The organism is Novosphingobium kunmingense (assembly GCF_002813245.1).
GTDB lineage: Bacteria > Pseudomonadota > Alphaproteobacteria > Sphingomonadales > Sphingomonadaceae > Novosphingobium > Novosphingobium kunmingense.
In genome coordinates, this window is record NZ_PHUF01000003.1 from 338528 (window position 1) to 395518 (window position 56991).

The 56991-nt window shown below is 67.3% G+C and carries 49 protein-coding genes and 1 tRNA gene (1 of these 50 running past the window's edge); 32 read left to right on the top strand and 18 right to left on the bottom strand.

The annotated features are described in order from the left end of the window. The 5 genes from B0I00_RS07680 to B0I00_RS07700 form a co-directional block, all read right to left on the bottom strand. Positions 1-432 carry the 5' portion of an acyl-CoA synthetase gene (locus B0I00_RS07680; protein WP_100867150.1) on the bottom strand. Its footprint begins 1128 nt before the window's first position, so only the first 432 of its 1560 coding nucleotides appear in the window; its start codon is at positions 430-432; its stop codon lies beyond the left edge, outside the window. A gap of 227 nt (positions 433-659) precedes the next feature. Then, a complete protein-coding gene (locus B0I00_RS07685; RefSeq protein WP_100867151.1) occupies positions 660-1319 on the bottom strand; it encodes a M23 family metallopeptidase in 660 nt (219 codons plus the stop codon). Between the two features lie 210 nt (positions 1320-1529). Further along, positions 1530-2318, bottom strand: coding sequence for a ferritin-like domain-containing protein (locus tag B0I00_RS07690; RefSeq protein WP_100866802.1), 789 nt, complete (start codon positions 2316-2318; stop codon positions 1530-1532). Beyond that, a complete protein-coding gene (locus B0I00_RS07695) occupies positions 2315-2788 on the bottom strand; it encodes a peroxiredoxin (RefSeq protein ID WP_100866803.1) in 474 nt (157 codons plus the stop codon). Before B0I00_RS07695 ends, B0I00_RS07690 begins: the two co-directional genes overlap by 4 nt. Next, positions 2785-5499 carry a bifunctional [glutamine synthetase] adenylyltransferase/[glutamine synthetase]-adenylyl-L-tyrosine phosphorylase gene (locus tag B0I00_RS07700; RefSeq protein ID WP_100867152.1) on the bottom strand — a complete coding sequence of 905 codons (2715 nt, stop codon included), beginning with the start codon at positions 5497-5499 and terminating at the stop codon, positions 2785-2787. The genes B0I00_RS07695 and B0I00_RS07700 overlap by 4 nt, the downstream gene beginning before the upstream one ends. A 114-nt stretch (positions 5500-5613) precedes the next feature. On the opposite strand from B0I00_RS07700, the gene B0I00_RS07705 reads away from it, so the two are divergent. From B0I00_RS07705 to B0I00_RS07715, 3 genes are read left to right on the top strand one after another with little or no spacing between them, the layout of a single operon-like run. Beyond that, complete coding sequence (locus B0I00_RS07705; protein ID WP_100866804.1) at positions 5614-7269, top strand: M28 family metallopeptidase; 1656 nt, start codon at positions 5614-5616, stop codon at positions 7267-7269. Positions 7270-7276: 7 nt separating this feature from the next. After that, positions 7277-8257, top strand: coding sequence for an agmatine deiminase family protein (locus tag B0I00_RS07710; RefSeq protein WP_100866805.1), 981 nt, complete (start codon positions 7277-7279; stop codon positions 8255-8257). Beyond that, a complete protein-coding gene (locus B0I00_RS07715; protein WP_232730163.1) occupies positions 8227-8994 on the top strand; it encodes a DUF2334 domain-containing protein in 768 nt (255 codons plus the stop codon). Before B0I00_RS07710 ends, B0I00_RS07715 begins: the two co-directional genes overlap by 31 nt. On the opposite strand, the gene B0I00_RS07720 is transcribed toward B0I00_RS07715, so the two are convergent. Continuing rightward, on the bottom strand, positions 8991-9791 hold the full coding sequence (locus B0I00_RS07720) for a glycosyltransferase family 2 protein (protein WP_100866806.1): 801 nt from the start codon (positions 9789-9791) through the stop codon (positions 8991-8993). The two genes, B0I00_RS07715 and B0I00_RS07720, sit on opposite strands and share 4 nt — an antisense overlap. A gap of 103 nt (positions 9792-9894) precedes the next feature. On the opposite strand from B0I00_RS07720, the gene B0I00_RS07725 reads away from it, so the two are divergent. The 5 genes from B0I00_RS07725 to B0I00_RS07745 all read left to right on the top strand — a co-directional run bounded on the left by B0I00_RS07725 (position 9895) and on the right by B0I00_RS07745 (position 14275). Next, on the top strand, positions 9895-10824 hold the full coding sequence (locus B0I00_RS07725) for a hypothetical protein (RefSeq protein ID WP_100866807.1): 930 nt from the start codon (positions 9895-9897) through the stop codon (positions 10822-10824). Then, positions 10821-11354: a DUF2141 domain-containing protein gene (locus B0I00_RS07730; protein ID WP_100866808.1), complete on the top strand. Its 534-nt coding sequence runs from the start codon at positions 10821-10823 to the stop codon at positions 11352-11354. Before B0I00_RS07725 ends, B0I00_RS07730 begins: the two co-directional genes overlap by 4 nt. A 30-nt stretch (positions 11355-11384) precedes the next feature. Continuing rightward, on the top strand, positions 11385-12545 hold the full coding sequence (locus B0I00_RS07735; protein ID WP_100866809.1) for a glycosyltransferase: 1161 nt from the start codon (positions 11385-11387) through the stop codon (positions 12543-12545). Between the two features lie 75 nt (positions 12546-12620). Then, positions 12621-13721: a 4-hydroxyphenylpyruvate dioxygenase gene (gene hppD / locus B0I00_RS07740; protein WP_100867154.1), complete on the top strand. Its 1101-nt coding sequence runs from the start codon at positions 12621-12623 to the stop codon at positions 13719-13721. Beyond that, positions 13718-14275, top strand: a complete 558-nt coding sequence (locus B0I00_RS07745) for a VOC family protein (protein WP_100866810.1) — start codon at positions 13718-13720, stop codon at positions 14273-14275. The genes hppD and B0I00_RS07745 overlap by 4 nt, the downstream gene beginning before the upstream one ends. A 4-nt stretch (positions 14276-14279) precedes the next feature. Here the strand turns inward: B0I00_RS07745 and B0I00_RS07750 are convergent, their stop codons facing one another. After that, complete coding sequence (locus tag B0I00_RS07750; protein ID WP_100866811.1) at positions 14280-15770, bottom strand: MFS transporter; 1491 nt, start codon at positions 15768-15770, stop codon at positions 14280-14282. A 73-nt stretch (positions 15771-15843) separates the two neighbouring features. Continuing rightward, positions 15844-16878, bottom strand: coding sequence for a LacI family DNA-binding transcriptional regulator (locus B0I00_RS07755; protein WP_100866812.1), 1035 nt, complete (start codon positions 16876-16878; stop codon positions 15844-15846). A gap of 213 nt (positions 16879-17091) precedes the next feature. On the opposite strand from B0I00_RS07755, the gene B0I00_RS07760 reads away from it, so the two are divergent. From B0I00_RS07760 to B0I00_RS07780, 5 genes are all read left to right on the top strand, one after another. Continuing rightward, positions 17092-19809: a TonB-dependent receptor gene (locus B0I00_RS07760; protein ID WP_100866813.1), complete on the top strand. Its 2718-nt coding sequence runs from the start codon at positions 17092-17094 to the stop codon at positions 19807-19809. A gap of 70 nt (positions 19810-19879) precedes the next feature. After that, on the top strand, positions 19880-21400 hold the full coding sequence (locus B0I00_RS07765) for a tryptophan halogenase family protein (RefSeq protein WP_100866814.1): 1521 nt from the start codon (positions 19880-19882) through the stop codon (positions 21398-21400). Further along, entirely contained in the window at positions 21387-23198 is a 1812-nt protein-coding gene (locus B0I00_RS07770) for an alpha-amylase family glycosyl hydrolase (protein ID WP_100867155.1), read from the top strand. Before B0I00_RS07765 ends, B0I00_RS07770 begins: the two co-directional genes overlap by 14 nt. 17 nt (positions 23199-23215) lie before the next feature. Continuing rightward, entirely contained in the window at positions 23216-24847 is a 1632-nt protein-coding gene (locus tag B0I00_RS07775) for an alpha-amylase family glycosyl hydrolase (RefSeq protein WP_100866815.1), read from the top strand. Continuing rightward, positions 24847-26883: a glycoside hydrolase family 97 protein gene (locus tag B0I00_RS07780; protein ID WP_100866816.1), complete on the top strand. Its 2037-nt coding sequence runs from the start codon at positions 24847-24849 to the stop codon at positions 26881-26883. Before B0I00_RS07775 ends, B0I00_RS07780 begins: the two co-directional genes overlap by 1 nt. A 9-nt stretch (positions 26884-26892) precedes the next feature. Here the strand turns inward: B0I00_RS07780 and B0I00_RS07785 are convergent, their stop codons facing one another. After that, complete coding sequence (locus B0I00_RS07785) at positions 26893-27369, bottom strand: Lrp/AsnC family transcriptional regulator (RefSeq protein ID WP_198519171.1); 477 nt, start codon at positions 27367-27369, stop codon at positions 26893-26895. Between the two features lie 102 nt (positions 27370-27471). On the opposite strand from B0I00_RS07785, the gene B0I00_RS07790 reads away from it, so the two are divergent. Further along, a complete protein-coding gene (locus B0I00_RS07790; protein ID WP_100866817.1) occupies positions 27472-27717 on the top strand; it encodes a DUF6356 family protein in 246 nt (81 codons plus the stop codon). A gap of 61 nt (positions 27718-27778) precedes the next feature. Here B0I00_RS07790 and B0I00_RS07795 read toward each other — a convergent pair whose 3' ends face one another. Both B0I00_RS07795 and B0I00_RS07800 read right to left on the bottom strand, forming a co-directional pair. Then, positions 27779-29887 carry a PQQ-dependent dehydrogenase, methanol/ethanol family gene (locus tag B0I00_RS07795; RefSeq protein ID WP_100866818.1) on the bottom strand — a complete coding sequence of 703 codons (2109 nt, stop codon included), beginning with the start codon at positions 29885-29887 and terminating at the stop codon, positions 27779-27781. A gap of 104 nt (positions 29888-29991) precedes the next feature. Further along, the gene (locus B0I00_RS07800; RefSeq protein ID WP_100866819.1) at positions 29992-30828 is read right to left on the bottom strand and encodes an SDR family oxidoreductase; all 837 of its coding nucleotides are present in this window, start codon (positions 30826-30828) and stop codon (positions 29992-29994) included. A 130-nt stretch (positions 30829-30958) separates the two neighbouring features. Here B0I00_RS07800 and B0I00_RS07805 point away from each other — a divergent pair, with 130 nt between their 5' ends. The 4 genes from B0I00_RS07805 to B0I00_RS07820 are packed head-to-tail and all read left to right on the top strand — an operon-like array spanning position 30959 to position 35947. Further along, complete coding sequence (locus B0I00_RS07805; RefSeq protein ID WP_100866820.1) at positions 30959-31828, top strand: dienelactone hydrolase family protein; 870 nt, start codon at positions 30959-30961, stop codon at positions 31826-31828. Beyond that, the gene (locus tag B0I00_RS07810; RefSeq protein WP_100866821.1) at positions 31825-33108 is read left to right on the top strand and encodes a serine hydrolase domain-containing protein; all 1284 of its coding nucleotides are present in this window, start codon (positions 31825-31827) and stop codon (positions 33106-33108) included. Before B0I00_RS07805 ends, B0I00_RS07810 begins: the two co-directional genes overlap by 4 nt. A gap of 41 nt (positions 33109-33149) precedes the next feature. Continuing rightward, positions 33150-34769 (top strand): NAD(P)/FAD-dependent oxidoreductase, encoded by a 1620-nt coding sequence (locus tag B0I00_RS07815; RefSeq protein WP_100866822.1) that lies wholly within the window; start codon positions 33150-33152, stop codon positions 34767-34769. Next, entirely contained in the window at positions 34766-35947 is a 1182-nt protein-coding gene (locus B0I00_RS07820; RefSeq protein ID WP_100866823.1) for a BaiN/RdsA family NAD(P)/FAD-dependent oxidoreductase, read from the top strand. Before B0I00_RS07815 ends, B0I00_RS07820 begins: the two co-directional genes overlap by 4 nt. Here the strand turns inward: B0I00_RS07820 and B0I00_RS07825 are convergent. Next, positions 35937-36389: a hypothetical protein gene (locus tag B0I00_RS07825; protein ID WP_100866824.1), complete on the bottom strand. Its 453-nt coding sequence runs from the start codon at positions 36387-36389 to the stop codon at positions 35937-35939. The two genes, B0I00_RS07820 and B0I00_RS07825, sit on opposite strands and share 11 nt — an antisense overlap. Positions 36390-36504: 115 nt before the next feature. Here B0I00_RS07825 and B0I00_RS07830 point away from each other — a divergent pair, with 115 nt between their 5' ends. The 4 genes from B0I00_RS07830 to B0I00_RS07845 all read left to right on the top strand — a co-directional run bounded on the left by B0I00_RS07830 (position 36505) and on the right by B0I00_RS07845 (position 40549). Then, the gene (locus B0I00_RS07830; RefSeq protein ID WP_100866825.1) at positions 36505-37425 is read left to right on the top strand and encodes an SPFH domain-containing protein; all 921 of its coding nucleotides are present in this window, start codon (positions 36505-36507) and stop codon (positions 37423-37425) included. After that, on the top strand, positions 37422-37871 hold the full coding sequence (locus B0I00_RS07835; RefSeq protein WP_198519172.1) for an NfeD family protein: 450 nt from the start codon (positions 37422-37424) through the stop codon (positions 37869-37871). The genes B0I00_RS07830 and B0I00_RS07835 overlap by 4 nt, the downstream gene beginning before the upstream one ends. A gap of 28 nt (positions 37872-37899) precedes the next feature. Continuing rightward, complete coding sequence (gene msrB, locus B0I00_RS07840) at positions 37900-38301, top strand: peptide-methionine (R)-S-oxide reductase MsrB (protein WP_100866826.1); 402 nt, start codon at positions 37900-37902, stop codon at positions 38299-38301. A gap of 118 nt (positions 38302-38419) precedes the next feature. Next, positions 38420-40549, top strand: coding sequence for a transglycosylase domain-containing protein (locus B0I00_RS07845; protein WP_100866827.1), 2130 nt, complete (start codon positions 38420-38422; stop codon positions 40547-40549). 71 nt (positions 40550-40620) lie between these two features. Here B0I00_RS07845 and B0I00_RS07850 read toward each other — a convergent pair whose 3' ends face one another. From B0I00_RS07850 to B0I00_RS07860, 3 genes are all read right to left on the bottom strand, one after another. Then, positions 40621-42153: a Do family serine endopeptidase gene (locus B0I00_RS07850; RefSeq protein WP_198519173.1), complete on the bottom strand. Its 1533-nt coding sequence runs from the start codon at positions 42151-42153 to the stop codon at positions 40621-40623. A gap of 78 nt (positions 42154-42231) precedes the next feature. Continuing rightward, positions 42232-43065: an SPFH domain-containing protein gene (locus tag B0I00_RS07855; protein WP_100866828.1), complete on the bottom strand. Its 834-nt coding sequence runs from the start codon at positions 43063-43065 to the stop codon at positions 42232-42234. A 2-nt stretch (positions 43066-43067) separates the two neighbouring features. Beyond that, on the bottom strand, positions 43068-44207 hold the full coding sequence (locus tag B0I00_RS07860) for a protease modulator HflK (protein ID WP_100866829.1): 1140 nt from the start codon (positions 44205-44207) through the stop codon (positions 43068-43070). A 73-nt stretch (positions 44208-44280) separates the two neighbouring features. Here B0I00_RS07860 and B0I00_RS07865 point away from each other — a divergent pair, with 73 nt between their 5' ends. Genes B0I00_RS07865 through B0I00_RS07880 form a run of 4 tightly spaced genes read left to right on the top strand, consistent with a single transcriptional unit; the run spans position 44281 to position 49959 of the window. Then, positions 44281-45255: an Mrp/NBP35 family ATP-binding protein gene (locus B0I00_RS07865; protein WP_100866830.1), complete on the top strand. Its 975-nt coding sequence runs from the start codon at positions 44281-44283 to the stop codon at positions 45253-45255. A 5-nt stretch (positions 45256-45260) separates the two neighbouring features. Beyond that, positions 45261-47528, top strand: a complete 2268-nt coding sequence (locus B0I00_RS07870; RefSeq protein ID WP_100866831.1) for a molybdopterin cofactor-binding domain-containing protein — start codon at positions 45261-45263, stop codon at positions 47526-47528. Next, the gene (hemH, locus tag B0I00_RS07875; RefSeq protein WP_100866832.1) at positions 47528-48553 is read left to right on the top strand and encodes a ferrochelatase; all 1026 of its coding nucleotides are present in this window, start codon (positions 47528-47530) and stop codon (positions 48551-48553) included. The genes B0I00_RS07870 and hemH overlap by 1 nt, the downstream gene beginning before the upstream one ends. Before the next feature lie 29 nt (positions 48554-48582). Beyond that, positions 48583-49959 carry a cytochrome P450 gene (locus tag B0I00_RS07880; protein WP_100866833.1) on the top strand — a complete coding sequence of 459 codons (1377 nt, stop codon included), beginning with the start codon at positions 48583-48585 and terminating at the stop codon, positions 49957-49959. On the opposite strand, the gene B0I00_RS07885 is transcribed toward B0I00_RS07880, so the two are convergent. Continuing rightward, positions 49956-50123 (bottom strand): DUF1674 domain-containing protein, encoded by a 168-nt coding sequence (locus B0I00_RS07885; protein WP_198519174.1) that lies wholly within the window; start codon positions 50121-50123, stop codon positions 49956-49958. The genes B0I00_RS07880 and B0I00_RS07885 overlap by 4 nt on opposite strands. A 55-nt stretch (positions 50124-50178) precedes the next feature. Here B0I00_RS07885 and B0I00_RS07890 point away from each other — a divergent pair, with 55 nt between their 5' ends. Then, positions 50179-51414, top strand: a complete 1236-nt coding sequence (locus B0I00_RS07890; protein ID WP_100866835.1) for an RsmB/NOP family class I SAM-dependent RNA methyltransferase — start codon at positions 50179-50181, stop codon at positions 51412-51414. A 45-nt stretch (positions 51415-51459) separates the two neighbouring features. Then, entirely contained in the window at positions 51460-53592 is a 2133-nt protein-coding gene (locus tag B0I00_RS07895) for a penicillin acylase family protein (protein ID WP_100866836.1), read from the top strand. Here B0I00_RS07895 and B0I00_RS07900 read toward each other — a convergent pair whose 3' ends face one another. Continuing rightward, positions 53593-53772, bottom strand: coding sequence for a hypothetical protein (locus B0I00_RS07900; protein ID WP_100866837.1), 180 nt, complete (start codon positions 53770-53772; stop codon positions 53593-53595). It lies immediately after the preceding gene. Next, on the bottom strand, positions 53769-54299 hold the full coding sequence (gene msrA / locus B0I00_RS07905) for a peptide-methionine (S)-S-oxide reductase MsrA (protein ID WP_100866838.1): 531 nt from the start codon (positions 54297-54299) through the stop codon (positions 53769-53771). Before msrA ends, B0I00_RS07900 begins: the two co-directional genes overlap by 4 nt. Before the next feature lie 113 nt (positions 54300-54412). Here msrA and B0I00_RS07910 point away from each other — a divergent pair, with 113 nt between their 5' ends. The 4 genes from B0I00_RS07910 to B0I00_RS07925 all read left to right on the top strand — a co-directional run bounded on the left by B0I00_RS07910 (position 54413) and on the right by B0I00_RS07925 (position 56773). After that, positions 54413-55264 (top strand): class I SAM-dependent methyltransferase, encoded by an 852-nt coding sequence (locus B0I00_RS07910; protein WP_100866839.1) that lies wholly within the window; start codon positions 54413-54415, stop codon positions 55262-55264. A 46-nt stretch (positions 55265-55310) separates the two neighbouring features. Further along, complete coding sequence (aguB, locus tag B0I00_RS07915) at positions 55311-56165, top strand: N-carbamoylputrescine amidase (RefSeq protein ID WP_100866840.1); 855 nt, start codon at positions 55311-55313, stop codon at positions 56163-56165. Positions 56166-56167: 2 nt separating this feature from the next. Further along, positions 56168-56659 (top strand): 2-amino-4-hydroxy-6-hydroxymethyldihydropteridine diphosphokinase, encoded by a 492-nt coding sequence (gene folK, locus B0I00_RS07920; RefSeq protein WP_100866841.1) that lies wholly within the window; start codon positions 56168-56170, stop codon positions 56657-56659. Between the two features lie 38 nt (positions 56660-56697). Continuing rightward, positions 56698-56773, top strand: a tRNA-Lys gene (locus tag B0I00_RS07925). Positions 56774-56991 lie beyond the last annotated feature (218 nt).

Sequence of the window (56991 nt, forward strand, 5' to 3'; positions counted from 1 at the left end):
CGGCGTGGCGGGCATGGCGGCCAGGGCGTCCTCGGCACTGAGCGGTCCGGGGGAATCGAGCCGCAATTGCGGGACATCTGGTGCAATGCGCGCCACCTCGTCGAGGACGGCGGCGCCGTGGGCCGATCCGAACAGCAGCTTGGTGCCGCTGTCCTCGAGGATATAGGCGATCTCCGGTGCGGTCAGCCGGCTCGAAATGCCCACGTAATGGACCCCGGCGCGCTGGAAGCCCCAGGCAAGGCAGAAGAACCAGGGATGGTTTTCAAGGCACATCGCCACCGTATCGCCCACGCCGATACCGCGCGCGCGGAGAAGTTGCGCGACCTGGTTGGATCGGCGGTCGAGCTCGCCATAGGTCACCACCTCGCCGCTACCGGCCATGATGATGGCGGGTTTGTCGGGATTGGTCCTGGCGTGGCTGGCTGGATGCATGAACGGTCTCTCCACCGCGGCCATCGTGCCGCTTGCGGAGCGTTTTAACCAATCGATTAAATGCCCGCAAAGAGAAAACGCAGGGCGGGGAGAGAAAGTTTGCCCGGGGGCGTGTCGTGGCAACGAAAAAAGGGGCAGCGCTTTTGCGCCGCCCCCTCTTTCAGCACTCTCCCGAAGCTGAAACCGCTCCGGGTCTGTGCCCGGTCGCGGACATTGACCGAGAAATCTTATTCTTCGCCGTCGCCCATCGGGCCGCGATCGGTGATCGCGAGTTGCGGGGCGGGCTGGCCATCGCCCTGCAGATAGGGAACCGGGTTCACCGAGAGGCCGTTGACGCGGACTTCGTAATGCAGATGCGGGCCGGTCGAGCGGCCGGTCGAACCGACGTAGCCGATCACGTCGCCCTTGCGGACCTGCTGGCCAGCGCCGACCGCGATGCGCGAAAGGTGGCCGTAACGGGTCTGGATTTCGCCGCCGTGTTCGAGCGCGACGTAGAGGCCATAGCTGGAGAAGCGTTCGGCCTTGCTGACGACGGCGTCGGCAGTGGCATAGACCGGGGTGCCGGTCGGCATGGCGAGGTCGATGCCGTTGTGCGCGCGGCGACCGCCAAGAACCGGGTGGATGCGCATGCCATAGGAGCTGGTCAGGGCCGCGCCCATGACCGGCATCCGCGACGGAACCGAAACGCCGCGCGGACGGAAGCTGGTGGCGGCAGCCGCGGTCACCGCGGTGACGCTGGCCTTGTCCAGCGACTTCCAGTTCGAGAAGAGGCGGCGGAATTCGTCATCGCCCTGGGCCTGCGGCTTGGCCGGCTGGGCGGCGCGCAGCGTGGCGTTGACATCGGCTGCAGCGCTGCTGTTGGCCAGCGCCGGGGTTGTGAAAGCCATGGTGGCAAGAGCGGCGAATGCGCCAGCAACGTTGCGAGCCTTGGCAAGAATTGAAGTGGCGACCACTAACACTACCTTGTTCTCGTGCGCCCGAAAGGTCGTAGAGCCTTCCAGTACCGGCACGCCAAAAGGCGCGTCGGTGCGTTTGTTTTTGAGATGGTCGGACCCCCCGCCGTCTCGTGTGAGTTCGGTCTGACCCCTAAAGGTTAATCAGGCAACCCCGGCGTACCAATCGCGCGACAAACCGGCTGCAAGGCGCGCCGAGTCGTTGAACGGTGGCTTAATGGCGCCGCCAAAATGCGCGCGGACAAGTGATTTCCATAGGTTTTCTGCGGATTCGCGGCGAATGGAACTGATTGCGGCGAAATGTGTTGCTCCCAGCCGAACGTGACGGATTTCGTCGTCAAGGATTCTCTGCAGGATTCGCGCACCGCTTTCGTCGCCGGCCGCGCGCGCCCGTTCGAGGGTCGGCGGGGTCACGTCGAGCCCGCGCGCTTCGAGCACCATCGGCACCACCGCCAGCCGTGCCGCGACGTCGTGGGCGGTGTTCCGCGCCGCCTCCCACAAGCCGCCATGGGCCGGAAGGGCGCCGTAATGGCTGCCGAGCGTGCGCAGCTTGCGGTCGAGCAGCGCGAAATGCATCGCTTCGTCCGCCGCCACGCCGAGGAAGTCGGCGACGAAGGCCCGGCCCTGCTCGGCCCCGAAACGTCCCGCCATGTCGAGCGCGAGGTCGATCGCGACGAATTCGATATGGGCCAGCGCGTGCCACAACGCGATTCGCGCGCGATCCGACCCGAACTTGCCGCGCTTGGGCATACGGCCGGGCGGGAGCAGCTCGGGCCGGGCGGGCCGTCCCGGTTCGTCCGGCATGGCGACATTGAAGACGAAGGGCAGAGCGCCGGACGCGAAATCGCGCGCCACCGCCCGGGCGGCAAAGACCTTGGCCCTGGGATCGGTCTCGAGAAGGGCGGCGCGGATCGCCGCAGCGACGCTGGTCACAGGGCGCGCGCGGCCTCGAGCACCTGGGTGGCGTGGTCCTTGACCTTCACCTTGTTCCAGACCCGGGCGATGCGGCCGTCCGGCCCGACCAGGTAGGTCGTGCGCACCATGCCCATGTAGGTGCGGCCATAGTTCTGCTTCTCGGTCCAGATCCCCAGCGCATCCGACAGGCCGCCCGTTTCCGCGTCCGAGGCGAGCGGCGCGACTAGGCCGTGCTTGGCGATGAACTTCTGGTGCCGCGCGGGGGAATCCTTGCTCACGCCGAGCAGCGCCGTGCCCGTCCGCGCGAAATCGGCGGCCAGCGCGGTAAAGTCCCGGTTCTCGGTCGTGCAGCCGGGCGTGTCGTCCTTGGGATAGAAGAACAGCACCAGCTTCTGCCCGGCAAAATCGGAGGGCCGGACCGTGCCGCCATCGGGCGTGGTCAGGGGCAGGTCGGGCATGGGATCGCCCGCTTGGGGATAGGCGTTCATCGATCGGACTCCATCGGTGTGCCGAACACGTCGGCCCAGGTCGCCGTCACGGTGCGGCGCGCCTGGGCCAAGGCTTCGACCAGCTCGTCCCAATCGTCGCATTGGCATGCCTTGGCAAGCACGGCGCGCGCCGCGGGCGGCGGCAGGGCGCCATCGGGCGCCAGCAGGCGCGCAGCGATGAGGAAGCGGGCCAACCGCGCATGGCCCGGGCGGATCGCCTCGGGCAGCAGACCGGCCTCGACCAGTCGGGCCAGCGCGGTCGGCAGGTGGGGCGCCAGTCCGCGCCCCTCGCGCAGTTGCAGGTAGTGGGTGATGAACTCCACATCGACCAGTCCGCCGCGCGCCAGTTTGACGTCGAGCGGGCCCTTGGCGGGCTTGTGGCGGGCCATTTCGGCGCGCATCGCCAGCACGTCCTCGCGCAGCTTTTCGGGATCGCGCGGCATGGTCAGCACGCCTTGCACTATTTCGTCCAGCGCCGCTCGATCTTCGGGTGTGCCCAAAAGGAGTCGCGCCCGCGCCAGCGCCATGTGTTCCCAGGTCCAGGCCGATTCGCGTTGGTAACGGGCAAAGCTGTCGAGGCTGACGGCCAGCGGCCCCTGCGCGCCCGAGGGCCGCAGCCGGGTGTCGACCTCGTACAGCGCGCCTTCGGCGGTCGGAACCGACAGCGCGCCGGTCACGCGCTGGGCGAGGCGATTGAAGTAGAGCGTGGTGCCGATCGGCCGCGCTCCGTCGCTTTCGCCATCGGTCCCGCCGCTGAACAGGAAGACGAGGTCGAGGTCCGAGGCGTGCGTCAGGACTCCGCCGCCGAGGCGGCCGTACCCCATGGCCAGCAGGCGGCTGCCCGGCACATGGCCGTGAACGCGGGCGAACTCCGCCTCCGCCGCCTTGGCCAGCACGGCCAGCGCGGCTTCGGCCACGCGCGACAGCGCGGCGCCGATCTCCAGCGGATCGCGCACCCCTTCGATCAGCTGCACGCCAAGGAGAAAGCGCTGTTCGCCGACCGTGCGCCGCACCCGGTCGAGCCGACCTTCGTAATCGTCCTCCTCCTCGCCCAGGGCCAGTTGCGCGGCCAGATCCTCGACCGTTCCCGGCAGGTCGAAGGCGCTGGCGTCGATCAGCGGGTCGAGCAGGTCGGCGCGCCGCGCCAGGGCATCGGCGAGCGGCGGCGCCAGGCTGAGGATGCGGACAAGGAGGTCGATCAGCGCCGGGCGCGCTTCCAGCAGGCGGAACAAATTCACCGCGCTGGGCAGGCCGGCAAGCAGCTGCTCCCAGCGCAGCAGCGCGCGTTCTGGCTCGGGCGCGGCGGCGAGCCCGCCCATCAGCGGTTGCCGGATCGCCTCGAAGGCGGTGCGGGCGGCATCGCTGCGCAGCGCGCGCAGCTTGCCCGATTGCCACCCGGCGATGCGTGCGGTGAGCGCGGCGGGATCGGCAAAGCCCAGCCCGGCGAGTTCCGCCTCCAGCGCCGCACCTTCGGCGGCAGGCACCGTAACGCCGCTTCCCGGCTCGGCGCCGTGCTGGGCGATCAGGCAATCATAGCGGCTGCCGACCGCCTCGGTGATGCCCGCCAGTTCGGCGACCAGCGCCGCGCCATCGGGCAGGCCGTCGAGCCGCGCCACGGCGTCGAGCGCGGCAGGATCGGCGGGCAGGGCATGGGTCTGCTGGTCGGCCACCATCTGCAGGCGGTGCTCGATGGCGCGCAACCGGTCGTAGCTTTCCCCGAGCACATGGGCGTCGAGAGGATCGATCAGCCCGGCTCCGGCGAGCGCGTCGAGGCTTGCGCGAGTGCCGCGCAGGCGCAGCGCGGGGTTGCGCCCACCGTGGATCAGCTGGTGGGTCTGCGAGTAGAATTCCACTTCACGGATGCCGCCGCGCCCCTTCTTGAGGTCGAAGCCCGGACCGGGCCGGGCGGCGCCGGCATGGCTAGCGCGAATGCGCTGGGTCAGCCGGCCGATCTCGGCAATAGCACCGAAATCGAGGCTCTTGCGCCACACGAAGGGCCGGATTGCGGCCAGAAAGGCTTCGCCCGCGGCGACGTCACCGGCGCAGGCGCGCGCGCGGATGAAGGCGGCGCGTTCCCAGGCGAGTGCGGAGCTTTCGTAATGGGTAAGCGCGCCTTCAACCGGGATCGCCAGCGGGCTGACCTCCGCTGCCGGGCGCAGGCGCAGGTCGACCCGGAAGACATAGCCTTCGGCATCGACGTGGCTCATCGTCTGCATCAGCGTGCGGGCCACGCGCTGCGCAGCTTCGCCCGGCTCGTCGCGCGAGCGCCTGGGCAGCAGCGCGGGATCGTAGAGCAGGATCGGGTCGATGTCGGAGCTGTAGTTCAGCTCCTGAGCGCCGTGCTTGCCCAGCGCGAGGGCGAGGAACCCGGCCGGTTCTGCGTCAGGCACGCGGGCACGGATCGCGTCGGCGATAGCTGCATCGAGGGCGCGGTCGGCAAAGTCCGAAAGTTCGCGCGTCACCTGCAGCAGCGGCAAGGCTCCGGCAAGATCGCCGATGGCGAGCGCGATGGCGAGGGCAAGCTTTTCCCGGCGGAGGGCGGTGGGCACATCCGGCGCGCTGTTGCCCGCGGCCCTCGCCCAGGCAAGCGCCTCCTCGATCCGGCCCTCTCCCAGCAGTGCTTCGAGCGCGGGGAGGCGGTCGAGCCCGCGACACAGGAACGGCGCGTTATCGCGCGCGCGGGTCAGCGCTCCGGTCCAGTCGGCAGTCATCGGATGGGCGATGCCCGCTTGCGGCTTTCCGATCAAGCGCAACGCGGCTTGCGAGGTGCGCGGCGCTCTGCCACATCGCCGGTTAATCGATCGATTGCCAAAGGGCCGCACGACATGACCAAGACCCGCCTGATTGCCGCGCTTTGCGCGCCGACCCTCCTTGCCGCCTGCGCCACCATGGCGCCGACCCCGGCTGAGCCCGAGATTTCGCAGGCGACGCTGAAGGACGTGACCCGGACGCTCGCCTCCGATGCTTTCGAAGGGCGCGGTCCCGGCACGCCCGGCGAGGAAAAGTCGGTCGCCTATATCATCGAGCGCTTCAAGGCGGCCGGCCTGCAGCCCGGCAACAAGGGCCAGTGGACCCAGGACGTGCCGACCGTGATCATCGAGGCACAGAACGAAAGCCCGCTGACCGTCAAGGCGGCCGGGCAGACGCTGAACTTCGCCTATGCCACCGACTATGTTGCCGGATCCTATCGCGTCGCGCCGAAGACCGTGCTGGCCGACGCGCCGCTGGTCTTCGTCGGCTACGGCGTCAACGCGCCGGAGCTCGGCTGGAACGACTATGCCGGCATCGACATGAAGGGGAAGATCGCGGTCATCCTGATCAACGATCCCGATTTCGAGATGAACGACGAAAGCGGCCCGTTCAAGGGGCGCCGGATGACCTATTACGGACGCTGGCGCTACAAGTTCGAGGAGGCGGCCCGCCAGGGCGCGGCAGGTGCCCTCATCGTGCATGAAACCTTCCCCGCGGCCTATGGCTGGCAGGTCGTCCAGTCGAGCTGGACCGGCAAGCAGAAGTACGTCGCCAGCGCAAACGACGGGATGGACCAGACCATCGCCAACGGCTGGATGCAGAAGCCGGTCGCCGAGGCGATCATGAAGGCCGCCGGGCAGGACTTTGCGGCGCTGAGCGCCGCCGCCAAGCAGAAGGGCTTCAAGCCGGTGCCGCTCGGCGCGACGGCAAGCCTGTCGTTCGACAACGCGATCGAGCGGGCCACCTCGCGCAACGTGGTCGGGATCCAGCCGGGCAAGACGCGCCCCGATGAATATGTGCTCTACAGCGCGCACTGGGACCACCTCGGCCGGTGCAAGCCCGACGCGAGCGGCGACGACATCTGCAACGGCGCGGTCGACAACGCGACGGGCGTGGCCGGCCTTGTCGCGATCGCCGAAGCCAACCGTAAGGCCGGCCCTGCCGCGCGGAGCCAGGTCTACCTGGCCGTGACGCTGGAGGAATCGGGACTGCTCGGCAGCGAGTTCTACGCCGCGAACCCGATCTATCCGCTGGCCCGGACGGTTGGCGGGGTGAACATGGATGCCCTGAAGCCCGGCAGCGCGGCGCGCGACGTCACCGTCGTCGGCGGCGACAAGTCGGACCTCTCCGACGTGCTGGCCGGGGTCGCCTCGGCGATGAGCATGGCCGTGGTGCAGGAAGAGCATCCCGAGCGCGGGTACTATTACCGCTCGGACCATTTCAGCATGGCCAAGCGCGGCGTGCCGATGTTCTACGTGGCGCGGGGCACCGACTGGATCGTCGGCGGCACCGAGGCAGGGCGTGCGGCGGAAAAGGCCTACACCGATGTCGACTATCACCAGCCGAGCGACGAGTTCAACGAGGCCTGGGACTGGTCGGGCCCGGCGCAGGACGTGACGCTGTATTACCGTCTCGGCCGCGCGCTGGCGAGCGGCACGGCCTGGCCCAACTGGTACGCGAACGACGAATTCCGCCTGATCCGCGACAAGAGCCGCGCCGGAGCGAAGTGACCGGCCGATGACCGTTTCGATGCCGCCCGAATGGCACCCGCAGCGTTGGCTATGGATCGGCTTTCCCCACGATGCGGAGGAATGGCCCGGCTTCCTGCCGCGCGCGCAGGAACAGATCGCTGCCTTCGCCTCGGCCGTGGCGGACAGCGGGCAGGACGTGCGCCTGATCGTCCGCGACGAAGCCAATGCGGCGCGGGCCCGGTCGCTCTGTTCGGCGGCGGTCACACTGGATCAGCGCCGCTACGGGGACGTGTGGCTGCGCGATACGGGGCCGCTCGTGGTCAGTCGCGACGGGCGCGCGATCGGCCAGCGCTTCGGCTTCAACGGCTGGGGCGGCAAGTACCTCATGGACGGCGACCAGGAGATCGGCGCGGACCTCGCGCAGAGCGCCGGCCTGCCTGTCGCAACCGCGGACTGGATCCTGGAAGGCGGCGCGCTCGACACCGATGGTACGGGCCTTGTGGCGACGACCGAGCAGTGCCTGCTCAACCCCAACCGCAACCCGGCGCTGTCGCGCGGCGACATCGAGGCGCGGCTGGCCCGCGACCTGGGGTTCGACCGCGTGCTGTGGCTGGGCGACGGGCTGATCAACGATCACACCGACGGCCATGTGGACAACCTTGCGCGGTTCGTCGCACCAGGCGTACTCGCGCTGCCGCGGGCGACCGGCACCGACGATCCCAACGCGGCGATCTATGCCGACGCGAAGGCGCGGGCCGAAGCCTTCGGCGTCACGGTGCGCGAGGTGCCCTCGCCCGGGCGGGTCGAAAGCGCCGGCGGGCGGATCGAGCCGGCCAGCTACATGAACTTTGCCGTGACCTCGAAGCTGGTGGTCGTGCCGACCTATGGCACGGCGCACGATGGCGATGGCGTGGCGGCGATCCAGGACCTGTTTCCCGATCGGCCGGTGGTCGGAATCCTTGCCGATGCGGTGCTGGCCGGCGGTGGCAGCTTCCATTGCGCCAGCCAGCAGATGCCGGTGCTGTGACCAAGCGGCTGCTTGCCTCGATCCACGATGTCGGCCCGCGTTTCGAGCGCGAGGTCGACCAGCTGGCCGGGCAGCTTTCGCGCATTCTCGGCGGGCCGAAATTCGCCATGCTGGTGGTCGCCGACCACTGGGGCGCGGCGCCTCTGGCAGAGTCCAAGGCCTTCCATGTGCGGCTGCGCCAATGGTCCGATGCCGGGGTCGAAATGTTCGTCCATGGCTGGTTCCACAAGGATGTGGCCAGGCACAGCGGCGCTGCCTCGTTCAAGGCGCGGCACATGACCGCCGGCGAGGGCGAGTTCCTGGGATTGAGCGAGGCCGAAGCGGCGCAGCGCATGGCTGACGGCAAAGCCCTGGTCGAGGATATCATCGGCCGCCCGGCCGCCGGCTTCATCGCGCCGGCCTGGCTCTACGGTCCGGGCGCGCAGGCGGCGCTCGCCAACAGCGGCTTTGCCCTGGCCGAAGACCATTTCCGCGTGTGGCAGCCGGCGAGCGGCCGGGTCCTCGCCCGGGGTCCGGTGATCACCTGGGCCAGCCGCACCCGGGGTAGGCAGCTGTCCTCGCGGCTGGTTGCGGGGCTGGCGCGATACGGGCTCCACGCGGCAGAGACCGTGAGGGTTGCCGTGCATCCCGGCGATACCACCGTTCCCGCACTGATCGAATCGATCGAGGCTACCTTCGGCGCCTTCGCCCGCCGGCGACCCGCGGGGCGCTACGCCGATCTGCTCGCCGCCGCCTAGCGGGTGCGCAGATTGACGTTGGCAAGCCGCCGCGCGGCGAAGCGGCGGTAGAGGAAGCGGTACCAGAACCAGTCCATCGCTGCGCCGGGCAGGGCGATGTAGAGAAACCGCTCCCACCCGTTCCAGTTGACCGTTTCGCGGCTGTCGCGGCGCGGGGCGGGCATGCAGTAGTGCGAACTGGCATAGACCTGCCCACCTTCGCGGCGCACGCGGTTGACGATTTCGTGGTCCTCGAGAACGAAGGGCCATTTCTCGGAATCGAACCCGCCAGCGCGGTGGAATGCCGCGGTGCGGTAAGCCTGGCCGCAGCCCCCGGCATGGCACTTCGCCGGCGTCAGCCAGGCCAGCAGGCACACCCCCTTGCGCCGCAGCCGGTCGGCAAGGCTTGCCGGATCGGTATAGACGTCGAGCGCCATGACCATCGCCGCATCCTGCCGCCGCGCAAACCCCGCGTGGATCTGCGCGACATAACCGGGGGGATAGATCGTATCGGCGTCGAGTGTTGCGAACAGCGGGGTATCGACCAACGACAGCCCGCGCTCGAGCGCGTGGATCTTGCCTGGTCGATCCTCGGCCACGATCTGCCAGGTTCCTTCGTCCCACCCCGCAAGCGCGGCGCGGGCGAGATCGGAGGAACCGTCGGTCGAGGCGTTGTCGATCAGCACCAGGCGAAAGTCGCGATCGGTCTGCGCGGCCAGGCTGGCCAGCGTCGCGGGCAGGTAATCGGCCTCGTTGTAATAGGGGACCAGCAGGGTCAGCGTCGGGCCGGGCGCCATCGTGATCGTGTTTTCCGTCATCTTGGTGCGCCGGGCGCGACAGGTGTCTCGCCTCTTGCCACCTTGCCGCGACAAAGGCTAGGCACCGCGCCACCGCGATTGCATGGATGCTGGCCCAATTCCGATGGAACAAACCCGTGCCGCAACGGATCGTGAGGACGACCTGCCGGTCTCCATCATCCCGTCCGACAAGCCGCGATCGCAGCTGTATGCCCGCATTTTCAGCGCGCTGATCTCGGGCGCGATGATCGTCGCCGTGCTGCGCGAAGTGTGGCAGCTCGACTTTTCGCAGGTGGCCGAACTGTTCCCGTCGAGCGCCCTGTTCTGGACGCTGTTCGTGCTGACCTATCTGTCGGGCCCGTTCGGCGACTGGCTGATCTACCGCTATGTCTGGACGCTGCCTATCACCGCCTTCGGGGCCTGCGTGCGCAAGGTAATTAGCAACGAATTGCTGCTCGGCTATCTTGGCGAAGTGCAGTTCTACAGCTGGGCGCGGGCGCGGCTGTCGATGGTTGCCGCCCCGTTCGGCGCGATCAAGGACGCGACGATCCTCTCGGCGCTGACCGGCAACGCGGTGACCGCGGTCATGCTCGTCTTCGCCTGGCCGCTGGTGTCGTCCGGGCAACTGGGCGTCGGGCTGCGCGATGCCTACCTTTCGCTGGGCGTGGTGCTGGTCACCTCGATCGCCATCGTGCTGTTCCGGCGGCGTTTGTTCAGCTTGCCGAAACACCAACTCTACATAATCACGCTGATCCATGTTGGGCGGATCATCATCACCCTGACGATGTCGGCCTTGCTGTGGCACCTGGTCCTGCCGGCCGTGCCGGTCACCCTGTGGTTGGTCCTGGCCACGCTGAGAATGCTGATTTCGCGGTTGCCGCTGCTGCCCAACAAGGATGTCGTCTTTGCGGGAATCACCGTCTTCCTGCTTGGACACGAAAACGAGGTTGCCAGCCTGATCACGCTGATGACCGGGCTGCAACTGGCCAGCCACCTGGTGGCGGGAACGGTTTTCGGCCTTCTGGATGTCGTGAATGCGAGGAAAATGAAATGACGTTGCGTTTCGCCCTGCCCCTTCTTGCCGCCGCGCCGCTCCTGGCGGCGGCAGCGCCGGCGCTGAAGTCGTCGCCCGAACTCGGCAAGGCCGAGGGGCGCTGCCGCGCCGGGGAAACGGGGCCGGCCTTCCTGGTCTCGGTCGCGGGGATGAAGGATCGGACCGGCAACCTCAAGCTTGAGGTCTATCCGGCAACCGACGCCGATTTCCTGGCCGACGACAACATCCTCCTCAACGCGGGCAAGACCTTCCGCCGGGTCGAGGTGCCGGTGCCGGCGGGCGACACGCCCGAACTGTGCGTCCGCATTCCCGGCCCCGGCCGCTATGCCGTGACCGTGCTGCACGACCGCGACACCAACCGAAAGTTCGGCTGGACGGTCGACGGGATCGGCTTTTCCGCCAATCCCAAGCTCGGCTGGTCCAAGCCCAAGGCGGCCAAGGCCAGCATTGCTGCCGGTGCTGGACTGACCCGAATTTCCGTCGTGATGAACTATCGGCGCGGGCTGGGCGTGGCGCCGCTGAGGCAGTAAGGCGGGAAGGAAGCAAGGGGGGGCACGCCTGTGCGCATCGTCGATGTCTGCGCCTTCTATTCCCCGCAGGGCGGTGGGGTGAAGACCTATGTCGAACAAAAGCTGCGCCTTGGCCCCGAACTGGGGCACGAGATCGTCATCCTTGCCCCCGGCGACAAGCGCGAGGTGATCGAGCGCGGGCCCGGCGCGCGGATCGTCACCCTTCCGAGCCCGCGTTTCCCGCTCGACCGCAAGTACTGGTATTTCGACGACGAACACGCCTTGCATGCCGAACTGGATGCGCTGGCACCCGATTTCGTCGAGGCGTCCTCGCCCTGGCGCAGCCCCTCGTTCGTGGCGCGCTGGCCATCGTCGGTGCCGCGCGCGCTGGTGATGCACGCCGATCCGCTGTCGGCCTATGCCTATCGCTGGTTCGAGCCGCTGTTCAGCCGCGAGCTGATCGACCGCCAGTTCAAGACCTTCTGGGAACACATCCGCGAACTGGGCGACCGGTATGATCGCGTGGTCTGCGCCAGCCGGGAACTGCAGGAGCGGCTGCGCGATGGCGGGGTCGCCAACACCGTGCTGCACCCGATGGGGGTCGAGGAAGGGCTGTTCTCGAAGGAGCGCCGCGACAGGCAGGTCCGCCGCCACCTGCTCGAACTGTGCGACCTGCCCGAGGACGCCACGCTGCTGATCGGGGTCGGACGGCTATCGGCGGAAAAGCGCTGGCCGCTGGTCGTCGATGCGGTGATGGCGGCCAGCAACCGCCACCCGATCGGGCTCGTCATCCTGGGCGACGGCAACAAGCGCAGCCGCATCGTCAAGCAGCTGTTCGGCAACCCGCATATCCGCCTGCTGACCCCCGAGCGCGACCGCGGCCGCTTCGCCACGATCCTGGCCAGTGCCGACGCGCTGATCCACGGCGGCGAGGCGGAGACCTTTTGCCTCGGCGCGGCCGAAGCGCGGGCCAGTGGCATTCCCGTGATAGTGCCCGACCGCGGCGGCGCGGCCGATCACGCTGCCGACGGGGCGGGGCTGACCTATGCGGCGGGCAGTGCCGAATCGGCTGCCGAAGCGATCCTGCGCCTGATCGAGGGCCCGCCCCTGCCGCTCGACGAGGTCCCGCCGAGCGAGACCATGCGGGGCCATTTCGCCAAGCTTTTCGCCGATTACGCCGGCCTCGTCGAAGGCCGGCGCGCCGTCGCCTGAGCGGGCGACAAACTTGACAGAATGGCCCTGACGATTTAGTTACACGTGAAACCAAATTGTGTGGAGCGCGTGACCATGGCCGACCTGTTCGACAATCCGCTGGGCCTCGACGGGTTCGAGTTCATCGAGTTCTGCGCGCCGGAGAAGGGCGTGCTCGAACCGGTCTTCACCGCCATGGGTTTCACCGAGATTGCCCGCCACCGGTCCAAGGACGTGACGCTGTGGCGGCAGGGCGCGATCAACCTCATCGCCAATTACGAGAAGCACAGCCCGGCGTGGTACTTCGCTCAAGAGCACGGCCCTTCGTGCTGCGGCATGGGCTGGCGCGTACGCGATGCGGCCAGGGCCTATGACGAGGCGATCGCCCGCGGCGCCGAACCGGTCGAGGGCCGCACCGGGGTAATGGAGCTGCGCCTGCCGGCCTTCCGCGGGATCGGCGGCTCGATGATCTACCTGATCGACCGCTATGGCTCCAAGGAATCCGGGGACCTGTCGATCTACGACATCGATTTCGTCTATCACCCGGGCGTCGACCGCCACCCCGTCGGCACCGGGCTCGACCTGATCGACCACCTGACCCACAACGTCTACGGCGGGCGCATGGCGCACTGGGCGTCGTTCTACGAACGCATCGCCGGCTTCCGCGAGATCCGCTATTTCGACATCAAGGGCGAATACACCGGCCTTACCTCCAAGGCGATGACCGCGCCCGACGGCAAGATCCGCATTCCCCTCAACGAGGAAGGCGCCGGCGGCGGCGGGCAGATCGAGGAATACCTGCGCGCCTACAACGGCGAGGGGATCCAGCACATCGCCTTTGCCTGCGACGATCTTTATGCGGTGTGGGATCGGCTTGCCGCACTCGGCACGCCCTTCGCCCCCGCGCCGCCGGCGACCTATTACGAGATGCTGGACGAGCGGCTGCCCGGTCACGGCGAACCGGTGGCCGAGCTGCAGAGCCGGGGCATCCTGCTCGACGGGTCGACCGAGGACGGCGATCCGCGCCTGCTGCTGCAGATCTTCAGTCAGACCATGATCGGCCCGGTGTTCTTCGAATTCATCCAGCGCAAGAAGGACGAAGGCTTCGGCGAAGGCAACTTCACCGCGCTGTTCAAGTCGATCGAGGCCGACCAGATCCGCCGCGGCGCGCTGGCCGTCGAAGGGGCCGGGCAGTGAGCGCGCACCCGGTCAAGCTGGGCGGCATCCACCACGCCGCCTATCGCTGCAAGGACGCGGCCGAAACCGTCGAATGGTATGGCCGCGTGCTGGGCATGGATTACACCACCGCCTTTGCCGAAGATCACGTGCCTTCGACCGGGGAGTTCGATCCCTACATGCACGTGTTCCTAGAAGCCGGGAACGGCAACGTCCTGGCCTTCTTCGAACTGCCCGGACAGCCCGCGATGGGCCGCGACGAGGCGACCCCGGCCTGGGTCCAGCACCTGGCCTTCCGCGTGCCCGACATGGCCGCGCTGCTCGCCGCCAAGGCGCATATCGAAGCACAGGGCATCGACGTGCTGGGGCCGACGCACCACGGCATCTTCCAGTCGATCTACTTCTTCGATCCCAACGGTCACCGCATCGAGCTGGCGTGCGATATCGGCACGGCCGAGCAATACGCCGAACTGAAGCGTGTCGCCGCGCCGATGCTGGACGAGTGGAGCCGCACAAAGCGCGCGCCGCGCCACGCCGCCTGGCTGCACGAAGGCGCGCAGGCGCCGAACGAATAGCGGATCAGGCTTCGCCCGGCGCCGTGACCCTCGTCATGGCGAGGGCGGCGAGCACCAGACTGCCGGCGGCAAAGGCCATGGTCCAGATCGGCTCGCCCGGGAAGAAAGCCTTCATGATCGATCCCATCACGGTTGCGACCAGCAATTGCGGAATCACCACGAAGACGTTGAAGAGGCCCATGTAGATGCCGAGCTTGGCCTGCGGCAGGCTGGAGGCGAGGATGGCGTAGGGCATCGCCAGGATAGAGGCCCAGGCAATGCCCACACCGATCTCGCTGGCGATCAGCCACTGCGGGTCCTTGATCACGAAGAAACTGGCATAGCCGGCAGCGCCCGCCAGCAGGCACAGCATGTGCGTCTTCGCCTTGCCCAGGCGGCGCGACAGCAGCGGCAGCAGCGCCAGCGCGGCGACGGCGGCGACGCCGTTGTAGACCGAGAACAGCACACCGACCCAGTTGCCCGCTTCCTGGTAGGCGGCGCTGTCCGGATCGGCCGAGCCGAAGAAGTCCTGCGCCACGATCGGCGTCGTGTTGATCCACATGATGAACAGCGCCGACCAGCTGAAGAACTGAACTACGGCCAGCCGTTTCATGATCGGCGGCATGCCCGAAAAATCGCCGACGATGCTGGCCAGCATGCCCTGGCTGCGCCCGGCGCGGGCGAGGCGGATGGCGATATAGCTCAAGAGGCCGTACCCGATCAGCAGGGCGGCCAGCAGGTAGACCTCCTTTTCCAGACCGAACTGCTCGGTAATCACGGTCAAGAGCGCACCGGCCGCGATCCACCAGAACGATGGCCCGCTGCCGCGCGCGGCAAGCGCGGCGCTGGTATCGGCGTGCGCTTCGGCGCCTTCCCCGAAGGCGGCTTGTTCCTCCGGCGAATATTCGCGCGTCGACAGCACGGTCCACATCACCGCGGCGAACAGCGCCAGCCCGCCCGCCCAGAACGAATAACGCACCGTATCGGGAATGCCCCCGCCCGGCGCTTCGTTGGCGACGCCAAGGTGATCGAGCAGATAGGGGAACAGCGATCCGACCACTGCGCCAAGGCCGATGAAGGCGGTCTGCACCGCGTAACCCGACGTGTGCTGGTCCTTGCGCAGCATGTCGCCGACAAAGGCGCGAAACGGCTCCATCGAGACGTTGAGGCTGGCGTCGAGCAGCCACAGCAGCATGGCGGCGGCGAGCAGTACCGGGCTCAGCGGCATCAGCAGCAACGACAGCGCGGCGAGCACCGCACCGGCCACGAAGTAGGGACGCCGGCGGCCCAGGCGTCCCAGCCAGGTGCGGTCCGACATATGGCCGATCACCGGCTGGACGAGCAGGCCCGTCAGCGGCGCCGCGACCCACAGCGCGGGAAGATCGTCGAGACTGGCGCCGAGCGACTGGAAAACGCGGCTCATGTTCGCGTTCTGCAGGGCAAACCCGATCTGGATGCCGAAGAAGCCGAAGCTGATATTGGCCAGCCCGGCCCAGCTCTGCCGTGGTTTTTCCATGCGGTTACATCTCTCCCTTGTGCCTGCGGGCTGGCACGAAGGCCGCGCGCATACAATTGCGCATACGAATACGTCAGCCGGACGTGCTGCGCCGGACGATCAGTTGCGCCGGAATCGCGCGGTTGGGGATCGGACGGTCCTCGATCTGGGCGAGCAGAGTTTCGACCAGCAGTTCGCCCGCCTGTCGCAGGTCCTGCATCACGGTGGTCAGCGGCGGATTGGTCATGCTGGCAGCAGGCTGGTTGTCGAAGCCGACAACTGCGACGTCGCCGGGCACGCGCAGGCCCGCAGCGGCAAGCGCGCGCATCGCGCCGATGGCGATCAGGTCGCTCGCCGCGAAGATCGCATCGAACGCCGTGCCCTTGGCCAGCAGGTCTTCGACCGCCCTCTGGCCGTCATCCTCGAAACTTACCCCGCCGCGCACCAGCGTCGGATCGGCCGCCAGGCCCGCTGCCTCGAGCGCCTCGCTGAGCCCGCGGTAGCGATCGGCAAACTCGGGGTAATGCTCGTCGGCCTGGCCGATGAAGGCGATGCGGCGGCGGCCGAGGCCCAGCAGGTGCTCGCCCGCGCTGCGCCCGGCGCCGACATTGTCCGAACCGACCGTGGCGCCGATCGCATCCTCGCTTACAGAACCCCAGCGCACGAAATGCGTGTCCTGGCCGACCAGCGTTGCGAGCCGGCTCTTGTAGAGCGTGTAGTCGCCATACCCCAGCAGGATCAGCCCGTCGGCACGGTGGCTGTCCTGGTAGCGCATGTGCCAGTCGTCCTCCATCTTCTGGAACGAGATCAGCAGATCGAAGCCGCGGCTGGCGCAGGCGCGGGTAATCGATCCCAGCATCGACAGAAAGAAGGGGTTGATCTTGGAATCGTCGGGGGTCTGCTCTTCGAAGAACAGCAGTGCGATGGTGTTCGAGCGTTGCGAGCGCAGCGACGAGGCGTTCTTGTCGACCGAGTAGTTCAGCTCGCGCGCGATTGCCTCGATCCGCTGGCGCGTGGCGAGGCTGACCGAGCGCGAGCCGCGCAGCGCCCGGCTGACGGTCGGCTGCGATACGCCCGCGATATAGGCGATGTCGAAGCTTGTCGGCTTGTTGGACCGCTTGCGACCCATCGCATCTCCTTGCCGCCCGTGACGGCACCCGTGTCCGCCGCGCAACAGGGCAGCGCCTGCATACTATGCGTATACGTATGCCATCTTTCGGGCATACCGCAAGCCGACGTAATGCACCCTCGATAGCGCAGCAATCCTTTGCATTGCGCGTGAGTTTTGGGTCGTACCGCCGGGACCCGGGGACAAGCCGGCGAGGTTTTGGGAGAGTTCACTGTGGCACTTCGCACCCGTTTCAACGGACGCCTCGGCGCGTCCGCCATCGCATTGACCGTATCGGCTTTTGCGCTGCCTGCCGTCGCTTCGGCGCAGGACGCGAACGCGCCTGCCGACGAGGGCGCCGCCGACAGCCAGGAAATCGTCGTCACCGGCTTCCGCGCCTCGTTGCAGAACGCGGTCAACGTCAAGAAGCGCGCCGAAACCATCGTGGAATCGGTTTCGGCCGAGGACATCGGCAAGCTGCCCGACGCCTCGATCGGTGAATCGATCGCCCGCCTGCCTGGCCTGACCTCGCAGCGCCTGGCTGGCCGTGCCAACTCGGTGGCGATCCGCGGCCTCGGTCCGGACCTGTCGTCGACCACGATGAACGGCCGTCCGCAGACCTCGACCGGCGAACAGCGCAACGTCGAATTCGACCAGTATCCGTCGGAAACGGTCAGCCGGGTCGACGTCTACAAGACGCCGATGGCCAGTCTGATCCACCAGGGCCTGGTCGGCACCGTCGACATCCGCACCATCCGTCCGCTCGAAATCCGCGACCGCGTGCTCTCGTTCGGCGCGCGCGGCACCTATGTCGACACCGGCAAGGTCAACGCCGAATCGCGCGACAAGGGCTTCCGCGTGACTGGAACCTATGCCGACAAGTTCGCCAACGACACGATCGGCGTGGCGCTTTCGGCCGCCTATACCGACGATCCTTACCAGTCGACCGAGTTCGAGGCCTGGGGCTACAACCAGGTCAACGGCAACTACGTGGTGGCGGGAATCAAGCCCTTCGGCGTGTCGTCGCGGGTCAAGCGCGCCGCCTTCCAGGGCACGCTGCAGTGGCAACCGACCGACACCCTGACGCTCACGGCCGACGGGTTCTACTCGCACTTCACCGACAAGCAGATCAAGCGCGGCATCGAATTCCCGCTGGCCGCCGGCCTGGGCTGGAGCGCGGTCACGCTGACGCCGACCGGCACCGAGGGCAACCTGGTAACCAGCGGCACTTTCGGCAACATCGGCGCGGTGGTGAACAACCACGGCTACGAGCGCAATTCGGACATCTTCAGCGGCGGCTTCAACGCCAAGTACGATGGCGACGACGGCTGGTCGGCGATGTTCGACTTCGGCTATTCGCGCACCGACCGCAACGAGCTGAGCCTTGAAACCAACGCCGGCACGCCGAACGTGGCGGGCAAGGTGCTCGACACGCTGAACTTCGTCAGCGGTCCGAACGGCACCAGCTTCACCAGCAACCGCCTGAACTATGCCGATCCCAACCTGATCGTGCTGACCGACCCGCTGGGCTGGGGCGGCGGCGCGCCGACCGGTCACCAGGAAGGCTACTACAACGACCGCATCATCGACGACGAGATCAAGAGCTTCCAGACCCAGGTCGCGCGCGAATTCGAGGACGGCTTCGTTTCCAAGGTCAGCGTGGGCCTCGCCTATACCGACCGCAAGAAGTCCAAGACCCCGGTCGAGAACTACCTCAACCTGGCGAACGGCGCGCGCACGCTGGTGCTGCCCACCCAGTACCGCCTGCCCGACACGAACCTGGCGTTCGTCGGCGCGGGCCCGATGCTGAGCTACGATCCGTTCCAGCTGCTGGCCGACGGCGTCTATGTCGCCGTGCCCAACATCAGCAAGGACATCCCGGCCAAGGCCTATCAGGTAACCGAACAGCTGATGAGCATGTACCTGCAGGCTGATCTGCGCGGCAGCGTTGGCGACGCCGACCTGACCGGCAACGTGGGTGTCCTCGCCACCAACACGGCGCAGCGCTCGCGCGGGATCGTGAATCTCGCCACCTTCCCCTCGACCCAGGAATACCGCACCGAGGGCGCGGATTACTGGGATGTGCTGCCCAGCCTCAACCTCGCGCTGCGCTTCCCCAGCGATTTCGTGGTCCGCTTTGCCGCGGCGCGCGAGATCCAGCGTCCGCGCCTCGACGACCTCAAGGTCAGCCGCGAGTACAGCTACAGCACCACCAACTTCAAGATTTCGGGCAGCGGCGGCAATCCGCAGGTGCGTCCGTACCGCGCGTGGGCGGCCGACCTCAACTTCGAGAAGTACTTCGCCGCCAAGGGCTATCTGGGGCTGCAGCTGTTCTACAAGAAGTTCGACAGCTTCATCTACCGTGCGCCCGAAGCGTTCGATTACAGCGGCCTGCCGATCACCGTTCCGCCGGGCCTTCCGGTCGACTACAACGGCACGATCACCCAGCCGACCAATGTCAGCAACGGTTCGCTCTACGGGGCGGAACTGGCCGGCACGCTGCCGTTCGAAATCTTCACCTCGGCGCTCGAAGGGTTCGGCATCACCGGCGGCGTGGGCTATACCGAGACCAGCATCACGGCCAAGGCCGGTGGCACCTCGGAAGACATCCCCGACTATTCGAAGTGGGTCGCCAACGCGACGGTGTTCTTCGAAAAGGCCGGCTTCAACGCCCGCGGTTCGGTGCGCTACCGTTCCGACTTCCTGGGCAAGTTCGTCGGCTTCGGCGGCGAGCTTGAGGACCGCCGCGTGCTGGCCGAAACAGTCATCGACGCGCAGGTCGGATACGACTTCCAGCCGGGCAGCGTGCTTGAAGGTCTGTCGCTCTATCTCCAGGGCCAGAACCTGACCAACGAGCCGCAGGTGTCGGTGCTGACCGCCGGACCGATGCAGGTGAAGAACTACTTCAGCTACGGTCGTCGCTACATGGCGGGCTTCACCTACAAGTTCTGACGCAAAGGCGGTATTCGGGGTTCTGCGGATGCGGAACCCCACCCATACCCGGCCCCAGCGGAGACCTTGCATGAACGGTGACACAGCCAGGCGGATCGTGATCGTGGGCGGCGGGACATCCGGATGGATGACCGCTGCCGCGCTGGGGCGCTTCCTCGGCCCGCCCTGGCAGGTCACGCTGGTCGAAAGCGAAGAGATCGGCACCGTCGGGGTGGGCGAAGCCACGATCCCTATGATCCGCAACTTCAACCTTGCGCTGGGCATCGACGAGGCCGAGTTCCTCGCCGCCACGCAGGGCACCTACAAGCTGGGCATCCAGTTCGAAGGATGGGGCGGATTCGGGCAGACCTACATGCATGCCTTCGGCATGGTCGGGCGTAGCCTGGGCCTGCTGCCGTTCCACCAGTACTGGCTGCGCGGGCGGGCCGAAGGACTTGCCGGGCCGCTGGGGGACTATGTCCTGAACGCGGTGATCGCCGGACAGAACCGCTTCGCCCATGTCGAGCGCCGGCCCGGCAGCCCGCTGCCGGCGGTGCCCTACGCCTACCATTTCGACGCTTCGCTCTATGCGCGGTTCCTGCGCCGCTTTGCCGAACTGCGCGGCGTCACCCGGCGCGAAGGCCGAATTGCCGAAGTCGCCCGCCACGGCGAAAACGGCGATGTCGCGGCCGTGATCCTTACCGATGGAACGCGGATCGAGGGCGATTTGTTCGTCGACTGCTCGGGTTTTCGCGCACTGCTGTTGGGCGAGGCGCTAGGCGTGCCTTACGTCTCGTGGGCCAAGTGGCTCGCCTGCGACCGCGCCGTGGCCGTGCCCAGCCGCCGCTGTGATCCGCTGGTGCCCTATACCCGCTCGATCGCGGAGCCGGCTGGCTGGCGCTGGCGCATCCCGCTGCAGCACCGCACCGGCAACGGCCACGTGTGGTGTTCGGACCATATGGGCGAGGACGAGGCGACGACGCGGCTGCTGGCCGGCCTCGATGCCGAGCCGTTGGCCGATCCGCGCGTGCTGCGCTTTACCGCCGGTCGACGCGAGCGCTTCTGGGAACGCAATGTCGTTGCCATCGGCCTTGCTTCGGGCTTCATCGAGCCGCTCGAATCGACCTCGATCCATCTTGTCCAGACGGCGATCAACCGCCTGCTCGACTTCCTCCCCAGCGGCGCGGTGGCGGCTGCCGATCGCGACGGATTCAACCGCCTGGCGGTGTGGGAAATCGAACGCATCCGCGATTTCGTTGTCGCGCATTACGTCTGCAACGGCCGCGCCGGCGAGCCGTTCTGGGATTACCTGCGCACGGTCGACCTTCCGGAGACCCTGGCAGAACGGATCGCGATGTTCCGCGCCACGGGGCGGATCGTGCGCGAAGGCGACGAACTGTTCGACGTGGTAGGCTGGGCCCAGGTGCTGATCGGGCAGGGCGTCATCCCTGATGCCTGGCACCCGCTGGCCGACCAGCCCGACCGCGACCAGCTTGCCGGCTTTTTGGACACGCTGACCACCGCCTACCTCCGCGATGCCGAGCGGATGCCCGCCCATGCCGATCACGTCGCCCGGTTCTGCCCGGCAGGAGACATCGATGTTGCTGCGTAAAGTCCTTTTCGCTGCCCTGCTGGCGGCACCCCTGCCGTTGGCGGCTCAGCCGGCCGCGGCCGATTTCCGCGCCCGCACGCCCGAGCAGGAGGTCGTCTATTTCGTCCTGCCCGACCGCTTCGAGAACGCCGATCGCAAGAACGACAAGGGCGGGATCAAGGGTGACCGGCTGAAGACAGGTTTCGATCCGGCGCACAAGGGGTTCTATCATGGGGGCGACCTCAAGGGCCTGACCAGGCGGCTGGATTATATCCAGGGCCTCGGCGCGAGCGCGATCTGGGTCGGGCCGGTGTTCAAGAACAAGCCGGTGCAAGGCCCGCCCGGACAGGAAACCGCGGGGTACCACGGCTACTGGATCACCGATTTCAGCCAGGTCGACCCGCACCTTGGCAGCAATGCCGATTTCAAGGCGCTGGTCGATGCCGCCCACGCGCGGGGGATGAAGGTCTACATGGACATCATCGCCAACCACACCGCGGACGTGATCCAGTACCGCGAGGTCGGGCCGCAAGGCTATCCCTATCGCGGCAAGGCCGACTATCCGTATTCGCGCCGTGGCGGCGTTGGCGGGGCGCCGATCAACCCGGGCTTTGCCGGCGATCACGATGCAGCACCTGCCAACTGGGCGAAACTGACCGATCCGGCCTTCGCCTATACGCCCTATGTCCCAAAGGGCGAGGAGAAGGCCAAGACCCCGGCCTGGCTCAACGATCCGGTCTGGTACCACAATCGCGGCAACACCGACTGGAAGGGCGAAAGCGCGCAGTACGGCGATTTCGTCGGCCTTGATGACCTTGCGACCGAGAACCCGCGCGTCATCGCCGGCATGATCGAGATCTATGGCGACTGGATCGATCGCTTTGGGATCGACGGCTTCCGCATCGATACCGCCAAGCACGTCAATCCCGAGTTCTGGCGCGCCTTCGTGCCCGCCATGCTCGAACGGGCGAAGGCCCGGGGTATTCCCAACTTCCACATCTTCGGCGAGGTGGCGACCGGCGACGTCGATCCGGCATTGCTGGCCGGCTGGACGCGCAACGCGGGCCTTCCCGCGAACCTCGATTTCGCCTTTGCTCGAGCCACGGTCGACGCGTCGAGCGGCAAGACCGGGACCGACATCCTTGCCCGCCTGTTCGACGACGACGTACTTTATGAAGGGGGCAAGGCGGCCGCGCTGCGTCTGCCGACGTTCCTGGGCAACCACGATGCCGGTCGCTTCGCCTATTTCCTCAAACAGGCCAAACCGTCGATCGCGGCAGACGAATGGCTGGCCAGGACCAAATTGGGCCACGCGATGATGCTGACCCTGCGGGGCGTTCCGGTAGTCTACTACGGGGACGAACAGGGTTTTGCCGGGATCGGCGGAGACCAGTCTTCGCGCCAGGACATGTTCGCCAGCAAGGTTGCCGAATACAACGCCGAACCGCTGGTCGGGACGGCGGCGACCACGGCCAGCGCCAATTTCGAACCCGGCCACCCGCTTTACCGTTTCATCGCCGACCTTGCCAGGCTCCGGCTGGCCACCCCGGCCTTGACCGGCGGGGCGACAACGGTGCGCGCCAGTTCGGACAAGCCCGGACTGCTGGCCGTGTCGCGGTTCGATCCGGTTACGGGGCGCGAGGTGGTGATCGCCTTCAACACCTCGACCGCGCCGCTGACGAATAGGATTGCAGTCGATCCGGCCAGCCTTGCCTTCACATCGCTGGCCGGTCAGTGTCCGGTGTCTGCGGACGCCCCGGGCAGCTTGAGCCTTACCCTTCCCCCCCTTGGCTTCGCCGTCTGCGCGGCGGGCCAGTGAACGCGACCGATTGTGCGATGAACAGATTGTCTCCCATTCCGACCGCTGCGTCCGACACTGCCGCGCACCCATGGTGGCGTGGCGCGGTGATCTACCAGATCTATCCGCGCAGCTATGCCGATTCCAACGGTGACGGCATCGGCGACCTGCCAGGCGTGACCGCGCGGCTCGATCACATCGCCCGGCTGGGCGTCGACGCGATCTGGCTGTCGCCGTTCTTCACCAGTCCGATGAAGGACTTCGGTTATGACGTTGCCGATTACTGCGACGTCGATCCGATTTTCGGCACGCTGGCCGATTTCGACGCGCTGGTCGCGCGGGCGCATGCGCTCGGCCTCAAGGTGATGATCGACCAGGTCTATGCCCACACCTCGGACCAGCACGCCTGGTTCGCCGAAAGCCGGCAGAGTCGCATCAACCCCAAGGCCGATTGGTACATCTGGGCCGACGCCAAGCCCGAAGGCTCGCCGCCGTCCAACTGGCAGTCGGTCTTCGGCGGACCGGCCTGGACCTGGGACGCGCGACGCGGGCAGTATTACCTGCACAACTTCCTGTCGAGCCAGCCACAGCTCAACGGCCACAACCCGGACGTGCAACAGGCGCTGCTCGACGTGGCAGGGTTCTGGCTGGACCGGGGCGTCGACGGGTTCCGGCTCGACGCGCTGAACTTTGCCATGCACGATCCGGCGCTGACCGATAATCCGCCCGCGCCCGACGACGGCAAGCCGCGCACCCGCCCGTTCGATTTCCAGCTGCGCAAGTTCAACCAGAGCCACGCCGACATTCCCGCCTTCATCGAACGGATCCGCAAGCTGACCGACAGCTACGATGCGGTGTTCACCATGGCCGAAGTCGGCGGTGAAGAGGCGCTCAGCGAAATGCGGCTCTACACCCAGGGCAGCACGCGGCTGAATAGCGCCTACGGCTTCGACTTTCTCTATGCCGATGCGCTCGATCCCAAGACCGTGGCCGAGGCCCAGTCCGACTGGCCCGACGCCAAGGGCACCGGCTGGCCAAGCTGGGCCTTCGAGAACCACGACGCGCCGCGCGCCCTCTCGCGCTGGTGCGCGCCGCGGGACCGCGACGTCTTCGCCCGGCTCAAGATGCTGCTGTTCATGTGCCTGCGTGGCAACGTGATCCTGTACCAGGGCGAGGAACTGGGCCTGACCCAGGTCGACATCCCGTTCGAGCAGCTCCAGGATCCCGAGGCGATCGCCAACTGGCCGCTGACCCTGTCGCGTGACGGCGCGCGCACGCCGATGCCGTGGACCGCGCAGGACGAACACGGCGGCTTCACCGACAGCCAGCCGTGGCTGCCGCTCGGCAAAGACAACCTGTCCCGCGCCACCGACCGGCAGGAGTGCGACCCCGCCTCGCTGCTCAACCTCACGCGCGACCTCGTGGCCCTGCGCAAGGCCGATCCGGCGCTGCGCGAGGGCACGTTCGAGACGCTCCTCGCCGATGACAGCGTGCTGGCTTTCCGCCGCCGCGCCGAGGGACGCTCGCTCCTGTGCGCCTTCAACCTGTCAGCCCAGCCGCAAGCCTGGCCGGTAAAGGCGCCCGGCACCGTGCTGATCGCCGTCAACGGGGCGCAGCCCGGCAGTCATTTGCCCGCCTTCGGCGGGATCGTGATCGAAGAGGAAGCCTGATGCGCTATCTTTACCGCTCCATCGCGCTGCTGGCGCTGGGAATCTCCGCACCGGCCCTGGCCCAGGCCACCGCGCCCGTGACCGCGACCTCGCCCAACGGCTCGATCGTGGTCGAGGTCAAGACGGTCGAGGACGGCCGGCTGGCCTATACTGTCACGCGCAAGGGCAAGCCGATCCTGGCCCCCTCGCGGCTGGGGTTCCTGTTCACGGATGCCGAAAAGATCGACCGCAGCCTTGCGATCACCGGCACGGAGCGCGCCGACAAGGACGAGACTTGGCAGCAGCCGTGGGGCGAATGGCGCCAAATCCGCAATCAGTACCGTGAACTGACCGTCCACGTCGCCGAAACCCAGCGCAACAAGCGACGCTTCGACGTACGGTTTCGCATCTACGACGACGGTGTCGGCTTCCGCTATGAAGTTCCGGCGCAGGCACAGCTGGCCCGCGCCAACATTGCCGAGGAACTGACAGAATTCGCCTTCGCCAGCGATGGCACGGCCTGGTGGAAGCCAGCGTTCCTGTGGAACCGCGAGGAATACCTCTACAACAAAACGCCGCTTTCGGCGCTCGGCACCGCCGACACCCCGGTCACGATCAAGCTTGAAGACGGAACCCACGTCGCGCTCCACGAAGCGGCGCTGGTCGACTATTCGGGCATGGCCGTGGCACGCAGCGGCGGCACCACGCTGCGCGCGGCGCTGACGCCGGGCGCGGGCGCGGCCAAGGTGGTCAAGAACGGGGCGTGGACCACGCCGTGGCGCACCCTGATCGTCGCCGACGATGCCGCCGGTATCTATTCCAGCCACCTGATGCTGAACCTCAACGAACCCAACAAGCTGGGGGACGTAAGCTGGTTCAAGCCGGGCAAGTTCGCTGGCGTGTGGTGGAACATGATCAAGGGCGAATGGTCGTGGGCGCGCGGACCCAAGCACGGCGCCACCACTGCCAACGTCAAGCGCTACATCGACTTTGCCGCCGCCAACGGCATTCCCAACGTTCTGGTCGAAGGCTGGAACGTGGGCTGGGACGGCGACTGGTTCGGCAACGGCTGGGCGATGGACTTTGCCCAGCCGACCGAGGATTTCGACGCCGGCGTGCTGGCCGCCTATGCGAAAAAGAAGGGCGTGCAGCTGGTCGGCCACCATGAGACCGGCGGCGCTGCCAGCCATTACGAGAACCAGTTCGACAAGGCGTTCAAGTTCGCCGCCGATCACAACATCACGGTGGTCAAGACCGGCTATGTCACCGATGCCGGGCAGATCGAGCGGGTCGACGCCGACGGCACCAAGTACCGCGAGTGGCACGAGGGCCAGTGGATGAGCAACCACTTCGTCCGCGTCGCCGAAGCCGCAGCGAAGTACAAGGTTGCCTTCGACAGCCACGAACCGATCAAGGGCACCGGGCTGCACCGCACCTATCCCAACTGGGTGTCCCGCGAAGGGTCGCGCGGGATGGAGTACAATTCCTGGGCCGGCAAGAACCCTCCCGAGCACGAAGCCAATCTGGTCTTCACCCGAATGCTCGAAGGGCCGATGGACTTTACCCCCGGCGTGCTCAGCCTGACGGGGGAGAATGGCAGCGCGATCCTGTCGACCGAGGCCAAGCAGCTTGCGCTTTACGTCGTCCTCTATTCGCCGGTGGTCATGGCCGCTGACACGCCCGAAAACTATGCCAGGCACATGGACACCTTCAAGTTCATCCGCGACGTGCCGACCGACTGGGAGGATACCCGCGTGCTCAATGGCGAGGTGGGCGACTATGTCACCATCGCGCGGCAGGTGCGCGGCGGCAAGGACTGGTACATCGGCGGCATCACCGACGAGGAGGCGCGCAGCGTCAGCTTCGACCTCTCGTTCCTGAAGCCAGGCGTGACTTACACCGCCGAGATCTACCGCGACGGGGACGATGCCGACTACCGCACCGACAAGCGCCACAGCGTCGCGATCGAGAAGCGCGTCCTCAGATCGACGGACAAGCTGTCCCTGCGCATGGCACCGGGCGGCGGCTTTGCCATCCGCCTCAAGGCCGGGAAATAGCGCGCCGCGTCAGCTCGGACGGTGCAGGGCCGTGCTGGCCTTCATCCGCTCCATCGAGAAGCTGGAGCTGACGTCGGCAAAGTCGGGCACGGCGGCGATCAGCTTGCGGTAGATCCGGTCGTAGTGGGCGATGTCGCGCACCGCGAGCTTGAGCAGGTAATCGACGTCCCCGGCCATGCGATGGCATTCGGCAATTTCGTCGATCCCGGCGACCGCGCGCGAAAAGGCGTCGAGCCAGACCGGATCGTGGCGGTTGGTGCGGATCGCGACGAAGACCGTGGTGCCAAGGCCGACCTTGTCGGGATCGAGTAGCGCCACCCTGCGGGCAATCACGCCGCTGTCCTCGAGCCGCCGGATACGGCGCCAGCAGGCGTTGTGCGACAGGCCGACCCGCTCGCCGATCGCCTGGACCGATTGCGAGGCATCGCCCTGCAATTCGCGCAGGATTGCCCAATCCAGCAAATCCATCCTGATTTCATCGCTCATAGGTTGATAAGATTACCCTATTTTATCGAAATTGCCAGAGAATAGGCGAAGAAATTGCGCTCGCACGGTGGCATCATCCCCTTACACAACAGGAGCTGCCCCATGCCGATCGCCAAGCTGTTTACCGACCACCCCGCCAGCGTCGGCGAAACCTATGGCGAGCATCTGGCGATGGCGACCGGCTTTGGCCTGCGCATGGTGCTGGGTGGCCTCGCCTGCATGGTACACGGCCTGCTGCCGTTCCTGTTCGTCAAGACCGGCAGCAAGCAGATTACCACACTGCATTCGACCATGGTGGCCAACCGCAACCGCAAGGCGATGTCGGCAATCCTGGATTTCGTGATCTGACGACAAGGGGCGCGGAACCCACGTTCCGCGCCCCCTTTTACTGCCAACCGGCGGTTCTGCGTCAGTTGCCGCCCAGCGCCTTGTCCTCGTTGGCGCGCTTGATCACCCAGAGGCGGATTTCCTCGATCTGCTGAGGAGTGAACTGGCCCTTCCAGGCGACCATGCCGTTGTCCTTCAACAGGCCGTCGTGGACGATCTCCTGCCACAGCTTGGGATTGCCCAGCGCGGTCGAATGGCGCAGGTCGGGGTTGAGCGCACCGGCCACTGCGCCGCTGCCGTGGCAGACCGAGCACGAGTTGGAATAGTACTTCATCCCCGCGGCGAACTGCTGTTCGGTGCCGGTGGTCGGCGGCGGATCGAGCACCCGCTTGGCGCTGGGCGGCATGGCCGGCAGCGCCCCCTTGGCGCCGATCTTGAACACCAACAGGCGGCTGATGTTGGGGGTGATCTTCTTGCTGACCTGGGCGCCGGCCGAGACGTCCCAAACCCCGCCCCATCCGGCAAGGACCGCGACGTACTGTTCGCCGTCGATCATGTAGGTCATCGGCGCGGCGAGCACGCCGCTCTGCGTGCCGAACGACCACAGCTTCTTGCCGGCGTCGGCGGAATAGGCGTTGAACTCGCCCGTTGCGGTGCCCTGGAACACCAGGTTGCCGGCCGTCGCCAGCGTGCCGCCATTGGTCGGCATCGGATAGGGCACCTTCCACTTCACCTTGCCCGCCACCGGATCGAAAGCGACCAGCGCGCCGTTGATCGCCTCGACAGTCGCGGCGCGAACCGCCTTGTCGGGGGGCAGGTTGCCGGCGCTGACATCGAGGCCGAGCTGGAAGCCTGTCGTGCCCGGCTTCCAGTCGGGATCGGGCGCATAGAGCTGCGGCGTGTTGTTGGTCGGGATATAGACCAGCCCGGTCCTCGGGCTGAAGCTCATCGGGGTCCAGCTGTGCGCGCCGACCGCGCCCGGCGATCCGACGAAGGGCTTGCCGGTGATCTCGTACTTGGCTTCCGGGTTGACGTTGGGCTTGCCGGTCACCGGATCGAGCCCGCTCGCCCAGTTGATTCCGTCGACGAAAGGCTTGCCCGAGATGAACTTGCCGGTCTTCGCGTCCAGCACATAGAAGAACCCGTTCTTGGGCGCGTGCATGATCACGTGCTGGACCTGGCCGTCGATGGTGAGGTCCGCGACGGTGATCTGCTGGTTGCTGTCGAAGTCCCAGCGGTCCTCCGGGGTTTCCTGGAAGTGCCAGGCATATTCGCCGGTGTCGGCGTTCACCGCGACGATCGAGGCGGTGTAAAGGCTGTCGCCGGCGCCGCCGGTGTTACGATAGGCCGGGTTCCACGGCTCGGCATTGGCGGTGCCGAAGTAGACCAGGTTGGTGACGGGATCGTAGGTGATCGAATCCCACACCGTTCCGCCGCCGCCCAGCTTCCAGAAATCGCCGCTCCAGGTCTTGAGCGCCGCATCGAGATGTTTGCCCTCCTGGGCCTTCGACGGATCGCCGGGCACGGTGTAGAATCGCCACGCCTCGTCTCCGGTCTGGGCATCGAAGGCAGCAAGGTAGCCGCGGGTGAAGTATTCCGAGCCAGCCGAGCCGATCAGGACCTTGCCCTTGACGATCCGCGGCGCGCCGGTGATCGCCATCTTGCTGCCTTCGGGAATGGTCGGCTTGTCCCACACGACCTTGCCGGTCTTCTGGTCGAGTGCGATCAGCCGACCGTCGAGCGTGCCGACATAGACCTTGTCGCCATAAAGCGCGACGCCGCGGTTGACCGCATCGCAGCACACATCGACCAGCTTGGCGCGGGGTACCTGCGGATCGTAGGACCATTTGAGCGCGCCGGTCTTGGCGTCAAAGGCCTTCACCATCGACCAGGCGGTCGAGATGTAGAGCGTGCCGTCGTGCATCAGCGGGGTCGCTTCCTGGCCGCGCGCGGTGTCGAGATCGGCGAACCACGCCAGGCCCATCTGCCCGACATTGGCATCGCTGATCTGGGTCAGCGGGGAAAAGCGCTGCTCGGCATAGTCGCGCCCGTAGCTCAGCCATTCGCCCTCCGCCGCGCCGGCGATCATGGCGTCGGTCACCCCGCTGGTGGCCGCAGGCGACGGTTCCTTGGCGGTGTTGCAGGCTGCCAGTGCCAAGACGGCCAGGCCGGCCAGTATTCTGCGGTGCATGCTCAGTTCCCTCTCCGCTCGATGCCCACCTTGGCCGGTGGGTCAGTCGTGATGTTTCGCCGCAATAGCGGCCCGATTGCAACTTTAATCGCCGGCTTAGTTTCTCAGAGGATGAAGTGGTCCCCCGCCGCGCGGATGGTGATGTCGCCAAGCGAGACGCCCCACGGCTGGTCGATCGCGGTGATGATCGCATCGGCAATATGCTCTGGTGCAAGCGAGGCATAGGCGATCCCTTCGGGGTCGAGCCGGTCGGCGGGAAAGGTCCCGGCCTGCATGGCCTCGATCATCGCGCCGAAATCCCCCGCGTTCTGGCCGAGTATGCCGACGCTTGCGGCAGGGTTGATGACGCTGCCCGACAGACCCGTGGCGGGAACGCCCGTGGGCTTGACGATCGTCACCTTGATCTTGCCGCGCGCTTCGACGCGCAGGCTTTCCGACAGGAAGTTCACCGCCGCCTTGGTGGCGCCATAGACCGCCGCTCCGGTGACGGGGAAATTGCCGTAGATCGACGACACGTTGATCACGTGCCCGCGGCCCTGGGCAATCATCGCGTCATAGGCGGCGACCTGGCCGTTGAGCACGCCCTTGATGTTGATATCGATGCAGCGCAGCCACGCGGCGTGGGCAGCTTCGTGATCGGCAAAGAACGCCAGCGGCATGATACCGGCGTTGTTGATCATCACGTCGACCGCCCCGAAGGCATCGTTTGCCGCGGCCACCAAAGCCTTCATCGCGGCGATATCGGTCACATCGACGCCGATCGCCTGCGCTTCGCCGCCATGATCGCGAATCTGGCCTGCGACAGCTTCGGCGGCGTCACAGTCGATGTCCCCCAAGGTCACGCGGGCTCCCCTGGCGGCAGCCTTCTGCGCAACCAGCCGGCCAAATCCGCCGCCGCCGCCTGTTATGACGATCGACTTTCCGCGCACGTGATCGGACATGACCTCTCCTTCGTTTAATCGTCCGATTAACTTAGCGTCTGAGGCGGGACCGTCCAGTCACAATCGCGAAGGACTGGACCTGCGCGAAGGCGCGGCTATCGTGGCGGCTTCGGGGATGATGGAGCGTCGAATGTGCGATGATACGACCGTGCCGCAGGAAGAAGCGGCGCTTTCCCGCCTTGGTTTCAACCGCCGCCAGTTCGCGGCCGCCGGCGCGGCCAGCATGGCCGCGGCCTGTGCGGATGCGCGGGTAATGGACAAGGGCAGCCTCACCGAGCAGATGGTCAAGGTTGCGACGCCCGATGGCACGGCCGACGCGTTCTTCGTGCGCCCGGCGCGCGGGACCTTTCCCGCCGTGATCGTCTGGCCCGACATCGCCGGCCTGCGCGACGCTTACAAGGAAATGGGCCGCCGCTTGGCGCGCGAGGGCTACGCCGTGCTGGTGGTCAACCACTACTATCGCTCTTCGCCCGCGCCGGTGGTCGCCTCGATGGCCGAATGGCGCACGCCCGAAGGCCAGGCCAAGCTGAAGCCGATGATCGCCGCGCTGTCGCCCGCCGGGACGATGCGCGATGCCAGGGCCTTTGTCGCCTGGCTCGACAAGCAGCGCAGCGTCGATACGAAGAAGGGTGTCGGGACCAGCGGCTATTGCATGGGCGGGCCCTTTACGGTGCGCACTGCCTATGCCGTGCCGGGCCGCGTGCGCGCGGCGGCCTCATTCCACGGCGGCGGCCTTGTCACCGACGCAGCCGACAGCCCGCACCGGCTGCTCGCCGCGACCAAGGCCGGCTATCTTTTCGCCGTGGCCAGGAATGACGATGCCAAGGCCCCCGGCGACAAGGACGCGCTGCGTGCGGCGGCCGCGGCCGCCGGTCGCCCGGCGGAGATCGAGGTCTACAATGCCGACCACGGCTGGTGCACGCTCGACGCGCCGGTCTACAACGAGGCCGAAGCCAACCGCGCTTGGGGCCGGATGCTGGCGCTGTTCAAGACGTTATGATCGCGAGGCGGGGAGGGCTGACGGCAATCGCCCTGGCTCTGGCGACTGCCGCCGGCTTTCCGGCCCAGGTCGCGGCCAGACCGGCCGAGGTCGCTTCGGTGCGCCTCGACACGCGGCGGATCGAACGGGCCGTGTCCGCAATGGTCGCGCAGGACCGGACCGTCGGCGCTTCGGTTCTGGTCTGGCAGGGCGGGCGCGAACGCCTGTTTTTCGTCGCCGGCCAGTCCGACCGCGAACGGGGCGTGCCTTTTACCCGCGACACGCTGGTGCAGATTTTCTCGATGACCAAGCCGGTCACCGGCGTCGCGCTGATGCAGCTGTGGGAGCAGGGGCGCTTCCGGCTCGACGATCCGCTGGCGCTCTACCTGCCTCAGTTTGCGAACGCCCGGGTCTATCTCGGCGACGATGCCGCCGGAAATCCGCTCACGCGCCCCGCATCGCGCCCGATCCTGGTACGCGACGTGGTGCGGCACACCGCGGGGTTCGTCTATGGTGAAGGGCCGGGCGGTCTGGGAAGGCTGATCGAGCGGGTCGATCACCTCTCATCCGACAACACGCTGGCCCAGCTTGGCGACAAGCTGGCGACTATCCCGCTGATCGACGATCCGGGCCGGCAGTGGTCCTACAGCGCGGCGGTCGATGTGCAGGCGCTGCTGGTGCAGACGCTGTCCGGCCAGCCGTTCGACGAATACGTCCGCGACCACATCTTTCTGCCGCTGGGCATGACGGACAGCGCGTGGAAGCGCAGCGCGGCCGACCGTGCGCGGCTGGCACGGATCTACGAAGCGAAGGACGGCGAGTTGCAGCCCATGGCGGAGGCGCAATGGCTCGAGGCCAATTTCATTGGCAAGCCGATGGTCATGGGCGGATCGGGGATCGTCTCGACTATCGACGACTACATGCGTTTCGCGCGCATGCTGCTGGGCAAGGGCAGTCTTGACGGGGTGCAGGTGATCAAGCCGCAGACCCTGGCTGTGATGACAGACGATATGCTCGATCCGGCAATCACCAAACGCTCGTTCCTGCCGGGCAAGGGTGCGCTCGGCTTCGGCGTCGATTTCGCGGTGCGGACCGCGCCGCCGCAGACGCCGGAGGAAAACCGCGGCGCCGTGGGCGAGTTTTTCTGGGACGGGATGCCCTCGATGCTGTTCTGGGTCGATCCGGTGAACGATATGGCGGTGGTCTTCGCCACGCAGAAGGTCCCCTTCGACGGCACCCTGCACCGCGATATCCGCGCCGCCGTCTATGGCCGCGACTATCTCGGCCCGCCGGCCCGGTGACGCTGTTGGCCTGAGCCGCGTTTGCCGCTAGGGGCGCGAGGATGATCCGCCTTTCCGGCCTTACCCTCCCGCTCGACCATCCGGCCGAAGCGCTTGCTGAGGCTATTTGCGCGCGCCTCGGCATCGCGCCCGATGCCCTGCGTGGCTGGTCGCTGTTCAAGCGCGGCAACGACGCGCGCCGCAAGTCGGCGATCCTGCTGGTCTATACCGTCGATGTCGACGTGGCGGACGAGGCAGGGGTGTTGGAACGGTTCGCGGACGACAAGGACGTGCGCCCCACGCCCGACATGACCTGGCACCCGCCGGTCCACGCGCCAGAAGGATGGAGCGGCAAGCGTCCGGTGGTGATCGGCGCCGGGCCCTGCGGCCTTTTTGCCGGACTGGTTCTGGCGCAGATGGGGCTCAAACCCATCATCCTCGACCGCGGCAAGGTGGTGCGCCAGCGCACCAAGGACACCTGGGGCCTGTGGCGGCGCAGCGAGCTCAATCCCGACAGCAACGTCCAGTTCGGCGAAGGCGGGGCGGGGACCTTCTCCGACGGCAAGCTCTATTGCCGGGTGAAGGACCCGCGCTTCCTTGGCCGCAAGGTGCTGGAAGAGTTCGTCAGGGCCGGCGCCCCCGACGACATTCTGTGGGAAGCGCATCCGCACATCGGCACCTTCCGTCTCGTCACGATGGTCGAGAGCTTACGCGAAACGATTGAAGGCCTGGGCGGCGAATACCGCTGGCAGACGCGGGTCGACGATCTGGAGCTGGAACGGCGCGGCGATGGCTTTGCCCTGCGCGGCCTGCACCTGCACGATGGCACCTTTCTGGAAGCAGACCACGTGGTCATGGCCGTGGGCCACTCGGCGCGCCCGACCTTCGAAATGCTCCATGCCCGGGGCGTGCATATCGAGGCCAAGCCGTTCTCGGTCGGCGTGCGGATCGAGCACCCGCAAAGCTGGATCGACGAAGCGCGCTATGGCCGTTTCGCCAAGCATCCGGATCTTGGAGCGGCGGCCTACAGCCTGGTCCACCATGCCAGCAACGGGCGCACGGTCTATTCGTTCTGCATGTGCCCGGGCGGGCGCGTGGTGGCCGCGACCAGCGAGGAAGGCCGCGTCGTCACCAACGGGATGAGCCAGTACTCCCGCGCCGAATTCAACGCAAATTCGGGCTTCGTCGTCGGCATCGATCCGGCGCGCGATTACCCGGACGGGCCGCTGGCGGGCATCGCCTTCCAGCGCAAGTGGGAAAGCCTGGCCTTCGAGGCCGGCGGCGGCGGCTACCGCGCGCCGGGGCAGCGGGTGGAGGATTTCCTCGCTGGGCGGCCATCGGCCGCGCTCGGTGCGGTCGTGCCCAGCTACAAGCCCGGTGTCACGCCGACCGATCTTGCTGCCTGCCTCCCCGATTTCGCGGTGGAAGCGATGCGCGAGGCGATCCCGGTGTTCGGCCGCCAGATCCGCCGCTACGACGATCCCGACGTGGTCATGACCGGGGTCGAGACCCGCACGTCCAGCCCGGTGCGCATCACCCGCGGCAAGGATTTCCAGTCGCTCAACGTTGCCGGGCTCTTCCCGGCGGGTGAGGGCGCCGGATATGCCGGCGGGATCCTTTCGGCCGCGATCGACGGGATCAAGGTGGGCGAAGCGATGGCCGCGTCCATCGTCAAGGGATGAACGGTCAAGCCTTCGATGCGATCGTGCTGGGCGCGGGCGCGGCCGGCCTGATGGCCGCCGCCGTGGCCGGCCAGCGCGGCAAGCGCGTTTTGCTCGTCGATCACAATCCCGAAGCCGGGCGCAAGATCCTGATTTCGGGTGGCGGGCGCTGCAATTTCACCAACCTCGGCACCGCGCCCGACCGCTACTTGTCGGACAACCTGCATTTCGCCAAGTCGGCGCTGAGCCGGTATACCCCGCGCGATTTTATCGACCTGGTCGAAGCCCATGGCATCGCCTGGCACGAAAAGACGCTGGGGCAACTGTTCTGCGACGGCTCGGCCCGGCAGATCGTCGCGCTGCTGCTCGAGGAATGCGCCAAGGGCCAGGTCCGCCTCGCATTCGGCGAGCCGGTGTCCCACATCGACTACGGCGATGGCCTCTACCGCGTCATGATGGCCGGCACGCGACACACCGCGCCGGTGCTGGTCATCGCCACCGGCGGTCCGTCGATCCCCAAGCTTGGCGCAAGCGGATTTGCCTACGATCTGGCCCGCCGCTTCGACCTTGGCGTGATCCAGCCGCGCCCGGCTCTGGTGCCTTTCACCCTGGGCGAGGACGAAGCCCTGTTTCGCGAGTTGTCGGGAGTCTCAACCGAAGTTGAGGTTCATTGGAAAAAGGCGCATTTCCGCGAGGCCGCACTGTTCACCCACCGCGGGTTGTCGGGTCCCGCCATGCTGCAGATCAGCAGCTATTGGCAGCATCGCACGCCGATCCAGGTCGACTTCGTTCCCGATGCCGCGCGCGGCTGGCTGGTCGATGCCAAGCGCGCCGCCCCGCGCCAGACGCTGCGCCGTACGCTGGCCGAACGGCTGCCCGAACGGCTCGCCGACGCGCTGCTCGACAAGCTGGGGATGGCCGGCGAACTGGGCGCGCAAGGCGACAGGGCGCTGGTCCGCGCCGAAGAGGCGCTGCGTCGCTGGGCCTTCACCCCCAACGGCACCGAAGGCTTTGCCAAGGCCGAGGTGACGGCCGGCGGCATCGCCACGGCGGGGCTGTCGTCGCAGACCATGGAGGCGCGCAAGGTGCCCGGGCTCTACGCGATCGGCGAAGCGGTCGACGTGACCGGCTGGCTCGGCGGTTACAATTTCCAGTGGGCCTGGGCGAGCGCGGTCGCCTGCGGGCGCGCTATTCCCTGACCGGCTTGCCCTTGAGGTTGGTCAGCACGACCATTTCGTCGTACATCGCGATCAGGTGGCCGTCGTACCACTGGTCCATAACGCATTTCACCCGGCCGAAGAACGGGGCGATGTCGTTGTTGTCATAATGGCCATCGTTGGCTGTCGTCGGCAGCGTGACTTCAAGCGCCTGGCCCTTGAGATAGGCGGCGATCTCGTCGATGTGCGCGCGCAGGGCCAGCTTGCGGTGGTCCCCGCTCGACCCGCCGCTGCGGGCGTGCTGCAATTCTTCCTTGGCCTTGTCCATCAGGCCCGAGACATAGGAATAGACCCGCTCCATGTTCTCGCGTTTCAGCGCGATCATGGTGTCGACGTAATCCTTCTTGATCCGCTGGGCGGCGGTGTCGGGGTGTTCGGTGCCGTGAAAGGCCTGGCCGAAGCGGACGGGGTTTTCCTGGATCATGCAAGGGGACTTAGCCGATCCATGGTTATCAGGCGGTTAAGCACACCTGTTTTGCTTGTCGCGCGCCCTCCATGCGCTACCATCATGCCGGAGTAACGGGTGGGAGTTTTGAGTGATGGGCGGTGTCCTGATCGCGCTGCTGGGCGTGGTGTTCATTTTTGTTCTGATGGGCGTGCGCGTGGTCCGGCAGGGCTATGTCTATACGATCGAGAGGCTGGGCAAGTTCACGCTGGCCGCCAGTCCCGGCCTCCACGTCATCATTCCGTTCGTCGACCGCGTAGGCCACAAGGTCAACATGATGGAACAGGTGCTCGACATCCCGGGGCAGGAAATCATCACCAAGGACAACGCGATGGTCGGCGTCGATGCCATCGTGTTCTTCCAGGTTCTGGACGCGGGCAAGGCGGCCTACGAGGTGTCGAACCTCTATGTCGCGATCATGCAGCTGACGACGACCAACCTGCGCACCGTGATGGGCAGCATGGACCTCGACGAAACGCTGTCCAAGCGGGACGAGATCAACGCCAAGCTGCTTGCGGTGATCGATCACGCGACCAGCCCTTGGGGCGTCAAGATCACCCGCATCGAGATCAAGGACATTCGCCCGCCGGCGGACATTTCCAACGCGATGGCCCGCCAGATGAAGGCGGAGCGCGAAAAGCGCGCCAACATTCTGGAGGCAGAAGGGCTGCGCGCCGCCGAAATTCTGAGGGCCGAGGGTGAAAAGCAGGGCGCGATCCTGTCGGCCGAAGGGCGCAAGGAAGCGGCGTTTCGCGACGCCGAAGCGCGCGAGCGTTCGGCCGAGGCAGAAGCGCGCGCAACACAGGTCGTGTCCGAAGCCATCGCCACCTCGGGCACGCAGGCGCTCAATTACTTCGTCGCGCAGAAATACACCGAAGCGGTCGCCGGTTTTGCCACGTCGCCCAACGCCAAGACGATCCTGTTCCCGGTCGAGGCGACGCAGCTGATCGGATCGATCGGCGGGATCGGCGAACTGGTGAAGGACGCGCTCGACAGCAAGGGGCCGCTGAAATGAACCCGCTGATGGATGGCACCTCGCCGCAATGGCTGTGGCTCGGCCTCGGACTGGTCCTGGCGATCGGGGAAATGGTAATCCCCGGGGTGTTCCTGATCTGGCTGGCCGGGGCGGCGCTGATAACCGGCCTCGTTACCTGGGCCCTGCCGATCGGGATGCCCTTGCAGGTCGTCCTGTTCGCCGTGCTGGCGATCGTGTCGGTGTTCCTGGGGCGCAACTGGCTGCGTGCCAATCCGGTCGAGGCCGCCGACCCCAAGATGAACGACCGCGGCGCGCGCAGCGTGGGCGAGGTGGTGCTCGTGACCGAGGCGATCGGTGCGGGGACCGGGCGCGTCAAACTGGGTGACAGCGAATGGCTGGCCCGCGGCCCTGATGCGGAAGCCGGAACCCGGATGCGCGTCGCGGGTCATGACGGCGCGACGCTGATTGTCGAACACCTGCACTGACCCCATATAGGGCGCCAAGGAGCCCTGCATGACCGACAAGATCGACCTGACCGAAGCCGAATGGCGCCAGAAGCTGTCGCCTGAGCAGTACCACGTCCTGCGCGAACACGGCACCGAACGCGCCTTCACCGGGAAGTACGAGAAGAACAAGGCGACCGGGGTCTACATGTGCGCTGGCTGCGGGGCGCCGCTGTTCGCTTCTGCGACCAAGTACGATAGCGGATCGGGCTGGCCGAGCTATACCGCGCCGGTCGACGATGAGGCGGTGGACGAGGTCCGCGACGCATCGCACGGCATGGTCCGCACCGAGGTGCGCTGCGCCAGGTGCGACGGGCACCTGGGCCACGTGTTTCCGGACGGCCCGCGCGACCAGGGCGGGCTGCGCTACTGCATCAACAGTGCCAGCCTCGACTTCAAGCCCGGAGAATGACGGCTCGGCGGCAGGCCTGCGCGGTTTGACGATTGGGCATTAACCCTGCGGGTTTATTGTCCTATGGTGCGAACGCGTGCCGGGCCTTTCGCCGCGGCGGGAGGAATGATCGAGCCTTATGGCAAGAAGCGATATCCGGCGGACCCCGCCGCGAGGACGCCAGCCTGAACCCACACAGCAACCGTCAAGTTGGCGCCGGATCGTCCGCCGGGTCTTCGTCTGGGGCTTTGCCCTGGCGCTGCTCGGGACCGTCGCGCTGGCCGTTGCCGTGGGAATCACCGCGCGGACCCTGCCCAGTTACGACGAACTGAAATCCAGCCAGGTCGGCCAGATGATCGTCGTGCGCGCGCGCGACGGCTCCGAATTGTTCGCCATGGGGCCGAGCTACGGCAAATGGGTGCCTTACGGCCAAATCCCGCAGGTGATGAAAGACGCGATGCTGTCCACCGAGGACAAGCGTTTCCGCAGCCATCCCGGGGTCGATCCCGTCGGCATCGCGCGCTCATTCTACGTGCGTTATCAGGAAGGGCGCTTCAAGCAGGGCGGGTCGACCATAACCCAGCAGCTGGCGCGCACCGTCTTCCTCAACAACGATCGCACGTGGAGCCGCAAGCTGCGCGAGGTCGTCCTGGCGCTGGCGCTCGAATGGAACTTCTCCAAGGACCAGATCCTCGAGGCCTATCTCAACAAGGTCTATTTCGGTGGCGGCGCCTATGGCATCGACGCTGCCAGCCGCAAGTTCTTCGGCCATCCCGGCACCAATCTGTCGCTGTCCGAAGCGGCTATCATCGCCGGTCTGGTCAAGGCGCCTTCGCATTACTCGCCGACCGCCGACGCCAAGGCGGCGGTCGATCGCGCCCAGGTCGTATTGAACCTGATGGTCGTCAACGGCGCGATCAGCCGGAGCGAGGCCGACGCGGTCGAATTCGGCAAGATGCGCTTCGCCGCGGAAAAGGGCCAGAACTCGGCTCGCTACTTCACCGACTGGGCGCTGCCGCAGCTTGACCTGTTACTGGGCGACGTGACCGAACCGATCGAGGTCTGGACAACGCTTGACCCCAAACTTCAGGCCCAGGCGACGAGCTCGATTCAGGCCAACGTGCCGGGCGGCGCGCAGGGCGCGCTGGTCAGCCTCGACCGCGACGGGGCGGTCCTCGCCATGGTCGGCGGCACCGACTATGTCACCTCGAACTACAATCGCGCCACCAACGCAGTGCGCCAGCCGGGCTCGGTGTGGAAGCTGTTCGTGTTCCTTGCCGCGCTGGAGGCGGGCTACAACCCCGACAGCAAGGTGGTGGACGAGCCTGTCACAATCCAGGGCTGGACCCCGCGCAATTCGACCGGGACCTACGCCGGAGAAATCGACGTGCGCACGGCTTTTGCCTATTCGAAGAACACGGTAGCCGCGCAGCTTGGCAACGAAGTCGGCTTCTCGGCCGTGGCCGGCATGGCCCGCCGCTTCGGCATCACCACGCCGATCAGCACCTACCCGTCGATGGTGCTTGGCGCCAACGAGGTGCGCCTGATCGACATGACCCGCGCCTTCGCCTCGGTTTCGGCGAAGGGCCAGGCGATCGAGCCCTATGGCATCGTCAAGGTCACCTCGACCGGCGGCCGCGTGCTCTACCAGCGTGAGGCGCGCGGCGGCCAGATGCTGGTCCCGGCCTACGTTGCAGCGGGGATCACCGACCTTCTGCAAAGCGCGGTCAACATCGGCACCGGTCGTGCGGCCCAGATCGGCCGTCCGGTAGCGGGCAAGACCGGCACCACCACGTCGAACAAGGACGGCTGGTTCCTGGGCTTTTCGAGCGGCGTGACGACCGGTGTGTGGATGGGCCGCGACGACGACAAGCCCGTGCCCGGCCTGCAGGGCGGGACCGCGCCGGCGCGCGCCTTTGCGACCTATATGAAGAGCGCCGTAGCCAACCGCCCGGTCGAACAGTTCGACACCGAGATCACCCTGCCGGCCTGGCAACTCGAACCGGACGACGAGGCGAACCTCGGGATCAATCCGGACGAGTATTATTACCCGGACGAACAGGGCAACATGGTCGAACCGCTGCGCCCCGACGATCAGGAACAGCTCCCGCCCGATCAGGGCGTGCCCAATCCGAATGAGGAAGACGCGCCGCCGCCGGCTGCCAACCAGGATTTCCTCGACCAGGCGACCGGCCGCAACCGGCCGCAGCAGCAGCAGCAAGCTCCGCCCGCTCGCCCGCAGCGCGACCGGGCAGTCCAGCCCCAATAGCGAAAGGGCCCCCCGCCGTCCGCGGCAGGGGGCCCTTCTTTTTTAGCTAGAACGGCTGCGGCGCCGGCCGATCAGCGCAGCCGCACCGGCACGTAGACCGCCGGCTGGCCGCGCTTCTGCACGCGGAGCAGCACCGCGGCGCGGTTTTCAGCCTTGGCGGCGCGGATCGCGGCGTCGAGATCGGCGACGCTGGCCAGTTCGCGGTAATTTGCCGAGAGAATGATGTCCCCGCGGGTAAAGCCGCGCGTGGCCGCATCGGACGAGGGATCGACCTGCGACACCACGACCCCGCGGGTCGAGGTCGGCACGCCGAGCTGCCCAGCGATCTGCGGCGTCAGCGCCATGACCGACAGGCCCAGCGCCTGGTTGCTGAGGCCCGCAGCGGTGGATGCGCCGCGATCGGCGTCGTCGTTCTGCGAAGGCGCGTTGGGGTTGAACTGCTGCTGGGCCAGTTCCTCCTCGCTCGGCCGCTTGCCGACGGTCGCGGTGATGGTCATGCGCTTGCCGTCGCGCAGCAGCTCGATCGGGATGCGCTTGCCCGGCTCGGTATTGGCGACAATGTAGGACAGCGTCTGGTCGGGGCTGACGTCCTTGCCGTCGACCTTCACCACGATGTCACCGGCCTGGAGGCCCGCGGCGGCAGCCGCCTGGCCCGGCTGGACCGACTGGATCAGCTCGCCCCGGTTGTGCGCAAGGCCGAGCGAATCAGCGACATCCTCGGTCACCGGCTGGATCTGGACGCCGAGGTAGCCGCGGTCGATCGACACGCCCTTGATCAGCTTGTCGACAATCGGAGCGGCGGTTTCGGCGGGAATCGCAAAGCCGATGCCGACCGACCCGCCGGTGGGCGAGAAGATCGCATTGTTGATGCCGATGACCTGGCCCTTCATGTCGAACATCGGGCCGCCCGAATTACCCCGGTTGATCGATGCGTCGGTCTGCAGGTAGCGGTCATAGGCGCTGCCCGACCCGGTCGAGCGGGTCACCGCCGAGACGATGCCCGAGGTTACCGTGCCGCCGAGGCCGAAGGGATTGCCGATGGCGATAACCCAATCGCCCACGCGGGCCGAACGGCTGTCACCGAACTTGACGAAGGGCAGCGGCTTGGTTGCCTGGATCTTGAGCACGGCCAGGTCCGACGGCGCGTCCTTGCCGACCAGGCGGGCCGGATACTCGGTCCCGTCGGGCATGGTCACGGTGATCGATTCAACCTGGCCGCGGCCGTCGGCGGTGATCACGTGGTTGTTGGTCACGACATAGCCGTCGGCCGAAATGATGAAGCCCGAGCCAAGCGACTGTGCCTCGCGCGTCTGGGGCGAATTGCCGCCCCCGCCACCGAACAGCCCCTCGAACGGGGTTCCGGCAAAGGGATTGCCTCCAGCCTGGACCTGGATCTTCTGGCGGGTCGATATGTTGACCACTGCCGGCTGCAACTGCTGCGTCAGATCTGCGAAGCTGGCCGGGGCGCCCGCGCGCGGGACGACGCCGGTCATCTGGCTGGCGTCGTTCTGGGCAACCTGCGCGCCGGCAGGCAGGCCGGTCGCCAGCGAAAGGGCCGCGCCGCCAAGCAGCAGCGCCGAAGTCACTCCATAAGCGTATCGCACGTGTCTCAAATCCTCTTGTTCGTCACGTTCAGACCCGCCTGCGATTCACGCCGGTGCGCCTGAACAGGCATTGAATGGCTATTGCCCCCGGAACTGCTTCAGATACTCGCTGTCCGGCCCCAGGATGATCGTCGCCTTGTTCTTGCGGTCGGTGCCGCCGAAGACCACCTCGTAGCTCTGGATGGCGCGGAAGAAGTCGTAGAACGCGGGATCGCGCCCGGCGACCGATCCAAGCATCCGCGCGGAATCGGTTCGTGCGGCCATGAGGATGCGTTCGGCCTCGCGCGCGCCGTTCTCGGTCTCGGCCGCGGCGATCCGCGCGCGTTCGCCTTCCATGCGCTCGATCGTCTGCTGCAGCTCGCCCTCGGGGAATACGGCGCCAGTCAGGCGAAGGTCGACCACCTGGAGACCGAGCGGACGCGCCCGCGCGTCGAGCGCGGCGCGCAGGCGCTGGGTCGCCCCGCCGGTGCCGGGTTGGAGCAACTGGCCCGATGGCACCTGGCCCAGTTCCTGCTGGGCGATCGCGCGCAGCGCGTCGTTTACCTGGGCCACGGCCTTGTCGGCGCCGCCGCCGTTCGCGACGACCTTGACCGGATCGAAGGCGCGCAGGGTGGCGCTGGCATCGACCAGCAGCGGCGCCTTGTCCGACCCGGTCACCGGAAGGCGTTCGGCAGTCGTTCCGAACAAGCCGCGCTCGACCCATTCCACTCGCTCGACCAGGGGCAGATGCAGGATCAGTCCGCCGCCGCCGGTGCCGGCGACCGGCGTCCAGCGGTTCACCACGCGGACCGGTTCGCCCATGCGGGTGACCACGGCCTGGCGGCCCTCGGGCACAGCCGAGACGCTAAGGCCGAGGAGAATGGCGGCGGTGCCGAACACGAACAGCGCGGCGCGGGTTCTGGAATTGGCCATGGTCACTCCCCTCCTGTCGCTGCCGCGCTCGGCGCGGAGGTAGGGGTCGGGGTGACCACCGGGTCGCTGCCGGGATTGACTGTCACCGTGGCGCCGGAACCGGCGATCACCACGTTGTTTTCGGCCAGGATGCGCTCCATCGTCTGGTAGTAGGCGCGCTTGCGGGTGATCTCGGGCGCGGCCTGGTACTGGGCATAGACGCTTTCGAAGCGGGCTGCCTCGTCGTTGGCGACGGCGATGATCCGCTGCGCCTCGCCGCTGGCATTGGCGATGGCGTCGCGGGCGCCCTTGCGCGCCTCGTTGACCTTGCGGAAGGCGTCGGCCAGCCGCTCGGGCGGGTTGGCATTCAGCACTTCGGCCCCTTCGACGCGCACGCCCAGCTTGAGCGCGTCGAGCGCGGCCTGGGTGCGGGTGGCGACGAGTTGCTGCAGCTCGGGGCGGCGCTGGCCTTCGATCAGGTCATCGAAGGTCTGCTCGGCCACGGCGGCGCGGACCTGCGCTTCGGCCAGCCGTGCGACCAGCGCAGGGGTGTCGTCCGAATTGTAGGCGAAGCGCGGCAGGTCGGTAATCGTCCAGCGCAGCTTCGCCGACAGGTTCACCAGTTGCCGGTCGCGGGTGATCATCAGGTTTTCGCCCGACTTGGCCGCGACGACTGTTTCCTGCGGCGTTCCGGTTTCGCGCACGGCAACCGCCTGGGCCGGCCAGGGCAGGGTCAGCGTCAGGCCGGGCCCGACTGTGCGGTCATAGCGGCCGAAAGTCGTGACCAGGCCCTGTTCGCCCTTGCCCAGAGCGTGGACCGAGGTGCCGCCCGCCCACAGCGCGACCAGACCTGCTACCACGAAGGGAATCCAGTTGCGGCCCGACGGCGCGCCGCCAACCAGCCTTGCGCGCTGCTTGAGGATATCGTCGATATGGGCCGAGCGGCGCTTGGCCTCGTCCTCGGCCGGAGGCAGCCAGGGGTTCAGGGGACGGCTGGTGCCCTTGGTTGTCGGCTCGGCGCCTGGCTCGGCCGCCGGTTCCCCGCTTTCGCCGGTGGCGTCAGGCGTCTCGGCCTCGGCCGCATCGCCGCCATCGCCCCACGGGCTCTTCGGCTTGGCCATGGCCAGCGCGCGCACCCTGTCATTCTCACCCGGTTTATCCATCGCTTCCTGTTATAAGGTGCCCTTCCCACAAAAACAGTGTCTGCCGATGCTTTTTCCTTGCTAGGGGGGCGCCATGACCGACCCGACCGACGCCCTGCGCGCCGCCCTGTCTCCCGCGATCCTGGCCCGCCTGCAAAGCTTGCGCGTGACGGACGGGACCGCGATCGCCGTGCTGGACGCGAGCGGAATGGACGCCGCCGCGCGCACCGCGCTGGAAGATGAGGTGAAGGCGGCGTTGAGCGGGCGGCCGGACGTTCGCGAGGTGCGCATCGCGCTGACCGCGGACAAAGTCCGGCGCCGGATCATCGCGGTCGGTTCGGGCAAGGGCGGGGTCGGCAAGTCCACCGTGGCGGCCAATCTTGCCGTCGCGCTGGCGCGGGCCGGGCGCAAGGTCGGCCTGGTCGATGCCGATATCTATGGACCTTCGCAGCCGCGCCTGCTCGGCAGCGAGGGGGTCAAGCCCCAGGCTCACGACAGCAAGATGATCCCGGTGCAGAACCGTTGGGGCGTGCCGATGCTGTCGATGGGCCAGCTGATCGAGGCGGACAAGGCCATCGCCTGGCGCGGGCCGATGGCAGCGGGCGCGTTGAGTCAACTGGTCGACGCGAACTGGGGCGCGATCGACACGCTGGTGGTCGACTTGCCGCCCGGCACCGGCGACGTGCAGCTGACCATGCTGCAAAAGCACAAACCCGATGGCGCGGTGATCGTCTCGACCCCGCAGGACCTGGCGCTTATCGACGCGCGCCGTGCGATGCAGCTATTCGAGGTGGGCCAGGTGCCGATCGTCGGCATGGTCGAGAACATGGCCGGCTATGTCTGCCCGCACTGCAACGAAGTGAGCGATCCGTTCGGCCTTGGCGGAACCGAGGCGGCCGCCGCCGACCTTGGCGTGCCGTTCCTGGGACGCATCCCGCTCGACATCGCGATCCGCGAAGCAAGCGATGCCGGTACGCCGCCCGCCGCGGGCGATGGGCCGCAGGCACGCGCCTTTGCCGATCTGGCTGTGCGGATCGGCGCCTGGCTCGACGGCAGGCAGGAGCGCTAGGGCCGATGGCACTGTCGCGGCGCGGCGTGCTGCTGGGGGCCGGGGCGGCCGGCGGGCTGCTGCTCGCCTGGACGCTCGCCCCGCGCCGCTACGTGGCGCCGCTGCCCGCCAGCGCGGGCGAGGTCGCGTTCGATTCCTGGCTCAAGATCGGGACCGATGGCGTGGTCACCGTTGCCGTGCCCGAGGCCGAGATGGGCCACGGCATCACTACACTCATTCCACAGATCGTCGCGATGGAACTGGGCGCCGACTGGCGCCAGATCGCGGTCGAGCCCGCGCCCGTCAGCGGAGCCTACGGCAATGCCGCGCTGGCTGCGCACTGGGCGCCGCTGTGGCTGCCGCTGGCGACCTGCCTCGCCGATGAACCCGGCGACTGGCTCGCCCGCCGCTACGCCGAGGACGAGGTCTTCGACGTCATGGCCGACGGCACGACCATCACTGCCTTCGAAGCCTCGGTCCGCGCTGCCGCGGCCAGCGCGCGGGCGATGCTGGCCATGGCGGCGGCGAACCGCTGGGGCGTTGCCTGGGAGGAATGCGTCGCGGAAAGCGGCTTCATCGTTCACGATAAAAACCGCCTGTCCTTTGCCGCGCTGGCCGAGGATGCCGCCCGCCGGACGCCGCCCGATCCGCCCGTGTTGCGGCCCGAAGCCCCGGGCGAACGCGCCGGCGCGGTGCTGCCCGGCGCGGCGCTGTCCTTTCCCCGGCTCGACCTGCCGGCCAAGGTCGACGGCAGTTATATCTTTGCCGGCGACGTGCGCCTGCCCGACATGGTCTTCGCCGCGATCCGCCACGGGCCGCTAGGCGAAGCGCGCCTCGCCGGTTACGATCCGGCCCGGGCCAGGGGTGTCGCCGGCTTTCGTAGAGTGGTCGAGGGCCCGGACTGGCTCGCCGCCGTCGCCACTACCTGGTGGGCGGCCGAACGCGCGCTGGGCCTGATCGCGCCGCGCTTCTCGGTCGACCAGCGCGCCGACAGTGCCCGGATCGAACGCGCGCTCGATACGGCGCTGCGCCGCGGCGATGCCACCCGCATCGCCGAGCGGGGCAATCCCGACGCATGGCTGTCCGCCAGGTTCGAGCATGTCGCCCGCTATGCGGTCGCCCCGGCGCTTCACGCCACGCTCGAGACGGCGAGCGCCACCGCGCGGCTGGTCGAGGGCCGGCTCGAGCTGTGGATGGCGAGCCAGGCCCCGCAGGCGGCACGCAAGGCCGCGGCCGAGGCGGCGGAGGTGCCACTCGAAAAGGTCGTGCTTTATCCGACCGGCGGTGGCGGCAGCTTCGACCGCCGTCTGGAATCCGACCATGCGGCCGAGGTCGCCCTGATCGCACGCCAGGTCGGCAAGCCCGTCCAGCTCGCCTGGTCGCGCTGGCAGGAGCATGTTGCCGGCTTGCCGCGCAGCCCGGCGCAGGCGGTGCTGGCCGCGCGGACCGCGCCCGACGGCTCGCTCGCCGCGCTGAAGGTGCGGGTCGCCATGCCGGGGGCCACGGCCGAATTCGGCGAGCGCCTGTTCGAGGGGGCAAGCCGGAGCGATGCGCTGGCCGCGCAAGACGAAGCTGATCCGCTGTTCCTTGCCGGCGCCGTGCCGCCCTATGCGATCGAGCACCTGACGGTCGAACATTGCCCGGCACGGATCGCCCTGCCCACCGGACGCCAGCGCGGCAATGGGGCAGCGCTCGGCTGTTTCCTGATCGAGACGTTCATCGACGAACTGGCCGTGCGCGCAAACCGCGAGCCGCTGTCCTACCGCATCGCCATGCTCGGCGGCGACGTGAAGCTTGTCGGGGTGCTGCAGCACGCGGCGACCCTGGCCGAATGGAATGGCGGCACCATGGGCAGCGGACAGGGCTTGGCCTGCTGCCGGATGGCCGTCGCCGGGCGCGAGGGACGCATTGCCGTTGTTGCCAGCGCGCGGCGCGACGAGCGCGGGATCCGCGTCGACCGGCTGACCGCCGTGGCCGACATCGGCCGGGTCATCAACGCGGACATCGCCCGCCAGCAGATCGAGGGCGGGCTGGTCTTCGCCATGGGCCTCGGCAGCGGCTGTGCCACCGCCTATTCCGACGGCCTGCCGCTAACCGGGCGGCTTGGCCTTTTGGGTCTGCCGCTGCTGGCCGATTGCCCCGAGATCGACGTCGAGTTCATCGACAGCGAGGCCGATCCCTTCGACCCCGGGGAACTGGGGGTCGCAGCGGCCCTGCCGGCGATCGCCAACGCGCTCTACGCCTCGGGCGGGACCCGCGTGCGCAGCCTGCCCTTTCTTGCGGAGACGACGTGATGGACCGCCCAGCCAGCCACCCCGCGATCCCCGGCCCGCGCGTCGGCGTGCTGCTGGTCAATCTCGGCACGCCCGATGCGCCCGATCCGGCCTCGGTGCGGCGCTACCTCAGGGAATTCCTCTCGGACCGCCGTGTCGTCGAAATCCCGCGCTTGGTGTGGTGGCCGATCCTCAACGGGATAATCCTCACCACCCGACCGAAGAAGTCGGCCCATGCCTATGCCCAGGTGTGGAGCGAGTCGGGTTCCCCGCTCGCCGCGATCACGCGGGCACAGGCCGACGCCCTTCAGGCGCGGCTTGGCGATGCCGCACTGGTCGACTGGGCGATGCGTTATGGCAATCCGGGGATCGGGCCTGCCATCCAGGCAATGAAGGACAAGGGCTGCGAACGTATCCTCGTGGCGCCGCTCTACCCGCAGTATTCGGCCGCGACGACCGCGACGGCGATCGATGCCCTGGGTGCGCAGCTGGCTGCGATGCGCTGGCAACCGGCGCTGCGCACCCTACCGCCCTATTACGACGATCCGCTGCATATCGAGGCGCTGCGGGCCGACACCGCGCGGCAACTGTCCGCACTCGATTTCGTGCCCGAGGTGCTGTTGCTGTCGTTTCACGGCATGCCCGAACGCACGTTGCAGCTGGGCGATCCCTATTACTGCCAGTGTCGCAAGACCGCGCGGCTGCTGGCTGCGGCGCTGGCGCCGGATTATCCCGCCTTGCGGATCGAGACCACGTTCCAGTCACGCTTCGGGCGGGCGAAGTGGCTCGAACCTGCGACCGAGACGGTGCTTGAGGCTGAAGCGCAGGGCGGCACCCGTCGCCTGGCGATTGCGGCACCGGGCTTTGCCGCCGACTGCCTCGAAACGCGCGAGGAGTTGGCGATCCGCGGGCGCGAGCAATTCGTCGCGGCAGGCGGAACGCATTTCGCCGCGCTCGACTGCCTCAATACGGGCGAGGCGGGCATGGCCATGATCGAGGCACTGGTGCGGCGCGAACTGGCGGGGTGGATTCAAGCGAACGATTAAGTTACACTTCTGTCAGTAAGAGGACGGATATGGCAACGCTCGCACCCGAAAAACCCGCCTTCACGCACTGGTCGCAGAGCCAGAAGGCCGATTCGCTCAACCACATTCCCGGCGACGACGGCTGGCCGATCCTTGGCACGACGCTCAAGGTGCTGGCCGATCCGACCGGCTACGGGCAACGCATGCGCGCGCAGTACGGCAACGTGTTCCGCTCGCACAGCTTCGGCAACCGCCAGGTCTCGCTGGTCGGCGCCGATGCGAACGAGCTGGTCCTGTTCGACCGCGACAAGATCTTTTCGAGCGAGCAGGGGTGGGGGCCGGTGCTCGACCTGCTGTTCCCGCGCGGACTGATGCTGATGGATTTCGACCATCACCGGATCGACCGGCGCGCGCTGTCGATCGCCTTCAAGCCTGGGCCGATGCGGCATTATGCCGATGCGCTGGGCCACGGGATCGCCGCCGAGGTCGCGCAGTGGTCGGGCCGGACGATGAAGTTCTATCCCGCGATCAAGGCGCTGACGCTCGACCTTGCCGCCGACAGCTTCCTTGGCGTGCCGCTGGGTCCGGAGGCCGACGCGATCAACAAGGCCTTCGTCGACATGGTCCAGGCCGCGGTAGGCGTGGTGCGAAAGCCCCTGCCGTTCACCGCGATGGGCCGCGGCGCGGCGGGCCGGAAGTTCCTGGTCCAATGGTTCACCGCCGAGACCATCAAGCGCCGCGAGGTGGGCGGCGGACAGGACATGTTCAGCCAGTTCGCCACCGCCACCCGCGAGGACGGCAGCTTGCTGCCGGTCGACGAGGTGGTCGATCACATGATCTTCCTGATGATGGCGGCGCACGACACTATCACGTCGAGCGCGACCTCGCTGGTCTGGCTGCTGGCCAAGAATCCCGAATGGCAGGACCGGCTGCGGGCCGAGGCCATGGCCGTGACCGGCGGGCCGGGACGACCGCTGTCCTATGACGATCTCGGCAAGCTCGAGCTGACCGAGATGGCCTTCAAGGAAGCCTTGCGGTTGATCCCGCCGGTGCCTAGCACCCCGCGTCGCGCGCTCAGGGAGTTCACCTTCGGCGGCTATCGCATTCCGGCGGGCACGCCGGTCGGCATCAGCGCGGCCATGGTCCACAAGATGGAGGAACACTGGCCCGACCCCGAGCGGTTCGATCCGCTGCGCTTCACGCCAGAGGAGGTGGCCAAGCGCCACAAGTATGCGTGGATCCCGTTCGGCGGCGGCGCGCACATGTGCCTGGGGCTGCACTTCGCCTACATGCAGGTGAAGATCCTGATGGCGCAGCTCCTGACCCGCTACCGGATCGAGATCGAGCCAGGCTATGCACCCAAGTGGCAGCCCTGGCCGATCCCCAAGCCTGCCGACGGCCTGACCGTCAGCTTCGCACCGCTTTAGAAATCGACCGCGATCCCGTCCTTCACCCAGTCGCCATAGCGGGTGGGGGACAGCCCTTGCGGATCGTCCCCGGCCTTGGGCGCCTGCGGGGCGGGCGCAGGTTCGTCGCTCCAGTAGCTGGGCTTGCGGAACGGTTCGGGGCGTTTTGTGGCACGCTCGGTCATGGGCCCCATTTGGGCGCTCTGGCCTGCCAATGCAATTGGCTCTAGGGGCAGGGCGATGGACATTCCCGGCTACCCCGCCCGCAAGGCCGCGCTGCGCCTGCTTGACGCCGTGCTGCGGCGCGGGGAAACGCTCGACCAGGCGGCAGGCGGCGCGTTGCAGGGACTGCGCGGCGGGCCGGACCGCGCCCTGGCCCGCGCGCTGGCGGGCGAAGCGCTGCGCTGGCTGACCGATCTCGATGCGCTGATCGACAGCGCCACGCGCCAGGTCCTTCCCGTCGATGCCAAGCCGCGCGCCGCTCTAAGGCTGATGCTGGCCGGGTGGCTGCGGCTCGATACGCCGCCTCACGCCGTCATCGCCACCGGCCTGCCGCTGCTGGCCGGCGGCCCGCGGCGATTGGCGCATGGCGTGTTCTCGACGCTGGTCAAGCGCGGCGTGCGTCTGCCCGATGCGCCGACCCTGCCCGAACCGGTGCGCCAGCGTTGGGGCGCCCGGGCCGACGCGATCGCGGCGGGCCTTGCCAATCCGCCCCCGCTCGACCTGACGCTGCGCGATCCCGCCGCCACCGCGGACTGGGCGCAGCGGCTGGACGGCATGTCGCTCATGCCCGGCCATGTCCGCCTGCCGCGTGGCACGGCGGTCGAAAATCTCGAAGGGTTCGAACAGGGCGCCTGGTGGGTCCAGGACCTCGCCGCCAGCCTGCCGGCGCGGCTGCTGGGGCCAGGCGAAGGGCGCCGTGTGCTCGACCTGTGCGCCGCGCCGGGCGGCAAGACTCTGCAACTGGCGGCGGCGGGCTGGCAGGTCACCGCGCTCGACGCGAGCGCCAAGCGGATCGAGCGTATGGAAGCTAACCTTGCCCGCACCGGCCTTGCAGCCAAGATCGTCAAGGCCGACGCGCTCGACTGGCTGCCCTCGGCGCCGTTCGATGCGGTGCTGCTCGACGCGCCGTGCACGGCCACGGGCACCGCGCGGCGCCACCCCGACGTGCTCCACCGCATCGGCCAGCGCCAGATCGTCGAAATGGCGGACTTGCAGGCCGCGCTGCTGGCCCGGGCGCGGGATTTCGTGAAGCCCGGCGGCACGCTTGTCTTCGCGACCTGCTCGCTGGAAAGGGCTGAAGGCGAAGCACAGGCCGAAGCCGTGACCCTGCAGCCCGCGCCCATCGCGATCGCGGAACTGCCCGCTGGCCTGGTTCCGTCACCGCAGGGCTGGGTGCGCACCGACCCGGCCATGCTCGACCAGGCGGGCGGGCTGGACGGGTTCTTCATTGCGCGCTGGCACTTGCCCTCCTGACACAGGCTGGCACTATCGCCCTCCTAGTTTGCCGGGGGGAAATCCATGCGCCGCACAGTCCTGACTGTTGTCCTGCCGTTCGTGCTGGCCGCGCCCGCGCTTGCCGCGCCCTACCGCGCCGAGATCAGGCGCGACGACTGGGGCATCGCTCACGTCAGCGGCAGGACCGACGCCGACGCGGTGTTCGGCATGATCTATGCCCAGGCCGAGGATGACTTCAACCGCATCGAGATGAACTATCTCACCAGCCTTGGCCGCCGCGCCGAGGCCGAGGGAGAGGCTGCGCTGTGGCAGGACCTGCGCCAGCGGCTGTGGATCGACCCGGCCGATCTGCAGGCGCGCTATGCCAAGAGTCCGGTGTGGCTGAAGAAGCTGATGCAGGGCTGGGCGGCGGGGCTCAACCAATATCTCGCCGATCATCCGGCGGTGAAGCCAAGGGTACTGACCCGGTTCGAGCCGTGGATGGCGCTGTCCTTTTCCGAAGGCAGCATCGGCGGCGATATCGAGAGCGTGTCGCTGAGCCAGCTTCAGGCCTTCTACGAGAAGCGCGCCATTGCGCTGACCGACAGCGAACGCGGGATCGCGCCGCGTGAGCCGTCGGGATCGAACGGTTTCGTCATAGCACCCTCGCACAGCGCCAGCGGCCATCCGCTGCTGCTGATCAACCCGCACACCAGCTTCTTCTTCCGCTCCGAACAGCAGGTGACCAGCGGGGAAGGGCTCAACGCCTATGGCGCGGCGACCTGGGGGCAGTTTTTCATCTACCAGGGGTTCAACGCCGAGGCCGGGTGGATGCATACCTCGGCCGGGGTCGACAATATCGACGAATATGCCGAAACGGTGACGAAGGGCGATCGAGGTCTGACCTACCGCCACGGCGGCACGGACCGGGCGGTCATGCAAAAGCTGGTCACGGTCGCAGTCCGCCAGGCCGACGGGTCGCGGTCGCGGCGCACTTTCACCACCTATGCCACCCACCACGGGCCGGTTGTGCGGGCCGAGGGCGACAAGTGGGTCGCGGTATCGCTGATGCACCGCCCGGTCGAGGCGCTGAGCCAGAGCTTTCTGCGCACCAAGGTGTCCGACATCGCGGGCTTCCGGAAAGTCGCCGCGCTCAAGGCCAACTCGTCGAACAACACGCTGTTTGCCAGCAACAAGGGCGAGGTCGCGCTTTTCCTTCCGCAGTTCATGCCCCTGCGCGACCAGCGCTTCGACTTCACCCGCCCTGTCGACGGCAGCGATCCGGCCGCCGATTGGAAGGGCTTGCACGCGCTCGATACGCTGCCCGAAGTGGTCAATCCGGCCAACGGCTGGGCTTTCAACGTCAACGACGCGCCGTGGTGGGCGGCGGGCAAGGACAGCCCGCGCCAGGGGGCCTATCCGCGCTATCTGGACACCGGCGGGAGGGAGCCACGCACGAGCCACGCCATAGCTGTGCTTTCGGCGCGGCCGAAGTTCACCCTCGATGAGCTGGTCGCGGCGGCCTACGATCCGTGGCTGCCGGCCTTCGCGACCCTGGTGCCGGAGCTTGTCGCCGCCCACGCCGCCGCGCCCGATGCCCGCCGCGCCGAAGCGGTCGCCCTTCTGGCAAGGTGGGACAAGCGGTGGAGCCTTGCGTCGACCGAAACCAGCCTGGCGGTGTTCTGGGCCGATGCGCACTGGGCGATCGGGGCGGAGGAGGCGCGGGCGCAGCAGATGGAGGTTGAGGACTGGATCGCATCCAAGTCCACCCCGGCGCAGAAACTAGCCGCTTTCGACAAGGCGATCGCGCGGCTGACCGACGATTTCGGATCGTGGCAGGTGCCGTGGGGCGAGATCAACCGCTTCCAGCGCAACGACGGCGCTATCGTCCAGGCCTTCGACGATACGAAGCCGAGTACACCGGTTCCATTTGCCTCGGCCAACTGGGGGTCGCTCGCCGCCTTCGGGGCGCAACGCTATCCGGGGACCAAACGCTACTACGGCACCTATGGCAACAGCTTCGTTGCGGCGGTCGAGTTCGGCCCGCGGGTCAAGGCGCGCGCGGTTACCGCTGGCGGGGAAAGCGGCGATCCCGCATCACCCCATTTCAGCGACCAGGCGCAGAACTATGCCGATGGCAACCTGCGCCCGGTCTACTTTTACCCGGACGATCTGGCAGGCCACACCAGGGCGAGCAAGACCGTATCCACCCGTTGATCAGCGGCGGGCGACCACGTCGGGATCGATGCCGCGTTCGCGCAGCGAAGCGCGCTCGGCAGCGAGCTTGGTAAAGATGCGGAAGGTCAGATCGGCGGCGATCATCTCGTCGGCCATCTGCATCAGGGCGATGAACCGCTCGCGCGAGATGCGCGGGGTCTGGGGCTTTTCTTCGCTCATGCCTTCACCTTGGGCGCAAAGCCCTTCTGCAGCTTGGCCAGCTTGGGGGGGATGACCGCAAGGCAGTAGGGATTCCGCTGGCCTTCGCCTTCCCAGTATTCCTGATGATAATCTTCGGCCGGATACCATTGCGCCGGGCCTTCGATCGTGGTCACCGCAGACTGTCCTGCATGTTCGGCGTTCCACCGCGCAATGCCGGCCTCGGCCTCGGTGCGCTGGTCGTCGTTCAGCGGGAAGATGGCCGAGCGGTACTGCGTTCCGATGTCGTTGCCCTGGCGGTTCAGCTGCGTTGGGTCGTGGGTCGCCATGAACACGTCGAGGAGGTCGGCATAGCTGATCGCGGCCTCGTCATAGGTCACGCGGATCGCCTCGGCATGACCGGTGGTGCCGCTGCACACCTGCTTGTAGGTCGGATCGGCGACCTGCCCGCCGATATAGCCGCTTTCGACGCCGGTGACGCCGTCGAGGCGGCGGAACACCGCCTCGGTGCACCAGAAACAGCCGCCTGCCAGAATTGCCTGAGCCATGGATGATTTCCTTCTTCGTACAGGGCAGAGATAGGAACGGTCCCGCCGCTTGTCATCGCCCCGGCAGCGTTTAGGGTGGGGCACGCGTTCCACTGGAGAGGACACCTGAACCGATGCGTCGCCTTATTCTGCCGCTGCTCGCCCTGACCGCCACCGTTCCCGCCGCTACCGCCCTGGCTGCCCCGGACAAGGCCGCTGCGGTCAAGGTCAATGCCGACCTCTCAGCCGCCGTCGCCAATCCGTTGCGCGACAAGGACCGTGCCCGCGACCAGTACCGCCGCCCGGACCAGACACTCGCCTTCTTCGAGGTCGCGCCCGACATGAAGGTGGGCGAGTACGCCCCTGGGGGCGAGTGGTATTCGCGCCTTCTGGGCCTCTACCTTGGCCCCAAGGGCAAGCTGGTCGGCCTGTATTTCGATCCCACCTCGGGTGCGTTCAACGAAAAGACCCAGCAGGGCATCCGCGACGGCGCGGTCAAGTATCCCGCCGACGTCGCCGCCGCCACGGGACTTCCCGCCGACCGGTTTGCCGCGATGACGCTTGAGAATGTTCCCGCAGCCGAAAAGGGCACCTTCGACCGCATCCTGATCATGCGCATGATGCACAACCTGATGCGCTGGAACATCGCCGACCGCGAAGTGAAGGCCATGCGCGACCTCCTCAAGCCCGACGGTATGGTGGGGATCGAACAGCACCGCGCAAAGGCGGATGCGCCCTACAGCTTCACCGACGGATCAAAGGGCTATCTGCGCGAAAAAGACGTCATCGCCTTCATGGAAGTGAACGGCTTCACCTTTGTCGGACGCAGCCAGGCCAACGCCAACCCGCGCGATCCGGCAAACTGGCCGGGCGGGGTCTGGACACTGCCGCCCAGCCTGTCCGGCGCCACCGACGCCGACAAGGCGCGCCTTCAGGCGATCGGCGAAAGCGACCGGATGACGCTTCTGTTCCGCAAGCGGCCTTGACGCACGCCGGTGGACTTTGCCCTGAAGGCCAAATAAGCGCAGGGCCATGACCCGTTTGCTGACCGTCGCCGCCCTGCAGCTTCCCCTCGGCTCTGATGACGAGGCGGAGAACATCGCCGCCGTGTCCACGCTGGTGGAGGACGCGGCGAAGCAGGGGGCGCAGGTCGTGCTGCCGCCCGAACTGTTTTCCGGTCCCTATTTCTGCAAGGTCGAGGACGAGGCGCTGTTCGCACTGGCCAGGCCGACGGCCGAGCATCCATCGGTCTGGGCGATGCAGGTGCTGGCGGCAAGGCATGCCATCGCCATCCCGACCAGCTTCTTCGAGCGCGACGGCCACCATTACTACAACACCCTGGCGATGATCGGGCCCGATGGCGCGATCATGGGCACTTACCGCAAGAGCCACATTCCGGACGGGCCGGGCTATGAGGAAAAGTACTATTTCCGCCCCGGCAACGATGGATTCAAGGTGTGGGACCTGTTTGGCACGCGGATCGGAGTCGGGATCTGCTGGGACCAGTGGTATCCCGAATGCGCGCGGGTCATGGCGCTGATGGGCGCGGAAGCGCTGTTCTACCCGACGGCGATCGGCTCCGAACCCTATGACGCCGATCTCGACACCAGCCGCATGTGGCGCCGCGCCATGCTGGGCCACGCGGTGTCGAACTGCATGCCGGTGATCGCCGCCAATCGCACCGGCAGCGAGGATGGCCAGCGCTTCTACGGCCACAGCTTCATCGCCGACGAATGGGGCGACTTTCTGGCGGAATACGGCGCCAGCGAAAACGGCGTGCTGATCGCCGCGCTCGACCTCGACCGTGCGGCCCGGCACCGCGCCGGCATGGGTTTCTTTCGCGACCGTCGCCCGCAGCTCTACGGCCGGATCAGCCAGGACATCTAGGCATGGCGCTGCGCTATGTCCTGGCCCTGGGATCAAACGCGCCGCACCACCGTCACGGTCCGCCAGCCCGCGTGCTCGATGCCGCGGTGGCGGCACTGGAGAAGGAGGGCATGAAGGTGCGCGCCGTATCGCGCTGGCGCCAATCCGCGCCGCTTGGCCCATCGCGGCGGCGTTATGCCAACGGGGTGGTGCTGGTGAAGAGCAAGCTCGATCCGGCCGCTCTGCTCGACCGGGTCAAGCGGATCGAGGCACACTTTGGCCGCCGCACGGGAGGGCAGCCATGGTCTTCGCGCGTGCTCGACATCGACCTCGTGCTGTGGAGCGGCGGAGCGTGGTACTCGCCCGGCCTCGTCGTGCCGCACCCGGCCTGGCGCGACCGCGATTTCGTGCTGGAGCCTGTGGCCGAGATCGCCCCGCAGTGGCGCGATCCGCTCACCGGCCTCACCGCGCGGCACCTGCTCCACCGCCTGCGCAAGGCCGCGTCCCGGCCTTGACCGCCCCGCTTGCGCCGCCTAGGGCTCGCGGCATGGTCGGGCCCTTAGCTCAGTCGGTAGAGCAACTGACTTTTAATCAGTAGGTCGCTGGTTCGAACCCAGCAGGGCTCACCATCCCAGCCGCTTGTTGGCGGAACGCTCGCATCATCAGCCTTTTTGCTTCCGGTACGCCAGGTCCGATGGCCGGACCCGCATGACCGGCATGTCGTCGTTGACTCATCGGCTCGTTGATGCCTAATTTCGAATATACGGTATCGCAAGGGCGGGCCATTTGGGAGTAGAGGCGGCGATGGTGCGCAGCGGAAGGACGGACCCTTGTTTCAAGGCGATTT

Bases quoted from the DNA above. Each gene is read 5' to 3' on its own strand.
- B0I00_RS07815 (WP_100866822.1), top strand. From the start codon at position 33,150: ATGATCCGCCTTTCCGGCCTTACCCTCCCGCTCGACCATCCGGCCGAA.
- hppD (WP_100867154.1), top strand. From the start codon at position 12,621: ATGGCCGACCTGTTCGACAATCCGCTGGGCCTCGACGGGTTCGAGTTC.
- B0I00_RS07710 (WP_100866805.1), top strand. From the start codon at position 7,277: ATGACCGTTTCGATGCCGCCCGAATGGCACCCGCAGCGTTGGCTATGG.
- B0I00_RS07780 (WP_100866816.1), top strand. From the start codon at position 24,847: ATGCGCTATCTTTACCGCTCCATCGCGCTGCTGGCGCTGGGAATCTCC.
- msrB (WP_100866826.1), top strand. From the start codon at position 37,900: ATGACCGACAAGATCGACCTGACCGAAGCCGAATGGCGCCAGAAGCTG.
- B0I00_RS07870 (WP_100866831.1), top strand. From the start codon at position 45,261: ATGGCACTGTCGCGGCGCGGCGTGCTGCTGGGGGCCGGGGCGGCCGGC.
- B0I00_RS07910 (WP_100866839.1), top strand. From the start codon at position 54,413: ATGCGTCGCCTTATTCTGCCGCTGCTCGCCCTGACCGCCACCGTTCCC.
- B0I00_RS07685 (WP_100867151.1), bottom strand. From the start codon at position 1,319: ATGGCTTTCACAACCCCGGCGCTGGCCAACAGCAGCGCTGCAGCCGAT.
- B0I00_RS07705 (WP_100866804.1), top strand. From the start codon at position 5,614: ATGACCAAGACCCGCCTGATTGCCGCGCTTTGCGCGCCGACCCTCCTT.
- B0I00_RS07880 (WP_100866833.1), top strand. From the start codon at position 48,583: ATGGCAACGCTCGCACCCGAAAAACCCGCCTTCACGCACTGGTCGCAG.
- hemH (WP_100866832.1), top strand. From the start codon at position 47,528: ATGGACCGCCCAGCCAGCCACCCCGCGATCCCCGGCCCGCGCGTCGGC.
- B0I00_RS07720 (WP_100866806.1), bottom strand. From the start codon at position 9,791: ATGACGGAAAACACGATCACGATGGCGCCCGGCCCGACGCTGACCCTG.
- B0I00_RS07845 (WP_100866827.1), top strand. From the start codon at position 38,420: ATGGCAAGAAGCGATATCCGGCGGACCCCGCCGCGAGGACGCCAGCCT.
- folK (WP_100866841.1), top strand. From the start codon at position 56,168: ATGGCGCTGCGCTATGTCCTGGCCCTGGGATCAAACGCGCCGCACCAC.
- B0I00_RS07800 (WP_100866819.1), bottom strand. From the start codon at position 30,828: ATGTCCGATCACGTGCGCGGAAAGTCGATCGTCATAACAGGCGGCGGC.
- B0I00_RS07865 (WP_100866830.1), top strand. From the start codon at position 44,281: ATGACCGACCCGACCGACGCCCTGCGCGCCGCCCTGTCTCCCGCGATC.
- B0I00_RS07795 (WP_100866818.1), bottom strand. From the start codon at position 29,887: ATGCACCGCAGAATACTGGCCGGCCTGGCCGTCTTGGCACTGGCAGCC.
- B0I00_RS07890 (WP_100866835.1), top strand. From the start codon at position 50,179: ATGGACATTCCCGGCTACCCCGCCCGCAAGGCCGCGCTGCGCCTGCTT.
- B0I00_RS07730 (WP_100866808.1), top strand. From the start codon at position 10,821: ATGACGTTGCGTTTCGCCCTGCCCCTTCTTGCCGCCGCGCCGCTCCTG.
- B0I00_RS07855 (WP_100866828.1), bottom strand. From the start codon at position 43,065: ATGGCCAATTCCAGAACCCGCGCCGCGCTGTTCGTGTTCGGCACCGCC.
- B0I00_RS07820 (WP_100866823.1), top strand. From the start codon at position 34,766: ATGAACGGTCAAGCCTTCGATGCGATCGTGCTGGGCGCGGGCGCGGCC.
- aguB (WP_100866840.1), top strand. From the start codon at position 55,311: ATGACCCGTTTGCTGACCGTCGCCGCCCTGCAGCTTCCCCTCGGCTCT.
- B0I00_RS07810 (WP_100866821.1), top strand. From the start codon at position 31,825: ATGATCGCGAGGCGGGGAGGGCTGACGGCAATCGCCCTGGCTCTGGCG.
- B0I00_RS07860 (WP_100866829.1), bottom strand. From the start codon at position 44,207: ATGGATAAACCGGGTGAGAATGACAGGGTGCGCGCGCTGGCCATGGCC.
- B0I00_RS07755 (WP_100866812.1), bottom strand. From the start codon at position 16,878: ATGGGTCGCAAGCGGTCCAACAAGCCGACAAGCTTCGACATCGCCTAT.
- B0I00_RS07785 (WP_198519171.1), bottom strand. From the start codon at position 27,369: ATGAGCGATGAAATCAGGATGGATTTGCTGGATTGGGCAATCCTGCGC.
- B0I00_RS07725 (WP_100866807.1), top strand. From the start codon at position 9,895: ATGGAACAAACCCGTGCCGCAACGGATCGTGAGGACGACCTGCCGGTC.
- B0I00_RS07700 (WP_100867152.1), bottom strand. From the start codon at position 5,499: ATGACTGCCGACTGGACCGGAGCGCTGACCCGCGCGCGCGATAACGCG.
- B0I00_RS07750 (WP_100866811.1), bottom strand. From the start codon at position 15,770: ATGGAAAAACCACGGCAGAGCTGGGCCGGGCTGGCCAATATCAGCTTC.
- B0I00_RS07765 (WP_100866814.1), top strand. From the start codon at position 19,880: ATGAACGGTGACACAGCCAGGCGGATCGTGATCGTGGGCGGCGGGACA.
- B0I00_RS07900 (WP_100866837.1), bottom strand. From the start codon at position 53,772: ATGAGCGAAGAAAAGCCCCAGACCCCGCGCATCTCGCGCGAGCGGTTC.
- B0I00_RS07805 (WP_100866820.1), top strand. From the start codon at position 30,959: ATGTGCGATGATACGACCGTGCCGCAGGAAGAAGCGGCGCTTTCCCGC.
- B0I00_RS07830 (WP_100866825.1), top strand. From the start codon at position 36,505: ATGGGCGGTGTCCTGATCGCGCTGCTGGGCGTGGTGTTCATTTTTGTT.
- B0I00_RS07695 (WP_100866803.1), bottom strand. From the start codon at position 2,788: ATGAACGCCTATCCCCAAGCGGGCGATCCCATGCCCGACCTGCCCCTG.
- B0I00_RS07835 (WP_198519172.1), top strand. From the start codon at position 37,422: ATGAACCCGCTGATGGATGGCACCTCGCCGCAATGGCTGTGGCTCGGC.
- B0I00_RS07790 (WP_100866817.1), top strand. From the start codon at position 27,472: ATGCCGATCGCCAAGCTGTTTACCGACCACCCCGCCAGCGTCGGCGAA.
- B0I00_RS07770 (WP_100867155.1), top strand. From the start codon at position 21,387: ATGTTGCTGCGTAAAGTCCTTTTCGCTGCCCTGCTGGCGGCACCCCTG.
- B0I00_RS07895 (WP_100866836.1), top strand. From the start codon at position 51,460: ATGCGCCGCACAGTCCTGACTGTTGTCCTGCCGTTCGTGCTGGCCGCG.
- B0I00_RS07775 (WP_100866815.1), top strand. From the start codon at position 23,216: ATGAACAGATTGTCTCCCATTCCGACCGCTGCGTCCGACACTGCCGCG.
- msrA (WP_100866838.1), bottom strand. From the start codon at position 54,299: ATGGCTCAGGCAATTCTGGCAGGCGGCTGTTTCTGGTGCACCGAGGCG.
- B0I00_RS07825 (WP_100866824.1), bottom strand. From the start codon at position 36,389: ATGATCCAGGAAAACCCCGTCCGCTTCGGCCAGGCCTTTCACGGCACC.
- B0I00_RS07885 (WP_198519174.1), bottom strand. From the start codon at position 50,123: ATGACCGAGCGTGCCACAAAACGCCCCGAACCGTTCCGCAAGCCCAGC.